General features: G+C 62.0%; 55 protein-coding genes and 1 pseudogene (2 of these 56 only partly in view). 25 read left to right on the top strand and 31 right to left on the bottom strand.

The window, feature by feature from the left end; all coding sequences use genetic code 11:
- Positions 1–889: the 5' portion of a hypothetical protein gene (locus ACQPZ2_RS30905; RefSeq protein WP_433521687.1), read on the bottom strand. 116 nt of this gene lie to the left of the window's left edge; 889 of the gene's 1005 nt are visible here — the first part of the coding sequence; it begins with the start codon at positions 887–889; its stop codon lies beyond the left edge, outside the window.
- 1059 nt (positions 890–1948) lie between these two features.
- Between ACQPZ2_RS30905 and ACQPZ2_RS30900 the strand changes: the two genes are divergently transcribed.
- Positions 1949–2434 (top strand): DUF4231 domain-containing protein, encoded by a 486-nt coding sequence (locus ACQPZ2_RS30900; protein ID WP_433521686.1) that lies wholly within the window; start codon positions 1949–1951, stop codon positions 2432–2434.
- A 330-nt stretch (positions 2435–2764) separates the two neighbouring features.
- On the opposite strand, the gene ACQPZ2_RS30895 is transcribed toward ACQPZ2_RS30900, so the two are convergent.
- From ACQPZ2_RS30895 to ACQPZ2_RS30880, 4 genes are read right to left on the bottom strand one after another with little or no spacing between them, the layout of a single operon-like run.
- Positions 2765–4534 carry an AAA family ATPase gene (locus ACQPZ2_RS30895; protein ID WP_433521685.1) on the bottom strand — a complete coding sequence of 590 codons (1770 nt, stop codon included), beginning with the start codon at positions 4532–4534 and terminating at the stop codon, positions 2765–2767.
- Entirely contained in the window at positions 4527–5933 is a 1407-nt protein-coding gene (locus ACQPZ2_RS30890; protein WP_433521684.1) for a hypothetical protein, read from the bottom strand. Before ACQPZ2_RS30890 ends, ACQPZ2_RS30895 begins: the two co-directional genes overlap by 8 nt.
- A complete protein-coding gene (locus tag ACQPZ2_RS30885; protein ID WP_433521683.1) occupies positions 5930–6928 on the bottom strand; it encodes a hypothetical protein in 999 nt (332 codons plus the stop codon). The genes ACQPZ2_RS30890 and ACQPZ2_RS30885 overlap by 4 nt, the downstream gene beginning before the upstream one ends.
- A complete protein-coding gene (locus tag ACQPZ2_RS30880) occupies positions 6925–7215 on the bottom strand; it encodes a hypothetical protein (RefSeq protein ID WP_433521682.1) in 291 nt (96 codons plus the stop codon). Before ACQPZ2_RS30880 ends, ACQPZ2_RS30885 begins: the two co-directional genes overlap by 4 nt.
- 330 nt (positions 7216–7545) lie before the next feature.
- Between ACQPZ2_RS30880 and ACQPZ2_RS30875 the strand changes: the two genes are divergently transcribed.
- Entirely contained in the window at positions 7546–7866 is a 321-nt protein-coding gene (locus ACQPZ2_RS30875; RefSeq protein WP_433521681.1) for a hypothetical protein, read from the top strand.
- Between the two features lie 116 nt (positions 7867–7982).
- Here ACQPZ2_RS30875 and ACQPZ2_RS30870 read toward each other — a convergent pair whose 3' ends face one another.
- Complete coding sequence (locus ACQPZ2_RS30870) at positions 7983–11327, bottom strand: hypothetical protein (RefSeq protein ID WP_433521680.1); 3345 nt, start codon at positions 11325–11327, stop codon at positions 7983–7985.
- Between the two features lie 1753 nt (positions 11328–13080).
- Between ACQPZ2_RS30870 and ACQPZ2_RS30865 the strand changes: the two genes are divergently transcribed.
- The gene (locus ACQPZ2_RS30865) at positions 13081–13554 is read left to right on the top strand and encodes a hypothetical protein (RefSeq protein WP_433521679.1); all 474 of its coding nucleotides are present in this window, start codon (positions 13081–13083) and stop codon (positions 13552–13554) included.
- 87 nt (positions 13555–13641) lie between these two features.
- Here the strand turns inward: ACQPZ2_RS30865 and ACQPZ2_RS30860 are convergent, their stop codons facing one another.
- Both ACQPZ2_RS30860 and ACQPZ2_RS30855 read right to left on the bottom strand, forming a co-directional pair.
- Positions 13642–14238: a hypothetical protein gene (locus ACQPZ2_RS30860; RefSeq protein WP_433521678.1), complete on the bottom strand. Its 597-nt coding sequence runs from the start codon at positions 14236–14238 to the stop codon at positions 13642–13644.
- Positions 14239–14410: 172 nt separating this feature from the next.
- A complete protein-coding gene (locus ACQPZ2_RS30855; protein WP_433521677.1) occupies positions 14411–14806 on the bottom strand; it encodes a DUF732 domain-containing protein in 396 nt (131 codons plus the stop codon).
- Between the two features lie 677 nt (positions 14807–15483).
- Here ACQPZ2_RS30855 and ACQPZ2_RS30850 point away from each other — a divergent pair.
- From ACQPZ2_RS30850 to ACQPZ2_RS30840, 3 genes and pseudogenes are all read left to right on the top strand, one after another.
- On the top strand, positions 15484–16164 hold the full coding sequence (locus ACQPZ2_RS30850; RefSeq protein WP_433521676.1) for a Crp/Fnr family transcriptional regulator: 681 nt from the start codon (positions 15484–15486) through the stop codon (positions 16162–16164).
- A gap of 322 nt (positions 16165–16486) precedes the next feature.
- Entirely contained in the window at positions 16487–16969 is a 483-nt protein-coding gene (locus ACQPZ2_RS30845; protein ID WP_433521675.1) for a hypothetical protein, read from the top strand.
- Positions 16970–17166: 197 nt separating this feature from the next.
- Positions 17167–17693, top strand: a pseudogene (locus ACQPZ2_RS30840) (IS5 family transposase); the annotation flags it as partial.
- Between the two features lie 423 nt (positions 17694–18116).
- Here ACQPZ2_RS30840 and ACQPZ2_RS30835 read toward each other — a convergent pair.
- Positions 18117–18338 (bottom strand): DUF732 domain-containing protein, encoded by a 222-nt coding sequence (locus ACQPZ2_RS30835; RefSeq protein ID WP_433521674.1) that lies wholly within the window; start codon positions 18336–18338, stop codon positions 18117–18119.
- A gap of 79 nt (positions 18339–18417) precedes the next feature.
- Here ACQPZ2_RS30835 and ACQPZ2_RS30830 point away from each other — a divergent pair, with 79 nt between their 5' ends.
- From ACQPZ2_RS30830 to ACQPZ2_RS30810, 5 genes are all read left to right on the top strand, one after another.
- On the top strand, positions 18418–18741 hold the full coding sequence (locus ACQPZ2_RS30830; RefSeq protein ID WP_433521673.1) for a hypothetical protein: 324 nt from the start codon (positions 18418–18420) through the stop codon (positions 18739–18741).
- Between the two features lie 295 nt (positions 18742–19036).
- Entirely contained in the window at positions 19037–20125 is a 1089-nt protein-coding gene (locus tag ACQPZ2_RS30825; protein WP_433521672.1) for a hypothetical protein, read from the top strand.
- 25 nt (positions 20126–20150) lie between these two features.
- The gene (locus tag ACQPZ2_RS30820) at positions 20151–20429 is read left to right on the top strand and encodes a GH-E family nuclease (RefSeq protein ID WP_433521671.1); all 279 of its coding nucleotides are present in this window, start codon (positions 20151–20153) and stop codon (positions 20427–20429) included.
- 29 nt (positions 20430–20458) lie between these two features.
- The gene (locus ACQPZ2_RS30815) at positions 20459–20779 is read left to right on the top strand and encodes an ankyrin repeat domain-containing protein (RefSeq protein WP_433521670.1); all 321 of its coding nucleotides are present in this window, start codon (positions 20459–20461) and stop codon (positions 20777–20779) included.
- Positions 20780–20868: 89 nt separating this feature from the next.
- Positions 20869–21303, top strand: coding sequence for a YbaB/EbfC family nucleoid-associated protein (locus ACQPZ2_RS30810; protein WP_433521669.1), 435 nt, complete (start codon positions 20869–20871; stop codon positions 21301–21303).
- Positions 21304–21392: 89 nt separating this feature from the next.
- On the opposite strand, the gene istB is transcribed toward ACQPZ2_RS30810, so the two are convergent.
- From istB to ACQPZ2_RS30795, 3 genes are all read right to left on the bottom strand, one after another.
- On the bottom strand, positions 21393–22181 hold the full coding sequence (gene istB, locus ACQPZ2_RS30805; RefSeq protein ID WP_433521668.1) for an IS21-like element helper ATPase IstB: 789 nt from the start codon (positions 22179–22181) through the stop codon (positions 21393–21395).
- Complete coding sequence (gene istA, locus ACQPZ2_RS30800; RefSeq protein WP_433521667.1) at positions 22178–23677, bottom strand: IS21 family transposase; 1500 nt, start codon at positions 23675–23677, stop codon at positions 22178–22180. The genes istB and istA overlap by 4 nt, the downstream gene beginning before the upstream one ends.
- Positions 23678–24440: 763 nt before the next feature.
- Positions 24441–24842, bottom strand: coding sequence for a winged helix-turn-helix transcriptional regulator (locus tag ACQPZ2_RS30795; RefSeq protein WP_433521666.1), 402 nt, complete (start codon positions 24840–24842; stop codon positions 24441–24443).
- A gap of 113 nt (positions 24843–24955) precedes the next feature.
- Here ACQPZ2_RS30795 and ACQPZ2_RS30790 point away from each other — a divergent pair, with 113 nt between their 5' ends.
- Together ACQPZ2_RS30790 and ACQPZ2_RS30785 are read left to right on the top strand one after the other, a co-directional pair.
- Entirely contained in the window at positions 24956–25318 is a 363-nt protein-coding gene (locus tag ACQPZ2_RS30790; RefSeq protein WP_433521665.1) for an alpha/beta fold hydrolase, read from the top strand.
- Positions 25319–25340: 22 nt separating this feature from the next.
- Positions 25341–25829, top strand: a complete 489-nt coding sequence (locus ACQPZ2_RS30785; protein ID WP_433521664.1) for an alpha/beta fold hydrolase — start codon at positions 25341–25343, stop codon at positions 25827–25829.
- Between the two features lie 255 nt (positions 25830–26084).
- Here ACQPZ2_RS30785 and ACQPZ2_RS30780 read toward each other — a convergent pair whose 3' ends face one another.
- Both ACQPZ2_RS30780 and ACQPZ2_RS30775 read right to left on the bottom strand, forming a co-directional pair.
- On the bottom strand, positions 26085–26627 hold the full coding sequence (locus tag ACQPZ2_RS30780) for a hypothetical protein (RefSeq protein ID WP_433521663.1): 543 nt from the start codon (positions 26625–26627) through the stop codon (positions 26085–26087).
- Positions 26628–26811: 184 nt separating this feature from the next.
- A complete protein-coding gene (locus tag ACQPZ2_RS30775) occupies positions 26812–27066 on the bottom strand; it encodes a hypothetical protein (RefSeq protein WP_433521662.1) in 255 nt (84 codons plus the stop codon).
- Positions 27067–27249: 183 nt separating this feature from the next.
- Here ACQPZ2_RS30775 and ACQPZ2_RS30770 point away from each other — a divergent pair, with 183 nt between their 5' ends.
- Positions 27250–28725 (top strand): pentapeptide repeat-containing protein, encoded by a 1476-nt coding sequence (locus ACQPZ2_RS30770; RefSeq protein ID WP_433521661.1) that lies wholly within the window; start codon positions 27250–27252, stop codon positions 28723–28725.
- 190 nt (positions 28726–28915) lie between these two features.
- On the opposite strand, the gene ACQPZ2_RS30765 is transcribed toward ACQPZ2_RS30770, so the two are convergent.
- From ACQPZ2_RS30765 to ACQPZ2_RS30745, 5 genes are all read right to left on the bottom strand, one after another.
- Entirely contained in the window at positions 28916–29251 is a 336-nt protein-coding gene (locus ACQPZ2_RS30765) for a hypothetical protein (protein ID WP_433521660.1), read from the bottom strand.
- A 31-nt stretch (positions 29252–29282) separates the two neighbouring features.
- On the bottom strand, positions 29283–29453 hold the full coding sequence (locus ACQPZ2_RS30760) for a hypothetical protein (RefSeq protein WP_433521659.1): 171 nt from the start codon (positions 29451–29453) through the stop codon (positions 29283–29285).
- Positions 29454–30072: 619 nt separating this feature from the next.
- Positions 30073–30276, bottom strand: coding sequence for a hypothetical protein (locus tag ACQPZ2_RS30755; RefSeq protein ID WP_433521658.1), 204 nt, complete (start codon positions 30274–30276; stop codon positions 30073–30075).
- 271 nt (positions 30277–30547) lie between these two features.
- A complete protein-coding gene (locus tag ACQPZ2_RS30750) occupies positions 30548–31510 on the bottom strand; it encodes a DUF6615 family protein (protein ID WP_433521657.1) in 963 nt (320 codons plus the stop codon).
- A 96-nt stretch (positions 31511–31606) separates the two neighbouring features.
- On the bottom strand, positions 31607–32716 hold the full coding sequence (locus ACQPZ2_RS30745) for an AlbA family DNA-binding domain-containing protein (protein ID WP_433521656.1): 1110 nt from the start codon (positions 32714–32716) through the stop codon (positions 31607–31609).
- 803 nt (positions 32717–33519) lie between these two features.
- Here ACQPZ2_RS30745 and ACQPZ2_RS30740 point away from each other — a divergent pair.
- Positions 33520–33702, top strand: a complete 183-nt coding sequence (locus ACQPZ2_RS30740) for a hypothetical protein (RefSeq protein ID WP_433521655.1) — start codon at positions 33520–33522, stop codon at positions 33700–33702.
- A gap of 269 nt (positions 33703–33971) precedes the next feature.
- Positions 33972–34610, top strand: a complete 639-nt coding sequence (locus ACQPZ2_RS30735; protein ID WP_433521654.1) for a hypothetical protein — start codon at positions 33972–33974, stop codon at positions 34608–34610.
- Between the two features lie 155 nt (positions 34611–34765).
- Here ACQPZ2_RS30735 and ACQPZ2_RS30730 read toward each other — a convergent pair whose 3' ends face one another.
- From ACQPZ2_RS30730 to ACQPZ2_RS30720, 3 genes are all read right to left on the bottom strand, one after another.
- A complete protein-coding gene (locus ACQPZ2_RS30730; RefSeq protein ID WP_433521653.1) occupies positions 34766–36442 on the bottom strand; it encodes a hypothetical protein in 1677 nt (558 codons plus the stop codon).
- On the bottom strand, positions 36393–37532 hold the full coding sequence (locus ACQPZ2_RS30725; protein WP_433521652.1) for a DUF4238 domain-containing protein: 1140 nt from the start codon (positions 37530–37532) through the stop codon (positions 36393–36395). Before ACQPZ2_RS30725 ends, ACQPZ2_RS30730 begins: the two co-directional genes overlap by 50 nt.
- A 248-nt stretch (positions 37533–37780) precedes the next feature.
- Complete coding sequence (locus ACQPZ2_RS30720; protein WP_433521651.1) at positions 37781–37975, bottom strand: integrase core domain-containing protein; 195 nt, start codon at positions 37973–37975, stop codon at positions 37781–37783.
- Between the two features lie 133 nt (positions 37976–38108).
- Here ACQPZ2_RS30720 and ACQPZ2_RS30715 point away from each other — a divergent pair, with 133 nt between their 5' ends.
- On the top strand, positions 38109–38417 hold the full coding sequence (locus ACQPZ2_RS30715) for a hypothetical protein (RefSeq protein ID WP_433521650.1): 309 nt from the start codon (positions 38109–38111) through the stop codon (positions 38415–38417).
- Positions 38418–38944: 527 nt separating this feature from the next.
- On the top strand, positions 38945–39319 hold the full coding sequence (locus ACQPZ2_RS30710; protein ID WP_433521649.1) for a hypothetical protein: 375 nt from the start codon (positions 38945–38947) through the stop codon (positions 39317–39319).
- Positions 39320–39411: 92 nt separating this feature from the next.
- Here ACQPZ2_RS30710 and ACQPZ2_RS30705 read toward each other — a convergent pair whose 3' ends face one another.
- Both ACQPZ2_RS30705 and ACQPZ2_RS30700 read right to left on the bottom strand, forming a co-directional pair.
- Entirely contained in the window at positions 39412–39693 is a 282-nt protein-coding gene (locus ACQPZ2_RS30705) for a hypothetical protein (RefSeq protein ID WP_433521648.1), read from the bottom strand.
- 79 nt (positions 39694–39772) lie between these two features.
- Positions 39773–40192, bottom strand: a complete 420-nt coding sequence (locus ACQPZ2_RS30700; RefSeq protein WP_433521647.1) for a hypothetical protein — start codon at positions 40190–40192, stop codon at positions 39773–39775.
- A gap of 451 nt (positions 40193–40643) precedes the next feature.
- Between ACQPZ2_RS30700 and ACQPZ2_RS30695 the strand changes: the two genes are divergently transcribed.
- Positions 40644–41039 carry a hypothetical protein gene (locus ACQPZ2_RS30695; protein WP_433521646.1) on the top strand — a complete coding sequence of 132 codons (396 nt, stop codon included), beginning with the start codon at positions 40644–40646 and terminating at the stop codon, positions 41037–41039.
- Positions 41040–41308: 269 nt separating this feature from the next.
- Here ACQPZ2_RS30695 and ACQPZ2_RS30690 read toward each other — a convergent pair whose 3' ends face one another.
- Genes ACQPZ2_RS30690 through ACQPZ2_RS30675 form a run of 4 tightly spaced genes read right to left on the bottom strand, consistent with a single transcriptional unit; the run spans position 41309 to position 43988 of the window.
- Positions 41309–41866, bottom strand: a complete 558-nt coding sequence (locus ACQPZ2_RS30690) for a class IV adenylate cyclase (RefSeq protein ID WP_433521645.1) — start codon at positions 41864–41866, stop codon at positions 41309–41311.
- Complete coding sequence (locus ACQPZ2_RS30685) at positions 41863–42540, bottom strand: class I SAM-dependent methyltransferase (protein WP_433521644.1); 678 nt, start codon at positions 42538–42540, stop codon at positions 41863–41865. Before ACQPZ2_RS30685 ends, ACQPZ2_RS30690 begins: the two co-directional genes overlap by 4 nt.
- A complete protein-coding gene (locus ACQPZ2_RS30680) occupies positions 42527–43102 on the bottom strand; it encodes a hypothetical protein (protein WP_433521643.1) in 576 nt (191 codons plus the stop codon). The genes ACQPZ2_RS30685 and ACQPZ2_RS30680 overlap by 14 nt, the downstream gene beginning before the upstream one ends.
- On the bottom strand, positions 43089–43988 hold the full coding sequence (locus ACQPZ2_RS30675; protein WP_433521642.1) for a radical SAM protein: 900 nt from the start codon (positions 43986–43988) through the stop codon (positions 43089–43091). The genes ACQPZ2_RS30680 and ACQPZ2_RS30675 overlap by 14 nt, the downstream gene beginning before the upstream one ends.
- Positions 43989–44149: 161 nt before the next feature.
- Between ACQPZ2_RS30675 and ACQPZ2_RS30670 the strand changes: the two genes are divergently transcribed.
- Positions 44150–44881: a DUF5919 domain-containing protein gene (locus ACQPZ2_RS30670; protein ID WP_433521641.1), complete on the top strand. Its 732-nt coding sequence runs from the start codon at positions 44150–44152 to the stop codon at positions 44879–44881.
- Between the two features lie 14 nt (positions 44882–44895).
- Complete coding sequence (locus tag ACQPZ2_RS30665) at positions 44896–45363, top strand: NUDIX hydrolase (RefSeq protein WP_433521640.1); 468 nt, start codon at positions 44896–44898, stop codon at positions 45361–45363.
- Here ACQPZ2_RS30665 and ACQPZ2_RS30660 read toward each other — a convergent pair.
- Both ACQPZ2_RS30660 and ACQPZ2_RS30655 read right to left on the bottom strand, forming a co-directional pair.
- Positions 45351–45914 (bottom strand): HD domain-containing protein, encoded by a 564-nt coding sequence (locus ACQPZ2_RS30660; RefSeq protein WP_433521639.1) that lies wholly within the window; start codon positions 45912–45914, stop codon positions 45351–45353. The genes ACQPZ2_RS30665 and ACQPZ2_RS30660 overlap by 13 nt on opposite strands.
- 538 nt (positions 45915–46452) lie before the next feature.
- A complete protein-coding gene (locus tag ACQPZ2_RS30655) occupies positions 46453–46797 on the bottom strand; it encodes a hypothetical protein (RefSeq protein ID WP_433521638.1) in 345 nt (114 codons plus the stop codon).
- Positions 46798–47995: 1198 nt separating this feature from the next.
- Here ACQPZ2_RS30655 and ACQPZ2_RS30650 point away from each other — a divergent pair.
- The 4 genes from ACQPZ2_RS30650 (at position 47996) to ACQPZ2_RS30635 (ending at position 55853) form a co-directional block, all read left to right on the top strand.
- The gene (locus ACQPZ2_RS30650) at positions 47996–50368 is read left to right on the top strand and encodes an NACHT domain-containing protein (RefSeq protein ID WP_433521637.1); all 2373 of its coding nucleotides are present in this window, start codon (positions 47996–47998) and stop codon (positions 50366–50368) included.
- Positions 50343–50633: a hypothetical protein gene (locus tag ACQPZ2_RS30645; RefSeq protein ID WP_433521636.1), complete on the top strand. Its 291-nt coding sequence runs from the start codon at positions 50343–50345 to the stop codon at positions 50631–50633. The genes ACQPZ2_RS30650 and ACQPZ2_RS30645 overlap by 26 nt, the downstream gene beginning before the upstream one ends.
- A gap of 1102 nt (positions 50634–51735) precedes the next feature.
- Positions 51736–54411, top strand: coding sequence for a LysM peptidoglycan-binding domain-containing protein (locus ACQPZ2_RS30640; RefSeq protein WP_433521635.1), 2676 nt, complete (start codon positions 51736–51738; stop codon positions 54409–54411).
- Positions 54412–54569: 158 nt separating this feature from the next.
- Complete coding sequence (locus ACQPZ2_RS30635; RefSeq protein ID WP_433521634.1) at positions 54570–55853, top strand: hypothetical protein; 1284 nt, start codon at positions 54570–54572, stop codon at positions 55851–55853.
- A gap of 173 nt (positions 55854–56026) precedes the next feature.
- Here ACQPZ2_RS30635 and ACQPZ2_RS30630 read toward each other — a convergent pair whose 3' ends face one another.
- On the bottom strand, positions 56027–56118 hold the end of the coding sequence (locus ACQPZ2_RS30630; RefSeq protein WP_433521633.1) for a hypothetical protein. It continues 265 nt past the right edge of the window; the window shows 92 of its 357 coding nt (coding positions 266–357); the start codon falls outside the window, past its right edge; its stop codon occupies positions 56027–56029.

Genomic DNA, 56118 nt, shown 5'->3' with positions numbered 1-56118 from the left:
CGGCCGGGAGGTTGATCGTCTTCGCGATGGCCTCATCGGTGTAGCGCTGCAGCGCGGCGGCCATGGCTACGTGGCCGTCTGGGCCGATGCCCTGCGCTGAGGCGAGGAGCTCCCTGACAGGCGCCGACTGTACCGCGTAGTCGCCATAGATCGACTCGCCGTACTTCGCCCACACGATTTTCTCCAGTTGATCCAGGACAGCATCGTTGGCGGCGAAGGTATCGAAGTGCGGCTCCACCCCGGTGGAGGCGTCGATGACCAGGGCGCTCCGGCCGGTCGGTGGTAACGCGATGGTCGAGACGTTGCGGAGCATGCCGGTCGCGGCAATGTGCCGCGATAGGCAGCGCCAGTCGTCGGCCGCCACCGTGCCGGAGGTCAGATGCCCATACAGGTTCTCGATGTGCCCAGGCTGGCCGTGATGGCGGTTGCCAACGACCATTGTGCGCATCGCGCCGCATGGCCCGCGGGTCTCGGCCAGGCGGACCGACGCCTGCTTGGAGGCGAAGTTGACGAACGACAGGATATCTGTCATCAATTCGCGGGCCGCGTCGGAATCGTACGGCAGACCGACGATGCTCAGCGCGTCGGCGACGCCACACAGCCCGATTCCGATCTTGCGCTTCTGGTGCGAGACATACTGTGCCCGAAGCTCGTTCAGGTTCGCTTCGCTGACCGCCAGGCAGTTGTCCAGCGCGCGGGTCATCAGGGCGGTGACCTGTTCGAGCTTCGCGAAGTCAATCACCGGCCGGTCGGCGCTGTCGGTCGAGACGAACTTGCCGACGTTGAGGTAGCCGAATTGGCAGGTCTCACCAGCGATGAGTCCCACCTCCGCGCACGGTGCTGTCGTTGTGTACGCGCCCATCCCGGGAACGGGGTTGCGTCCGTTCATCCGGTCAGGGATTCAGCGGCATCAGGCGGTCAGACACCGAATGGGCTGGGGTGAGAAGGTTCAGCGCAGCGGCGGTGGCACCAGACACGGTGTACCTAGCGTGGTCGGCATCATGCTCATGCGGCCCATGGCTGTTGGGTTGGGTGAGCGTGTTGTGAATGTCGCGCAGCCCGAGAGTCGATAGTTGGCCGTGCCGGAGGCTAGATACGCAGATAGTGGTGTCTGGCTTTCCTGATGAATCTTGGCGGGGCTTCCGAATGAATTCTGGCCGGGCCCTTGCGGGTTTCGGCCGCGATGTACGAGCTAATTCCAGCGTGGTGCCAGTCGGCTGAATGTCCACCGTCGCCGCGTCCGCGTCGACGGATCGCACATCCGCAGTGCCTGGATCACCCTGCACGGCAAGGAGATCGGCACCACCCACCGTCGGCTACGCTATCCGGAGCCTGGCGCGCACGGCCGAGACTCCGCCAGAATCCGTCAGCATCGACCATGTCCGATCTCGCTGGTCCGCCGATGTTCGTCCGGAAACCCCGCCAAGATTCACCCGTGTAGCCATGGTGTCACAGAACGAAGTTCCGGGCATCGGCGTTGTTGTCGATCGCTGTCACGATATAGCGGGCGGGGTCGCGATGTTCATGGTCGCTGCGGTATCGGACCTGCGTGACCAACCCGAACGCGCGGTATGCCGATGTGCGGATGCGGGGTTCACAGATCCTCGCCTCCATAGGTGGGGCGCGGGTTGGCCACGACGAGATCAACTGCAGCAGAGCAGTGCCGACAAGTTCGATCACCTGTTCGCCGAAACAATAGAAGGCCACGTGCCGATCGATAGTCGGACCGTCAGCATGCCGACGTCTGCCGCCGCAATCGAGTCGTCATCGGAGGCCACATATGACCCAACACACCGAGCCAGCAACGCGAGACGACCCCAGGGCTGAGCAGGAGCGTCGCCGCAGGTCGCGGTGGTTCAGACGTCATCCGCGCGTCATGTGGTCCCCGATACTCACCCACCGGTACCCGGCGTACACGGAGCTAATGGAGCGGGCTACGCGATCACAGATGAAGCGGTACAGGCGCTTCGGCAGATCTCACATGTGGTGGTTTCGAGGCTTCGGTCTGGTCGAGATCGTTCTAAGCATCGCGTTTCCCTTCGTGGTCGTGACCCTACCCGAGTGGACGACCACGGCTGACGTCAATACCAATACGGCCGTCCTCACCGGCATCAGTGTGCTCATAGCGCTTGCCGCTGCTGTTCACGGATTCTTCGGCTGGAACGACAACTGGCGACTGTACAAAAGCCAGGAGCTTGTACTGCTGCTGATCATTCGACGGTGGGAGCTCGCTTTGCTGACCTTGTCGGTGCGGCGGTCCTCGGATACCGAGGAAGAAGAAGCAGCTTTGGCGGCCACACGAGAAGCGATCGGTGAGATAGGTAGGGCCCTTGAGCATGAGCAAGACGTGTTCTTCGGCACGGTCCGCTTGCCGGAGGAACTACTGAAGGAGGAAGGGCAGGGCACAACGCCCTCACCTGGGGGAATTACTTGACCGCTGACAGGCAGGGGACAGCGCGGTCCTCCTGACAGGCGGTCTTAAATCGGATCAAGGTAGGTCACCTGTCGTCCCCTCATGCCGCGGGGCGCGTGGATTTCAGACCAAACCAAGTCCAGGGCGCACGGTCTCGACCCCTGTCGTGTTGGACGACCGCGTGCAAACGGTGTGGTTGCGGTCGTTTTGTCTCGCAGCGATCAGCTCAGTGACCAGCTCGTTGGTCATCCCGCTGCTGTCGGCGGCACTGCAGTGCAAGGAGATACGGCGAGCCCTATTGCGCTCGACAGCAGCGGATTGGACAGGGAACTGTATTCATCTCCACTCACCTTATTTGCGACGAACATCGACGAGTCGGACGTGGTGTTCGTCGCGGGCGATCAGATGTCGAGCAAGGCGTTCTTCGTAGGTAGTGACGACGACTTGCTTGATTGGTCCCTCGCCGTTGGTAACTCGTGACAGTATGCTGGCTACCTTGCGTCGCACGTCGGGGTCGAGGTGTTCGAGAGGCTCGTCGAACCAACAGAAGTTGGTTGTCGTGACCAGTTCGGCAACGAGCAGACGCATCAGGATCGTCGCGGTCATGCCTTCGCCGGTGCTGAAGGCGTCGAACGGAAGCGCATGACCGTTGACGGTGCGGGTGAGGTTTCCATTCGAGTAAGTATCGAGATCACCTCTATCGGGAAACAGCCTCTTCCAGCGTTGGTTTATCTCCGCGGCGAGTGGACGGATCGTGTCATCGAGTAGTTCGCTGAGCGTCGCCTCGGTTGTTTCGGCCAAGATCTTGATCTTGGCTTCACGGGTGAACAGTGATTCTAGTTCTCGCATTGCGAGATCAGCGGTGCGTGCCTCGTCGAGCCGACTTGTGGCCTGTTGGTGGTCTGTGCGGGCATCCACCAGCGCGACAAGTCCATCCTCGGCAACCGTGGTGAGCTCATCGAGGGTTGACGACTCTTCTGGTAGTTGTGGCGGCTGAGGAGGTGCGCCCGGGGGCGGGATCCGGGCGAGCGCGTCCTTGATAGCACGGAGCCGATCATGACGGGCCATGAATTCGGCTTTTGTCGACCGCAGGGGGCCGAGTCGGCGCGCGAGGTCCTCGCGGTCATGCTGGTTGGACTTGTGCGCTGCATCGACGGTCGCGCTGTCGAGCGGTCGACGACACACGGGGCAGTCATCGTGTGCCGAGTCCAGCCGTTGCTGGTTGAGAGTTAATGCCCTTTCCTTTTCTGTACACACAGCGATATCTACTTGGACCTGCCCTATTCGCTCGCTGAGACGGGCCAGCTCGTCTTCTAATTCTTGCGCGATGTTCTCGACCGAGAAGCTCTGCCCCAAATCATTAGAGATGGCACCGATTAGTTTCTCGACCGCCGCGTTCCAGGACGTTTTGCGGTCTTGCCACAACCGCATTTCCGTATCGAAGTGGTGTTTCGACCGAGCAATCTCCAACCTTGCTTGAAGTACATGGTGTCGATCGGTGCACGCGGTGATGCGTTGCTCAGCTTGCTCGACCGCAGATTCCAGCTCGAGTAGCCGTTCTGCCGTGCTGGAGTGCGCAAGCTTGATGCCCTTTATTCGGGCCGCGGTGGTCTTCTGGTCTTTCTCTAGGCGCGCTAGGGCACTGCGTAGCGTGTCTATACCGTAGTAGCGCCCCAGGTGCGCCTCGAGGTCGCCATCGAGGGGTTTGGCATGATTCTGTTTCCTGGATGGCATGGTCAAGCCGGCCAGAAAGGCCGGGTCGGTGCGGTAGAAGCTGTGCAGGAGCTGCGGCAGATCCTCGGGGGCCAGCGTTTCACCATTCAGGCGCACGATCGGCACGGACAGCGCGGCACGGGGTTTGCTCGACAGTCTTCTCTCGACGGTAAGGATCGTGCGGTCGGGTAGCTGCAGCTCGACCGTGGCCATTGCATTGCTTTCGCCGACGCGAACGGCTGTATGGTCGCCTGCAGTGGATATTCCGAAAAGCGCCCATCGAGCCGCTTCGACGAGGGAGGTTTTTCCGACACCGTTCGACGCCACGACGAAGGTCGTTCCGGGCTCGAATTCGAATGCGGCGTCAGCGTAGCTTCGCCAGTTCTTCAGCACGAGACTTTTAATCATCGTTGCCCTCCAAACCGAGGCGTGCCAATGCCGCCTCGACGTCGCCGTCCCCGATAATTGATGTCACGAATCCGGTAGCTTGTTCGTCGAAGGATTTATCAAGAGATAGCCATGCTGATTTCTTCGCCTGCTGACGCGCTCGATTACCCTCGGTGCCAATCCGGGCTGCCGCGTGCGCCGCATGCCTGGATGCAATTGCCGTGAGATTGGTATGAATTCGGAAATTGTCGGCTTCTTGATCTGTAAGCTCCCAGGCTGCTACAGAGCTGTCGAGGTGCTTGCAAAGTGTGTCGATGAGTCCTAGACCTACCAATGTCGGTGACGGTCCGACTTGATTTCCGTCGGGGATTCCGACCGCGCTGCGCATGTCAGCCGACGTGAACAAAAGCGTCGATGTGTCACGATCGGTCAGAGTGACAGTCACCGCGTCTACATCAGTATCGATGAGCGTGATCGTTCGACATGCCTCGGCGAGATCGCCGTAATTAGGAAATTCAACAACACTCTCAGGTAAAAGGATGAGCAACAAAACAGTTGTGTCGAGATAGAAAATTTTGAGTACCCTCTTGATCCGCACTGAATCATTGACGTGCAAGACGGTGGGCGACACCGAGACGCATCGGACGCCACTCAATCGGGAATTGAGTTCAGCCTGCACGTTCTGCAGATCGTCGGGAGGGTCATCGCTCGAACCCTCATTCACCGCAGGTAGCGGACGTCCCTCACCCTCAGGTTCCTCCTGTGCCCCCTCAGCGGCACCAGGTGCGAGTTCGGCCAAAAGGTCTCGCATCGCTTGCCGGTACTCGATGCGTTGGTCGTTCTCGTCATCGACCGGTGACCCGACCTGGACACCACTTGGGTTACGTCCCTCACGCATGGCAGCCATGACCTCGTCGACATCCGTGCCGATGTCGACGGCGGCGATCTTGTTGAGGAACAGTCGCGTGGGAATGTGGGTCCGCAATGGCACCATTACGGCCAGTTCCACCGACAGTGGGGTCGCTGGGGCGCCGATGATGAGAGTGTGCAGGTCTGCAAGCTCGGTGTCGAGTACAACGGGGACGACATCGGCGATTCCGTCGTCGAAGACTTTCCGTACCCAAACCAGGAGTGCTTCGGTTCGACCGACACGCCAGAGCTCGTTTGCTTGGGGCTCTGTGTTGTTGTCACGCGAGATCAGGTCAGTGACTGTGTCCGGCAGACGGCTGGAGGCGTCGATGATTCGTTGAATGCTGTCTTGACCGGGAGAAACCGCTCCAACGTCGTGCTGTATGCGTAACATCCGGATGCGGCAGGCTACGCAATGCTCGACGTGTTCGTATGTCGATGTCGCTGCGTGACCGGGGTCTCGTAGGGCTGCCAGTAGTTCGGTGGACAGGGGGTGGACATTTTCCCTCATGCGTGGTCACCCCTTTCTTTGAGCGCACGACTGTAAGACGTGGCATCGGTCAGTTTTGTCCGGTCCGCGACCCAATCTTCGCAAAGTTTGCACAGCGCGCTGGCGGTGCGATCGGGCTGATCGTCGTCGGCGAGCTCGCCGCGGAGCCGGTCGATGAGGCGTTGTCGGAGAAGTCCTGCCTGTGTCTTGCCGGTGTCGATCATTTGTCCGAGATCACGCACGCTCACATCTAGTTTGGTGACGATGATGCGCTCGCGATCGCCGAGTGTCTGGAAGATCTCGGCAGCATGCAGGTCGGCGATCGTTTGGGTCGCGGGATCGCTTCCCGTGTGAGCGGGTTCGGAGACCTGTTCACGAACGTCCAGGGAAATCGTGAGTGGCGTTCGTCGATGGTCGAGTCGTGCGGTCAAGACGTGGGCGATCTCGGTGGCGGTGAGACTGCCGTCCGCCGCTGCGAGCACGGCGAGGATGAGTCGGACCATCGAGGGACGATCTGCCACGGGGGCGTCACGCCGCTCGCTCGACCACTTCGGCACGACGACGGTGACCGCGGTGATCGCCGATTCTATGTCGCTGATCGGCACAGTACTGGCACCGACTGGCCCTCCGGGCAATGTCCACCGGTCGGCTGAACCTGGTACCGCCTCGAAGTCCCGCTCGTCGCGGAGAAGTTCTTTTACCCGGATGATGAGTTTGCCGAGGTCAGTTCGCCGGGCGATATCCCGGAAGAAGTTCACGACGGCGGCCTCGAGCAGTCGGGCGAACGAGGGGTCATCCATCGATCGGAGCGAGAGTTCCAGCAGACGTTTCGCTCCGCGGTCACCTTCGACGAAGTCGTGAGCCGTCTCGGTCACCGCCGTCTGATCCCATGTCGATGATCCGGGCGGTGGCGGAAAGTTCCGGGATAGGGCGACCGACTTGACCGTGGTGTACAGCAGCTGGGCGCCGGCGGGGCCGAGACGACCGGTACTAAGGAGTTCTTCGCGCGGGCTCATGAGAATCGCTCCAGCACACGAGTCAGGTATGGATCCTTTAGGACACCCAGCAGCTCGACATTCTGTGGCGCCCATAGGTGCTGCTCGGCAGACGCCAGGTGCGAAAAGACGCCTTTGCGGTCGAGCTGTAGCGAGGTATCGGCGGGATGCTGGATGCCCTGTACGGATTTCGAGGTTCGGGTGACGAATTGAATCACACCGTGTGGCGTCTCCGCCGGGGGGACGCAGAGCACGACGACTGGGCGCGCCGCGGCCGGGTCGTTGCTCCAGTAGATCGTCGTGTTCACCCTGTATAGCTCGCCGATCGCTGGAAGGAAGGGCACGCCGTCGGCACCCTTTGGAGCTAGCCAGGCGTGTGACCGATCACCGCGGTCGGGCATGTCCCTCGTCTCTTCTCATGCGAGCGCGGCCTCATCGGCCCTTCTGTCCTCAGGGACGTCGCACCTCAGCCACTTGTCCGTTACCGGCCAGAATTTTCCCGATCTCCCTCGGGCCATCAATATCGAGACTGGTCGGGAGTCCAATTCCGGACAGATCGGATCGATGCCACGTCTCATCCCAGGCGACAGCAGAAGAGCGAGCAATCTACAACTCGTCTTCCGGAACGGAGCCACACAGTGACAAGCAAGACCAGCCCCACCTCATCCGCGCACGCCGAGCAGATCCAGATCACCATCGACGGACGCCTTTTCATTGTCGAAGACCGTCACTACCTCGCCCGTGAGTTGCTGTCGTTGGCCGGGCTGTCCGCCGCAGGCTACGACTTCACCCGCGTCGGCAATCACGGCAAGGCCGAGACTTTCCGCGACGCGCAGAAAGTCAACGTCAACGCGGTGACGTCTACGTCAGCGTCAATCAACAAGGTACCGACGCGTGACCAGCCGACACATGCCGGGAGTAGTCGCATTCCTGGCCTCGCTCAACTGTCGACCGGTTGAGCAGCCGGACGAGTTCGGCCAGATCGGTTGCCTCTGAAGAGGAAACTGGTTTGACCACTCTTCCATCGTGGACGAATTTATGGACGCTACTGGTGTCCAGGAGGTTGTGCATCACATCAGTGCTCGGCGTGCAGGGCAGCGTTGAGCCAACCATAGGTGAAAAAGACGACCATCCACGTAGCGATCAATACGTCGGGATCATCATCGTGTTCGTCCCACAGCGGGGAGTTCGCTTCGGGCACCACACCATCGACGAGGGTCGTGTTGAGAAGCGTCACGGCCAGATCGTGTGCAAGGCGGCCGTTGGTGACCTCATGCCCGCTGACAGCGGCGAGATCGAACACTGATTCCAGCGGGCGCGACACCCGGTCGGTCCCATACTGTGCGGCGAGCAGATCGCGCACCGACCTGAGCGTCGAGGAGATCACCATACCGCCGAGGTGGAAATCATAGAACAGCCCCGCTAGTTCAGCCTCGGAAATGAAGTCGGCGATGCGGAACGGGAGTTGCGGCTCTTCGATCAGTTGCACCATTGCGGTGCGGATGTTGCGTAGCACATGCGTGGGGTCGATCAGGGTCCTGTCACCGTCGACAAGATTCGCACCATCACCTCCAGGGTGTAACCCATACATTGACAGCAGGGCGACCGTGTTGACCGACGCGTCTTCAGTGTGGGTCACGCTATTGCGAAGGGTGCGCACCCGCTGTGTCTCGGGGTGAGTGGGTCCATAGCGCATGTAGGCGAGAGCGTAGGCGCGGTCGAGGCAGGTGATTGCCTCCCAACGCTCACCCTGTTCGTGCAGCACACGTGCCAACTGGTGCAGTGGTGCCACGATCTGCGGCGGCGGAGGCGATGGCATCGTTTCCAGGGTGGCAATTGCCTCTTCGAAATCGGCTCGCGCCTGGTCGAGGTGTTCTTCGGCATGCGCGAGCCGTCCTGCTGCGGTCGATGCAGCGGACTGCATCATCGCGATGGTGTCGAATTTTTGTTCGCGCGCTCGGGTCGATGCCTCCTCGATCAGTGTGCGCGCTAATGCGAGTTCGTCGGCGGTGATGGCAGCTTCGGCGCCCGCGAGCAGAGCGAGAGCGATGGTAATCGGCGCGATGCGGGGGGCGATGTCGGGTCGGCGGTACAGTTCGATCACGGTCATCGCGGAGGCCAGCGACGACACTGAGTCACCGCGGTCGCGGGCCAGCGCGCAAGCGGTGATATGGGCCTCGATCACCAACTCCGGTTCGATCGGCGCACCGTTCTCCTCACTGTAGTTGCGGGCGAGCTTGAGTGCCCGCTCACAACAGGCGTCGGCTTCGTCGAGGCGCGACAGCGTGTGGAGAAGATTCGCGTGTGTCACGGACATCAGGACGGCGAATCCGGTGTCAATGTCGGTAGTCGCGAGTGTGTCCAGTCGGGACAGCACTACGTCGGCGCGGTCGTGGTGGCGCTGCGCGCTGACGAGTGCGTGGGTGGCGGCGATCGCCTCGATGATCAGCGTTGGGTGTGCCAGCTCGCGCCCCCACGACAGGCTCCTGCCGATTGCATCGAGAGCATTATCGACCCGCCCGGCCAGTGAGTACGCCACAGCAAGGGGAAACTGGGTGTGCGCGGCGAGCAGAGTCCAAAACGAAGAGGCGATGATGCGCGCATGCGCGAGTGCCGCCCTACTCGCGTGCTCGCCGAACTCGATCGCAGACCAGCCCTGTGGCGCGGCGGGCCGCTTCGGTCCCAGTGGCACCAACCTCGCGTGCTCGCCCAGATCGATCGCTGGTGTGGTGGGCCCGTGTGGCTGCAGTGGCGCCAGCCGTACACACAGCATCGCGGCTAGGATCACCGGGACGGGGCCGTCGAAACCCAGTTCGAAGGCTGCAGCGGTGATAAAGGTCGCCGCGCTTAGGTTGTCGTCGATCGCCGGTATTGGGTCGGTCAAGGCTACTGATTGCTGCCACAGAAATAGTCCCAATCCGGCCTCGAGCCACGGCTGCGGTTCAGCAATTCGATCGCGAGCCACCAGCGCAATTAGTGGATGTACCACCAGCTGGCCCGCGCTGACGGTGAGCAGGGACATGCGCGCCAGGTTCTCGGCAGCACGATCGCGGAAATCCTTGTCGCGCAGCATCGTGCCTATCTGGCGCCCTCGCGGAATCAGTGTCTGCTCTGCGTCAGCGGCTGCTGCCCTCCGCCGCCACCTCCTTCTCCAGCGAGCCGCGGCCACCTCGGCAACCGGATCGGGCGCGGTGACTGCGGCAGTACGGATCGGAGCGTCGAAGATCGACTCGTGGACCGGAGCCGGTCCCAGAAAAGCCAGAATATTGAGCAGCGTCAGAGATTCAGGAGCGCTGGCGTGCACGGCCTCGATGTTCATGCAGATCGATTCGATGATCGAGACGGGGTGGCCGCTGGCCCGGCCCAACGCCAAGATATGGGACGGGGCCTCGGCCAACCGGGTGAGATAGTCGGTGAGGTTACGGCGCAGCACACGACAATGGTCTACAGCCTGGTTGAGCGCCAAAGGGTGGTCGTGCAGCTGCTCGCGCAGTCGATCACGTTGCTGGGGAGGTTCGTCCGGCAACTGTGCAGCGAGGAAGGATCGACTTTCGGCTGGCTGCCACGACGACAGCACCAGCTCGTGGTACCCGGTGTCGAGATTGGCGATCGTGGTCGTGATCAATACCCGGCACAGACCTGCCCGCGGGATCAACCCCCTGACTGTGTTCGCGTCGGTGACACCGTCGAGAATCAGCAACATTCCGGTTGTCGCGGGCAGCGAGGCGGTTACTGGGGTGCGGGCCTCGGCGATGCTGTCGAGGGATAGATCGCCAGCCGCAGCTCCGAGGTGATGTAGGGCTGCGAGCACCTGAGCGCGGCTATCGGCACTGACGAACACCGGCCGCAGCACCTCGGCGTGGAGGGCCGCGAATTGTGTTGCGATGCTGGTCTTCCCGCATCCTGTCATGCCGCGCAGCACCGTAGGTGTCACCGGTGCCACTCCACCGGGTTCGAGCAGCTTGCCTAGCTGCGCCAGCTCTTGGTGGCGCCCAACGAACCGGTCGTCGGGTTCCCACCCGAATCCGATATCGGGCATCTGGGCAGCCAGGCGGCGATCGTGGGCGCCAAGCACGATCGCCTCGGCCTCTGCTACAGGCAGGGTCCGTCTCGCCAGCGCTGCCGCATCTTCGGCGTCGAGGTCTGGAAGTAACCGGCTCACCAACTCCGCGCGAGTGTCTATTGATGGTGGCGGGGGCACGGCTTCGCTCAACTCGACGATTCGTGCGCACAACGCCTCGAAGCATTCGCGCGCGAACAAGCGTGCGGCATGTCGGCCGCGGCGCTCAAGAAACTCCGCGGCGGCTGCCGCGCCGCTGGCATTGATCTCGAGCCGGCCCGGCAGCGGGTCAACGAGAAACTCAAGTTCACCGGCGAATGCGGCGGCGTCGGCGGCGGACCCGCCGATGGCACCGGCCAACCACCTCAACGTCGGTGTCGAGGGCGGTGTCTTGTCGATCACGTTGGCGTGCAGTATCCGGGTCTTGCGGACAAATCCAGCGTTCGACCAGAATGCGGGCACCGCCGATCCCTCGGTCTGCGACCACTGCCGATGCAGCACAGTCAGCACCGGCTTCAATTCTGAAGGGCCCCAACCACTGTCACCGCTGCGTTGATGCGGTTCCCGGTGTTTCACCGAGACCAGCGTCGGCCGTCGAGTGCGGTGTAGCAAGACCACATCCGAGGAGTGTTGCGGTGCGATCGCTTCCAGGTCGCTGTCGGTGGCCAGCTCCCGGATGAGCATCAATGCCACGGCTTGCTTCTCGTACCTGATCCAGGACTCGGTCAGCGGACCAGTATTCTGCCGGTCCACCGGCAACCGCCGCACCACCGGCCCCACATCCCCCTCATTCGACATGCCTGCAGAATAGAACCCACCACCGACACCGCGCCGCGGATCGGGCCGACAGCGCACATGTGTAACAACAGGTACCGGCAAGTCATCGGCAGGCGCGAAAGCCCCAGTGTCGGAGACTCATTCGCCCGGAATGGGTTCAACGCTTCCGGGGAGGTTGCGCCACAGGGGGACCCGCCGTGCGCTTGCCCTGTCCTAATGGTCGACTGGTTCAGAGCGCCACGAGGCGCTGGTGCGCCGTGAGGCGCTAGGGATCGAAGGAGGATGTGGTGTCGCGCTGATGGCGGTTCGTCGTCGCCCGCAGACAATTTGACGGCACGTGAATGGAGGGGCCGTCGACACCTCTCCCGGTCCGGTGTCAGCGGCCACTGAAACTGGCCGCTGACAGTCCAGCCGGTTCCCTGGCGGCGCCGCGGGTTGCTGCCCTCGGCAGGGCATGTCGAACATGGGAACGGGGACGACCTGTGGGTTTCGGGTGGGCGGCTGGTTATCGAAGCGGATTACCAGCTGTAGTGACGGGTGGTGTCTCTTGTTCTGCTGGGTCTCGCCCGGTACGACCAATACCACTGACGCGCATTGGCAACCATCTGCTCGTTCTGCCGGGCTTCCTGTGCGGAGGGGTACTGCGGGCGGTGATGAATGCGTAGTCGCCGTGATGGTCGAGTCGGAATACGTCCGGGTCGTCACGGACTGATGCCCACGGCGACAACTGATTTCGCAAGTACATGGGTAACTCCATGTACTCGCATCGAACTAGCGTGCGATGGGTGTCGTTGTCAAGAGTTGGCAGCGTTGGGTGTCGTTGGTTCCGTGAACCTTTGAGCTGCGGATACATTGCAATTCGGCCGAGTTCTGGCTGTGAACTCAATTACTAGCGTTGGCGTGCGCGGGTGACGTTGGTTGACGTCAGCCATTAAATGGCGGGTTTGATGACAAGCCGCGACGGCTGGTCAGCAACCATGCCGGACATGTGCGCTCGGAGAAGGGTGCAGTTTTGCGATCCGGGTGGGCGTCGACCACTTGCAGTTTGTCCTGTCGTAGGTTCGCGCTCTGAGCAGGGCACGCAAAACGTAGGCAACTGAAAAACGCCTGGTTATCGTGGGATTCAGTATCCCGTCTGAGGGGTTGTGATGCCCTGCGGAAGTACGGCAATTGGCCCCAATTGGATGGTGTCCTGGGCGAGGCGTGTCGAACATGAGAACGGGGACGACTTGCGGTCCCCGGGTAGTGGAACGGCGTGTGCGCTGGATGCAGGAGATCCGTCGGCAAGATCACCGAATATTCCGGCGCAGCCCGGTCGGCGTGCATTCTGACTGACATGGCCTTCACACTGACTGACTTCCAGGGGTTCGTACCCTTTGCCGCCCTGCCCGCGAGCGACGTTCCGGCAGGGCCGGGGGTGTATGTAGTCACGCGGCTGGTCACCGCAGCGCCGGTATTCCTGCCGAGCAGTCCGGCGGGTTGGTTCAAGGGCAGGGACCCATCGGTGTCGATGGCGGTGCTGGAAGCGAATTGGGTGCCCGATGAGCCGGTTGTTTACATCGGCAAAGCCGACGCCGGGGCGAGGGGCAAGCGTAGGTTGCGCACGCGGCTGGACGAGTATCGACGGCACGGCACAGGAGAACCTGTCGGCCATACCGGCGGCCGATACATCTGGCAGCTCGCTGATAGTCCCGAACTGCTGGTCGGGTGGCGCGAAGAACCCGACGCCCTCGCGCTGGAGCAGTCGATGATCCAGAGCTTCAAAGCAATGCACGGCGGCAAGCGCCCGTTCGCCAACCTCCGCGACTAGGGCATCGGCGGTTCATCCCAGAGGCACACGCCCTCATCAGACACGTCGTCATCGTATGCGCGGGACGGCAATCGTTGGGCACCGGTGCTACTTGTAGACGCCCTTCTCGATACCGGCCTCGTCGAGATCAGTACCTGTCCACCAGATTTCGTCGAAGTCCGGATACAGGCTGACCACGGGGGCTCTGCTCAGGTGCCAGGACGAACCGCTCCTGCGACGAGCACCTTTGTCGAGCCAGTCCTCGACGGCGAACCGTGGGCCGTCCTCGTGTGCGGCAATCGCCCGACTCATAAGGTCCACCCGTCGGCCACTGAATTCCTCCCAAACAGGAATTTTCTTGGCCAACTGTAGGTCTGCCCAATCCGCCGCACCGTAGAGCTGACGACCTAACTCGCTCACGCCGAAGTCGCGACGACGCGTGTAACGATTCCACGGGAACTTCTCGCTACTCCGTCCGGGAGGGAGCCCGTAGAAGAGGTAGACATCGAAGTCTTTGACGCCACGGTCACCGCACACGTAGTGCCTCGCCCCACCTTGAACGAGGCAGCATGCCAGCAGATCGGCGGCAAACTCGGGATGAGCCCGACGAAACTCCATGTGATCGGTCTGCGCGAAACGTGCGAGCCGGCTCAAGTGCTCATCCGTGAGCGGTAGGAAACTGCGCTCCGAGCGCTCGTCGGTCATTCGCTCAATACTGCCACCGGCACCAGCCAGACTGTGGCAGCTACGGCAACGCCCATCGCAGTTCCAGCGCGGCCGAGATCCATGGGTATCGGCCGAATCTGGTGTCATTGATCAGCGCGCCTTGTTAGCTCGGCGGGCCGACCAACTGTTCCCCTCGCTGGAGAAGTGACGCCTATGGGGCCATCTCGGCGAGGCCCGCGGCGAATTCGGCGGCTGGTGGGCACAGGTACTTGATACTGGCTCCGGCGACGACTTCCATCGTGTGGAAGTCGTCGGTACGGGTGTTGGGCAGCGCTGCGCTGCTGAGATCGCCACGTGCGCTGTAGATCTGGTCGCAGATCTGGTGGCCTTTGATCACGAGATCGGCATCGGAGATACCACCTCGGTCCACACCCGACAATTCGATGGAGCGCAGGAATCCCGGGACATCCTCGCTCTGTTGATCGATCTGCCCCTGGACCCATGGGTCCGGACGGGGCGCGGCATCCGCCGCCACGGAACCGCCGAGGAGCGCAGCACCGATCCCGAGAACCGTCAGCATCGACGAGACGAGCAAGCGTGCGGGCATCGAAACCCCCTGATGTGCATTGCCTTTGATCCGGTCGATAAGAGTACGCGCTGTCGCCTGTTGGTCAGCCGATATGGGCACATCCGAAACCAGGGGATGTGTCGATGGCCCAGATCGCCGAGGAGGTCGGGATCACTGCAGGTGCGCCATGTCGACTTCCCGAATATGGCTGGCCTTCGGGGAGTCCTGCCAGTGTTTCTTGAGGCGGCGGGCAGGAAGTCGAGAAGGGGCGACATTGGGTGTGATCATGCTGATGAATTTGGTTGTGGCGGTGACGATTTCATAGAGAGTCGCAGGTATCGGTACTCGGCAGGACACATAACATGGGCAACCAGAAAGCGCCTGGTTGTGGTGGGAACGCACCCGGTCTGACCAGAGCGACGCACCGCGTGAGTTGACCGACCGGCGGGGGCCGAACCCACTGCTCGCTGTGCGACACCGAATTCATCGGCGAGGACCCGGTCCCGGAGCCGGAGGAGGACGAAGACGAGTACACGCAACGAAGGCCCCACGAGCGTAGGGTCTTCGTTTTGGCTCAGTCCTCCCACGCGGTGTGGGACGCGGGCGCGAATACTTCTGGAGTGGGCATTGGCGGCCGGGATGCTGTGAGGCTGCCGCTTGAAGCTCTTGCAAGTGGCTTGCTGCCTTTAGATAAGTGTAGTGTTACACTCATGAGCATGGAGGACGCACTCCGAGAACAGTATCGGCCGCTCATTACAGACATGGAGCTGGCCGAACTGGAAGGAATCGGGCATACGATCCACCGCTCCGCAGGCCACCCGTTCTTCCTGGAGGGTGAGCAGGGCGATTTCGCCCTCCTGATCAAGAAAGGGCACGTCAAGGCCGTGCGTGGCAGACCGCCGCGCATCATCGATGTCCGTGGCCCGGGGGAGATCGTCGGCGAAATGGCGGTGATCCGCGGGAAACCGCGGATGGCGAGCATCGTCGCCTTCGACGATGTAGAAGCTCTCTATCTACCTGGGGCGAGGTGGCTGCGGTTTCTTTACGATCACCCTCGCGCCATGCACGCTCTGCTGGCCATGACAGACGACATGGCCGATCGGGCAACTATGAAGAACGTAGAATCTGAGCTGGCCATCGAACGGCAGCTCGCCAAGAGAATCATCGAGCTGACGGACTTCGGGCTCGGCGAGCCTGCCAATGACGGGGCTGTGATCTTGCGGCTGAGTCAGCATGACCTCGCAGCTCTGATTGGGGCAAAGAAGCTGGACTCTGTCAAGAAAGTAATTCGGCTGCTCAAGAATTCGGCCATTATCGACACCGGCAGGCAAGTGATTACAATTCGCAAGTTGGATACCTTGCGCGAAATCGCCGATGGCAACATGACGGTCTCCTGACCGGATCAGGAAATGTAGATGCCAACGCAATTGATCCTCGCTATTTTCGGCGTCGCTGCTAGCATGCGGGCGCTGGCACCAGTCTTGCGAACATTAATCGAACAAGTATCCCAAACGCATCGGCTCACCAAAGCGCTAGAGGATTCCAGGCCGAACCAACGACCTGGAATCATCGTGGCATGCAGTTGGCTAGAAAAGAGATCTGCAGATAGAACAGCGGCCACACGGCCAGCGAAGCACGTCCCGTCTGCAGGTATTTCTTCTCTCCCTCCACGCCGGTCGCCCGAGACAACCTCGGCCACGAATGCCGTAGAGGCCGACAATGCATGAGACGGTGCGCTCGGTGGACCTCAATGAAGACCGGCTGATTCGCCGTCTCACCAAGCTTGTTACCACCCTTGACCTTGACCGTCGCGACTTCGTCATCTTCGGCAGCGGCCCACTGTTAGCGCACGGACTACGTCGATATGTTCACGACCTGGACGTTGTAGCGCGCGGCCCGGTCTGGGATCGTGTGTCCCGGCACGGGATCCCGGACACCGGAACCATCAATGGTGCCCCCATGGTGCTGTTTTGGGGCGGGCTAATCCAGTTCTCCTCGGGATGGATATCAGAAGACTGGGATACCGATGTCCTGATCGACCGGTCCGAGACGATCCAGGGAATGCCGTTCGCTCGGTTGACTGACGTCCTTGCATACAAGCAAATACTGCGTAGACCCAAAGATCGCCCGGACATGGAAGCGCTCGTTCGCCGACTGCGCCATTCAAACAGCACCGACGGCGCGTCGAAGATGCCGGGATAACAGTAATGCACACTGTTGCGTGGAGACCTTCTATATGGCGTGCCGCGAAGACACTTGTCGCCTCTGCTTCTGTGCGATCGGAACTTTACGTCGCCGAGGTACCCGCTGCCTCCGAATTCTTCGCTTAGACCGTGTCTCACGTCGATGTGATTCGTTTGCGGCGTGTCGGGATTCGTTGTGCCGCATGATGTTCGGCCGTGGTCGATGAGTTGTCCAACCGGTTGGTGCCCGACGAGTTGTGGGAGTTGGTAGAGCCTTTGCTGCCCGGGTTCACCCCTCGGACACAGGGCGGCGGGACTGCGCCGGTCGACCAGCGGGCAGTGTTCACTGCCGTCGTTTACGTGCTGACCAGCGGTTGTGCGTGGCGGATGCTGCCACCGTCATTCGGGGTGACGGTGCCGACAGCGCATCGCCGGTTCAGCGTGTGGACCAGGGCTGGTGTCTGGCGGCGACTACACCGCTGCGTGCTCGATGAGCTGGGTAGCCAAGGCTTGATCGACTGGTCGCGGGCGGTGATCGACGGGGCGTCGGTGCGAGCGAAATAGGGGGCGACATGACCGGGCCGAGCCCGGTCGACCGCGGCAAGTCCGGCTCCAAGCTGCACGTGCTGTCCGATCGTGCGGGAATCCCTCTGTCGGTGGGTATTTCGGCTGCGAATACCAACGATGTCGAGGCGTTGCGGCCGCTGGTTCGGGCAATCCCGCCGGTGCGGTCGCGGCGTGGGTGCCACGAGATTCGGGCAAGGTCAGTGGAAATCTGCATCGCCCCAAGCGATATCACCGCGGTCTGCTGCGGGTGTTCTACCTGTCAGCGGAGTACAGCATCCGCTCCAGCGAGGAGTCGAAACGGTTCTATCAGCGAAAACGCTTGGAAGGCAGGACCCATCGCCAAGCCGTGATCGCGCTGGCACGGCGCCGGGTAAATGTCCTGTGGGCTTTGTTACGTGAGCAGCGATGCTACGAGCCACGCTCGGTTTCGGCGGCCTGACCGATTTCACCGGCACTACACCGACATCCGGTAAAGCCGATGTGCGGGTGGCTGCTCCGGGAGGCAGATTCGGTCGCGGATCGGTGTAGGTAGCGGTGTTGCGGACGGACCGCGGACGAGCTGGGTGCCTATCGTGGGTGGATCGGAGTCATTGTCACAGCTATTTGGGGATTCCGCTGCCCCAGTCGGGACAGAAGGTCTCAACGGTGAGCTCGACGAAGGTCTTCGGGTTGGTGCTCGTTCCGTTCTTCAAGACCTTGGCGTAGGAGTCGCCATCCCTCAGTGCGTAGCAGATCGCGGTCGCATTCTCGAATCGTAAGAGTTCGGCGTTATTGCTGGCGTATGTGGTGCCGACTGAGTATGTGACCCCTGCGGTGGCCATTCGCCGATCAAACTCCGCGAGCTTGCACATGTCCTGGAATTCTTGCCTATAGCTGGAACCCGGTAGGTACTTGGGGTCGATGTTCACAGTGCACGCGACGTTTGTTGTTGTGGTGGTGATGATGGGGGTGCTGGCCGGTGGCCTCGAGGTTGTGGGGGGTGCCGAGCTGGTCTCGTTGGTGCCGCAGCTTGGCAGGAGAAGCGTGGCCGTTATCGCGGCACAGCCCGTCAGAAATCGGTTGATACGCAAGAGGATCTCCTTCCCCAGGAGCACCGACAGTCGATGCCACGAACGGCAATCGATGATCAACGGGAAGCTGTTACGCCTGCGGGGTCTCCTGGTGACTGTTCTTCTCCTTGCCGAGATCAAGCCGGGCAGCACCTTTTCCCGCACGTGCGGTTGAGCGAAGGTCAGTGCGCGGGCGTTGAGGATGCGTTGGCAAACGCACTACTTTGCCGCGGGGCGCGCGGTCGGAAACGGCCGCAAGGCCGTCTCAACGGTCAACGCGCCGAGATCATTTCGGATATCCGTGCTGCCGGAAATGCCGCATATCGCGCGCGTTCAGCATGTGTGGCAGGAGTTGTGCACCAGATGGCCGGCGCAGTGGCGGCTATCCTGACTTCGATGCTCACCCAGTCGATCAGCTCGCTCGCACGTGCCGGGCGCGGCTGTGTTGACAACAGGGATTGAGAGCCCTGATGGCACCGCCCATCGTGGTGGATCCGCAAGGATTCACCAAGGCCGCCGACGTGTACGAGGGCGTGCACAACGCGCTGACCTACAACATCGACACGTTGAGCAAGGTGCTTGCCACCTGCGGTGGAAGCGCGGGCTCGGACAACGCTGGACGGAAATGGAGCAACGACTACGACCCGGCCGCCTGGGACACCGTCGACGCACTCGGTGATCTCGCCCTCGCGGTCGGGCAGATGCACGATCTGCTGCAATACACCGCCGCCAACCACGCCAACACGAACTCGCAGTCCGCGCCCGAACCCAACCCCAACGACCTGGTATTTCCCGCCGGGACACTGAAGGTCTACAACCCGCCCGAACCTCCGGCCGCTTACGGCGGCCACGACGCGGAACCGACCGGCTGGTCTGCGATCAAGGGCTACATCGAGGGCGAGGTCTGGCCGAACGGGCATCCCGATGTTCTGCGCAAGGCTGCCGCGGCGTGGCGGACGATGGCCAACGGACTGCGCGTCGTCGTGGCGCCGCTGCCGACTGCTCGGGAACTGATCGAGGCCCAGCAAAGCACCGAGACACCCCAAGCGCTGGAGCAGGCCGACATCGTCAAAGGCCAGTTCGAGTCGCTGGCGGGTGTGTGCGATCAGCTCGCGACATCCTGTGACTCGTACGCGAATTCGGTCGAGCAGACCAAGAACGCGATCAAACGCGCGCTGATCGAGCTCGCCGCGCTGGTCGCCCTCGACCAAGCCTTCGGCTGGATCGCTGCCCCGTTCACCGGTGGCGGATCAGCGGCCCGCCAAGGGCGGCATGGTGATCGCGCTCAGCATCTACGGTGCCCGCATCGCGGCGATGATTCGCGCCCTGGTCACGGTGGTCGAGACGGTGCGCGTTCCGGTCGCGGTGTCTCAGGCCATCACCCGCGGCAGCGAAGCGTTGATCCCGCTCCTGCGAGCGCGTCCGGCGCTGGCCGCGGCGGATGGCGCGGCAACGCCTGGACCGTTCACCAGCTTTTCGAAGCTGCGTCGACCGAACCTCGCGCAGGAGACCAAGGACAAGATCGTTGCCAAGACCAAGACATGGAAGCGTCCCGGTGACACCGGCGATGACGACTTCTACATCGTGGCGTCCGAGACCGAGGTCAAGGTGCCGATCAACAAGTCCTACGACGACAAGCCCTGGGTGACCCAGCTGGAGAAGACACCCGATGGCAAGTACTACGTCGACTCGGCGCACAACTCGCTGTATCCGGTCAATCCGAAGTGGGAGTTCGGCCATAATTCGGGGTTCGAGAACCGCAGGCTGCTTGCTGACGCTCAAGCCGAGGGGCTGACACAGCAGCAGTTGGATCAACGTGTCAATAGCCATCCCGACTGTTCCATATCGAGGACCAGTACGTGAACCGAAGCCACAGACGGGAAGACAAGTAGATGACACAACGCGATGAATTCGGTCGTACGGCACTGCATTACGCCGCAGCTGACGCCGATCTCGATGCTGTGCGGCGTTTGCTCGGCACCGAGGACGTCAACGCCCGCGACAACCACGACTGGACGCCACTGCATTTCGCGGCGCAGGCTGGCGCGCCGGAACTGGTGGCGCTGCTGCTCGACGCGGGCGCCGACATCGCCGCCGTGACCGACAAAGGGATGCGGCGATCTACTGGGCGATCATGTCCTCGGGCACGGACCCGATCGGCACCGTCCGCTTACTGCGCGCTCGTGGAGCAGACCCGACCAGGGCGACGATGAAGTCGTACTTCGGGCCGAAGAGTCCCCTGGACACCGTGAAGGAAATCGGCAACGACCCGCCATGCGGGCCGAATTCGCGGATCTGCTGGATGAATGACACCCCGGACCTGGACGCCGCCATCGCGGAGATCAAGGTCAAAACCGGCCAAGTACAGGCCGCGGTCGCCAAAATCCGCGGCACCGGTACTGCGGGCAACGGCGCCGTCACCGCGATCGTCGACTCGGCCGGACACCTGCGCGATCTGAAACTCACCCGCGATGCAACGCGCTGGGGAGACCGGCTGGCGAGCATGATCTTGCAAGCGACCGCCGCCGCTGAACAGGACGCAGCAGCAAAGGTCCAGAAGGCCATGCGCCCACTCACCCACGACCCACGCGTCCAAGCCGGGACCAAGGCGATCCGTGAAGCATTTGGACAGGTCAACCCGGTGTCACAGCTCCCGAAAGCGATGACAGAGGACGAAATACAGGCAGCCGATGACGCCTACTTCGAACGCATGAACCAACGCGGGTGGAGCACGTGAGCCACTGCCCGCGTGTCAATGGCCACTTTCAGGTCGCCGCTGGTGGTCGGGTTGAAGTCCCCACCCCTTGCGGGGGTGGGGTGGTTAGTTCAGGGGCGGTCACCTCGCTTGTGGTGTTTCATGCGGTAGGAGTCGCCGTCGGTGATGACGACGGTGGCGTGGTGCAGGAGTCGGTCGAGGATGCTGGCGGCGGTGGTGTGTTCGGGCAGGAACCGGCCCCATTGCTCGAACGGCCAGTGCGAGGCCAGGGCCAGTGAGCGGCGTTCGTAGGCTGCCGCGACGAGGCGGAACAGTAGCTGGGTGCCGGTGTCGTCGAGTGGTGCGAACCCGATTTCGTCGAGGATCAGCAGGTCCGCGCGTAGCAGGGTTTCGATGATTCGGCCGACGGTGTTGTCGGCCAGGCCGCGGTAGAGGGTGTCGATCAGGTCGGCGGCGGTGAAGTAGCGGACCTTGTGGCCGGCGGTGACAGCGGCGTGGCCGAGCCCGATGAGGGTGTGGCTCTTGCCTGTTCCGGGTGGACCGATCAGCGTGAGATTGTGTTGCGCGCGAACCCATTCCAAACTCGACAGGTAGTCGAAGGTAGCTTGCGGGATCGACGACGCCGACACGTCGAAGCTGTCGAGAGTCTTGGTGACGGGAAACGCGGCGGCTTTGAGCCGGTTGGCCGCGTTGGAGGCGTCGCGGGCGGCTAGTTCGGCCTCGATCAGAGTCCGCAGTATCTCTTCGGGGGTCCAGCGCTGGGTTTTCGCGACCGCCAGCACTTCGGGTGCGGTGCGGCGGACCGTTGCCAGTTTCAACCGGCGCAGGCCTGCGTCGAGATCGGCGGCCAGTTCTGGAATCGGTTTGGGAGCAACGGTTTTCGATCGCGTGGTGGTCATGATGCGCTCCCGTCGCGAGTGATCTTGTAGGCATCCAGGGAGCGGGTCGGTGCGGTGGGCAGGTCCAGCACCAGCGCCTGACCTGCTGGGCGAGGCTGCGGGGCGCCGGTGCCGGCGGCGAGGATGGAGCGGACATCGGCGGCGCGGAACCGTTTGAACGCCACCGCCCGCCGCAACGCCGCCACCAACACGGGCTCGCCGTGAGCGGCGCCGAGCGCGAGCAGGATCTCCAACTCCGCGCCCAAACGGGTGTTGCCGATCGCGGCCGCACCGACCAGGAACGCCTCAGCATCGTCACCGAGCGCGCAGAACTGTTGCTCGACAGTAGTTTTCGGACGCGGACCACGGCTGGGCGCCGGACGCGGCCCGTCGTAATGGTCATCGAGGATCGAGGCCTCACCGGGAGCGACGAGTTCGTGCTCGGCCACGATCACCCCGGTCGCCGGTTCGAGAACCAGCAGCGCACCGACATCGATCACGACCTCGACCTTCTCGCCGATCAGACGGGTCGGCACCGAGTAGCGGGCCGAGCCGTAACGAACACACGAGAGCCGATCGACGGTGCGGGTCACCGCCGGTGCGCCGATCTCGAGGCGCAATGACGGCAACGGCCCCAACAACTCCCGCTCGAGGGTGAGGCGTTCATCAGGGATCGCGCAGATCTCCGAATGCACCAGTGAATTCACCTGCGCGCACCAGGTTTTCGCCGCCGTGTTGGCTTCGGCCAAGCTCACCGCCCGCCCGGTCATCGCGGCCTCGGTCAGCAATGGCACCGCCAGATCCCGCTGCGCATAGCCACACAGGTTCTCCACGATCCCTTTGGACTGCGGATCGTTGGCATGACACCAATCCGGCGAGAAACCGTAATGCGTTGCGAACCTGACATATTCGGCAGTCGGGACAACCACGTTCGCGACCACCCCACCTTTCAGGCACCCCATCCGATCGGCCAGCACCCGCACGGGAACCCCGCCGATCATGGCGAACGCTTCGGCGATCATGGCTAGGGTCGTCGACTGGCGCTGGTCGGCAGCGAACGCGACAAACCGCCACCGCGAGAACGCCAGCACCGCACAAAACAGCTGCAACCCGGGCGCGGCTTCGGCCCAATCGATCACCAGATACTCACCCGGCGACCACACCGCCGGACGACGACCCCGATGATTATCGGTGCGCCACAACACTTTCTGCTCAGCAACCAGCCGACGGAAATTCCGGGGCGACCCCTCGTAACCGGCGGCCCGCGCGGCCGGGAGTAGCCGCTTGGCCGAGATCCGGCCCTTCGACTTGGCGACCCGTTCGGCGACCAGATCCCGCACCGAATCGTAATTGCGGGACCGCGGCGCCCGCTCCGGCGGCCGGCCACCGGACTCGACACGCTCGATGACCCGCTTCACCGTCTTGTGCGTGGTACCGCACAACTCGGCGGCACCCCGATAGGTTCCGACCTCTCGATAGGCGGAAATGATGTCCATTCGCTCCCTCGCAGACTTCAATGGAACTCCCTGGGCAGTGACGGAATGACAGTTGGCGCTATCACCGTCACCGCCCAGGCCACGAGCTCCGGGCATGACACGACGAGCAAGAGGAATGGGGACTTCTACCTGGCCGCCAACGGCGACCTACCACCGGCCACCAGCGGGGACTTTGTCACGGCCACGGACACGAGCCGAAACGCTGACGCATAGAACTGCGCCGCACTGGTCCTCAGCAGATCAAGATTGACAGGCTCGATCTGAGCGCGCCGGTTCAGAGCCCAGCCCTCATACAGATCAAAGAAGGCTGTAGCTGTCATCTCGGCCCGATGACTGATCCGGGCCTGACGCCGGGAGTTCCAAACTTGATACGCCACAGTAAAGAGCGAAACAACGATCGCGGTAGCAGCAATGATGGGCGGGATCTGCGACACCGAATCAGTATGCGCCCCCTAAAGTGTCCAAACAGCACGTATCAGATCCCTAGGAGCAAGAGCAGTCTTGCCCGACATCACGCCAGTCCAGGGATGCGATCCTGACGTCCACGCGACGTCTGGCGACCTGCTCCACCAAGCTAAGACGTGCCTTACTTGATTCAAATACCCTCTACCACAGTAGATCTCAAGGTCGTTGACCGAACCGGTCCTTCCCGCCGACGCTGGCCGGTTCGGTCCTGCCGCCGGCCATACGACGCTCTGCCCGTCCGTCCTCCGGTGCTCCGCGCTGGCCGGTTCGGTCAGCGCCGTATGCGGCATAGGTCGTTGGGAAGCCGTATGTAGGAGCGTTATTCGCTGGTGGCGAGGTCGACTTGTGCGTCGTTGACGGCATTGGCGTGGTCGATCGCGGGCATGTGCTCCTCGGCCCAGGTCCGCAGTGCGGCCAACGGGATCTCCAGGGACAAGCCCAGTTCGGTGAGCCGGTAGTGCACGCGTGGTGGCACGGTCGGCTCCACTCGGCGGGTGACCAGACCGTCCCGGACCAAGTTGTGCAGGGTTACCGACAGCATCTTCTGGGACACGCCGGGCATTCGCCGCCGCAACTCGGCGAACCTGACCTCCCCCGGAGCAGCCTGCGCGAGGACCTTGACCGCCATCGACGTCCATTTTGTGCCGATGCGGTCCAGCAACTGACGTGTCGGACATTGGCAATCGAACAGATCACCACGCTCCGTGGTCTTCGTACGCACTGATCGAGTAGTCACCTGGACCTCACCACCTGTAGCCAACGTGCCGTCTTGGCAGCGCAACCAGGGTTACCTAACGTTGCCTGGTAACCGATGGTAACCAGCTGGGAGGCTCTATGTCCTGCACGCCGCCGCTCCATGCCGCGTCGATCGAGTTGCGCCGGATAGAGACCAACGGCATCCGCGCCAACGTCGCCCTTGCCGGTAGCGGCCCCGCAGTCGTTCTGATGCACGGCTTTCCACACACCTGGCGACTATGGAGCGAGATCATCGGCCCGTTGTCCGCGCATTACCGGGTCATCGCCCCGGACCTCCGCGGATTCGGTGCCACCACCCGAGCCCCGGACGGCTACGACGCCGACACACTGGCCACTGATATAGCCGGGATCCTCGATGCCCTCGGCGAACCCTCCGCGGCCGTGGTCGCGATCGATGCCGGCACCCCGGTCGCGGTCCTGCTCGCCCTGCGGCCACCCTGACCGGGTCCGACAGCTGGTGGTCATGGAAGCACTGCTGGGCACAGTCCCGGGCGCAGAAGACTTCCTCGCCGCAGGGCCGCCGTGGTGGTTCGGATTCCATGCCGTCCCCGGCCTCGCCGAAACGGTGCTGAGCGGCCAGGAGGCGCGGTATATCGAATGGTTTCTCACCAGCGGCACCCGCGGCCGGGGCGTTCGGGCCGATATCCACAACGCCTTCGTCGATGCCTACACCGGAAATGATGCCCTACGCTGCGCCTTTTCCTATTACCGCGCACTGCCGACGAGCACCCAGCAGATCAACGACGCCGCGGCGGCCGGTCGGCTCACCACCCCCACCCTGGCGATCGGCGCCCACCCGGTCGGCGACGCGCTCGAGCGGCAGCTGCACGCCATCGCCGAGGATCTCACAGGACACGTCATTCCCGATTGCGGTCACATCATCCCGTTGGACCGGCCCAGGGAACTGCTCAGCCACATGCTGCCGTTCCTCGCCGCCGGGCGACCAGCCTGATCAAGCAACCGCAAAGCCTTCCGTCATGCGGCGCCCCTAGCGGCGGATATCGTTGGGCCACAGTTCATCTCACCGTCAACCGGGGCCGCGTCGTCCTGGCTCGGTCAGCGCGGTATGTGGCAATAGCGGACGTTTCGCACCGCACCGCATGACGATTCGACAAGCTTTCTTGACGCTCACGTGTGCGATTCCTGGCCGCCGATAAGTGAACCTGCCCAGAGGCCACGGCCTCGCCCGGATGGTGAAGACGTTGCGTCAGCTAGTCGCGGAGTCGATCGAGATGTCGTTGTCCTGTCGGCCTGGTCCAACGCCAGCGGTTGACCAGTCGAGGGAACGGAAGCCGACATCACGTCTCGCCGCGTCGATGAACTTTCGACGCGAGTCCCAATACCGGTCTCGCCATGCAGCGAAGCGTTGAGCATCAAGGTCACGACCGAGAGGCTCTGCGTCGCGCCGCATCCTCGCCCAGAGGAAGGCTGCGTTCTCAGCCACCACGTCAGTTGCCAGAAGCCGTAGGTTTTCGAGGGCGGCTTGCGCATTTCGGGAGGGTACTTCGTGGAGGCTCTGGGTTGCTTCCACTGGCGTCATCGTTCCAGCACGTTGCTTTCGGTGTATCGCAAGGATCTGTACATACATGTCGTGCACAGCGACGAGGAATTCAACATAGGCCAGCCGCCGGACCGTTGCCAGCCGCTCTGATGATTCCCTTCGATAGCTGAGACGCTGCGTGGTGTACGAACCCAAAACCCCTACCACTGCCCCAAGAAGCGTGCCCACTACAGCGATCAACGACTGCATGAGACAACTCAAGCACTCGTTCGAGGCAGTTTGCCCTAGACACACTGCTATTGCAGCAGCTTCCTCGATCGGCTGCGACGACAGGACGGCCTTGAACTACGGTCTGCGGCTTTTGACGTCAAAATCAGGCCAGTTCTGACCCCCGAAAAGCGGGTGCTGCCGGAGGTTACATCAGGCGGGAGGGCTACTTCTTTAGGAAGACCTGGTAGATGCCGACAACGAATCCTGCGGCTGCAGTGATGACGGCCGCTCCGGCGTTGCCGACGAGCACAAGTGCGAGCACAGCGGACACGATCAAGGCCAGGGCGATCAGATCCGTGATCCGGTGGTCGCCCTGGGCAGTGGCATGCGTACACCAAGGCTCTTGATTCTCCAGCTCGAATTCGGGTGTAGGCGGCTCCGCCGGGAGTGACCCACGATCGCCTCTGTGGTTCTTCATGCCACCAAACCTAGGGCGCGTAGCCCACCTGAAAACACCTGGCAGACAGGGGGATTACGGCCGAAATCACAGATTTCTTCTGTCTCTAAAAACGATCGATTCTTCGACACTCGAACGTGGCGACTCACATCGGGTTGTGCGGAGTACTCGGTGGTGGGGCGTTGTGTCGAGCAGAATCGAGCGATGTCCGGGAGGGTGAGCGCCCTTGGCGCACAGGCACGTACGACAACAACCACGCTGCGCGCGCGATTGAGCAAGGACTCCCGCGCAGCGCTCAGCCGCCGCGCGGGACGAATACGGCTGTTCCCTGCGGTCACGCTCGCACTACTCGCCGGACTGGGCGTCGCGTTCATCGCCTACGGATTCCTCCGATGGATCACCCCCGTCGACACAGCCAAGGCCGCCGCCGAGATCGATGTCACCCGCGTCGCGTTGACCGTCGTCGCCGGAGTCGGCGGCGTCGTCGCCCTTGTCATCGCCTACCGCCGCCAACGCGATCTGGAACAGAGCCGGTTCGTCGAACGCTTCGGCGCCGCAGCCACCCAACTCGGCGCAACCGACGTCGCGGTCCGCATCGCCGGGGTCTACGCCATGGCCGGGGTCGCCGACGAATCCGACGGACTACGCCGCCAGCAATGCATCGACGTCCTCTGCGGATACCTCCGACTGCCCTACAGCCCCGAGCTCGGCGCCAACCACCAGAGCAAACTGGTCCTCAAGCAACACCGCGCGACAGCCGATGGCACCCGCGCCGACGACCAGGAGCGCCACCTCGAATATCGGCACAACGACCGAGAAGTCCGCGCGACCATCGTCCGTGTCATCGCTGACCACCTCCGAACTACGGCCGAATATAGCTGGTCAACAAGCGATTTCGATCTCCGCACGGCACATCTCGAGAACGTCGATTTCACCGGTGCGAGGTTCCTGGGTTCTGCCCGGTTCAACAGCGCGACCTTCTCCGGCACCACCCGATTCAGCTACGCGACCTTCTCCGACGATCCCTCGTTCAACGACGTGACCTTCTCCGAAGGCACCTGGTTCAACGACGCGACCTTCTCCGCCACCGCCTCGTTCAACAACGCAACCTTCTCCGCCACCACCTCGTTCAACAACGTGACCTTTCCCGACGTCACCCGGTTCAGCCACGCGACCTTCTCTGACGAAGCTTGGTTCAGCAAGGTGGCGTTTTCCGCCACCGCCTGGTTCAACGGCACGACCTTCTCCGACAATGCCGTGTTCAGCGACGTGACCTTCTCCGCCACCACCGTGTTCGACGGCGCGACCTTCTCCGGCGACGCCATGTTCAACAGCACGACCTTCTCCGCCACCGCCCGGTTCCGCGGCGCCACCTTCTCCGCCACCGCCATGTTCGACGGCACGACCTTCTCCGGCTACGCGCGGTTCGACGATGTGACCTTCTCCGCCGCCCGGTTCAACAGCGCGACCTTCTCCGCCACCGCCATGTTCAACAGCACGACCTTCTCCGGCGACGCCCGGTTCGAGAAGGTGGATTTCGGCAGCGGGACCGTCTCGTTCGTTAACCCGAGACAATGGGGACCTCCGGCACCGATATTCGACTGGGACCCAGACCTCAGCCAGAAGCCCGCCAATGTCGAACCGCAGGATTGGCCACCTGCTTTAGTGCCAGCCACGTAGCTGACCAGAGTTGTTGAGAATCGTTCGTTTTATCGACACCACCTCATCGACGCCCGCGCCCCTGGTCGCCCAGGCTCGGCGGGTGTCTGAAAAACGTGTCGAAAACCCTTGGTGTCCAACAAGTCCTGTCAGACCCTCTTCTCGTACAGTCTAGCGACAGCCTCGCATGCGGCACCGACATCTGTCGGTACTACGCCGCAAGGGTGCGGTAATCGTAGCTGCGGCAGTACCATCCGGGTTCCCCGGCCAGCTTCGCCGCGTGCAGCATCTCCCCGCATTCGGGGCACAGCGGTGGCCGGTCCAGGTCCCACCGGTCGATCGCGTCGACCAGTGGCGGCCCGGCCCTGGCGACTGCGAGCCGCTCGACGGAGCGGTCGAGGATCCGTATCTCGGTGTGGCCGGCGGCGCTCAGCGCCCATAGGCGCGCGTTCTCGACGATCTCATCGAGGTCATCGCCCCCGAGCCGGACGGCCAGCATCCCCACACCCGATGTTCGGGTGTGGGATTCCAGGAGGAACCGCCTCATCAGCCGCCCGAATTCGCCAATGTCGGCCGGTTCAGTTCGGGGCGGCGGGGACGAGGATGGCGACTTCGGTGCTGAACGGGTAGCAGCCCGGCGCGTTCTTCTCGACCGACTCCACGATCGCGTAGTCGCCGTCAACCTCGAGGACCTCGAATACGGACACGCCACCTGCCGCGAGCAGGACTTTGTCTCCGACGTTCACCATGGTCGAAGCCTATCCTTTGCGACCGACTAGTTTGTGAAATTATCGAAAGTATGTTCGATGACTGGCGCCCAGTGTACGAGGTAGAAGGCCGGATCGTCCTCGATCCGCAGCGGCTGTACCGGACCCCCAAGGGATGGGTTGAACCCGCCCCGATCGCCTGCCCGCGTGGGCACCGCTTCGGGCCGGGCCGAGCGATTGTGGGCTCTGCGCCCTGCTTGGAGGCAGGCGGCCATCACCGGATGCACACCTGCAACATCGGCCGGTACAGAATCTTCACTCCACCGTGCACACCGCAGTGTGACCAATTAGGCATTCAGAAGGAACCGTGAAGAGGTGCCGGTCCTCTCGCTGGACACTCGACAGTGGAACTCAGGAACTCAGGCAAGCAAGCCTTGGTCCCCCTCACCGAGTACGCGCTGAGCCGAGGCCGCTCCGAAAAGTTCACAGATGAGGATGACATCGCACAAACGAGGGAGCTAGCTGAGACTGCGCGCGACGAGTACGCCGCGGGGATGTCCTGGTGCGGATCCGGCAGCCCGGCGACCTGACGCAGTCCGGGCAATGGGAGCTGCTGCGCCAGTATGCACCATCGAGTTGCCACCGATGACGGCCATGGCGGTCAGCTGGCGTGGCGCAGCGGCGCAATGTCTTCGTCGTCATCCTCGGCGGCCGCGCACCGGCAGTTCCCCGCGCAATCAGTACAGGTCGAACAGCCGTCGCAGAACGAGGTGAAGTGGTGGCCGCACTCGGGATTCCATTCGATGTCGAAGGTGGGTCGGTGCGCGATCAGCGGGCCGCCCTGGTCGTATCGGCGTGGCTCCATATCCCGAAGCATGACCTCAGGGCACCGACAAAACAGACCCTCACATCTCCACTGATCCACGCACACCACCAACCGCGAACCCCCACAACCAACCCCGAACACACAACAAAGGCAGGGTCATGGGCATTAGAAGTGCGATTCAGCCGTCCACGCGACATGAGGCGGTGTCTTTCACCAAGGCAAGCCATACCTCACAACGTTCCAGATGGCCTGTACCACAACTCATCTCACATCAGCAGAGCGAGCACTGCCGCTGGCTCTCCGTGATGGCTCACTCGTCTTGCGGCACTCGCACCACGACGATGCCTGCGATGTTTTCAGGCATGTCCAATGCCAGGCGGTCCTCATCAAAGTCCCCCGTCATGATCTCAAGGACATAGTGGGGCGGCGTGTGCAGCAGTGGATTGAGCGTGTGCTCGAAGTACCTCAGACCCCAGTGCCCGGTGTCATCGGGAACGTCGCCGAAGACCGAGCCAAGCCGATCATGCTCGCCATTGTGCACGCCTGCGACACTCGTTGATACTGCGGCGAACTGACCAAAACGAGATTTCAACACCGAGTCGATCATAGAACGAGTGACTGCTCGCGTTCCATCCTGACGATTCTGTAAGAAGTCCGAGAGTTCCGGTGCGAGCTGATTTCTTAGCGCGGGACGCAGCGGTGCGCTGGCTGGGCAGCCAGTCCAAAGGTCCTCCAGTGCCACAGACCGCTCATAAGTCGACGCCGCGTCACAGACGTTCCGTTCATCTGCAAGCAGAGCTGGCATCAGGGAGACGGTGCGCTTGATGCATTGGATGCAGCGCCAGCGCCGGTGAATGTCCGCGCAGTGCTCCCACCTCCGGTAGTCACCTGTCCCAAGGTAAAGCGCATATACAGGCAGGAGGCCCAGCATCGCTGCAGCGGAACGAAGCACCTCGCGTTGCGAGCGCGCCGCGCCCGTCGCTGTGTAGCCGAAGTCGAAGTTCCACGCGCTGCTCGTCACGGTCACCCGCTTCGCCTGAACGAGCATTCCGTAAGCGCCCGCGCTATCCACCCACCACCAGACCCAGTCCGCACCACTGAGAGCTTCGGCTCGCTGCGTGAACGGAACGACGGTAACTGCCCGAGAGGTGTGAGCTGTCACGATCTCGGTGATCGTCGTCTCGCTCCACCGCAGACGTGCCCGCTCACACTCCGCCATGTGCCGAACGGCTTGGATACGAGCCCATCTAAACGCTTTCGCGACCGCCGTCATGGTCTCATCCTCCTACGCGGGTGCTGTCAGCCGCTCGGGGAACCGATGACCGTGTGTTCCCCGACGGGTTCGAGCCGTGAGACGACCTACCGGCGATCATTGGGGCAGGCGCCCGGTGCGCAGGAGTGCCCGTCCGGTCACCAGAGTGGAATGGATGCTCGCTATCGAGGCCGAGATACCTTCGTCGTCACGCCGCTCGACGATGGAGATGAAGGTGTTGTTGACTCTTCCTCCGATCACAGCTCCGTGTACGAGGAAGGGCTTCAGCTCGTCGGGCTGCGGTGGAATTTTGATCAGTGTGTAATCGCCTGCGCGGCTGCTTATTACCTCGACGCGAAGTCGATCGGGTAGCGGGTATATGCGGTTCTGTAGCACCTGGATGTACTTGCGGCGAATGTTCGGGTCGTGCGGTGTCGGCGTCAATGCGTTGATCAGGTCGGTACCCGCCTTCTGCCTGGTGGCGAGCCCGATGACGACCAGCCCGCCGTGTCGTGCGTTTGCGAACTGGGAAACGGCGCGGGCGAGTTTGATCTGACCCGCTTCGTCCTTGAGGTCGTAGTGTTCGCGTTTGGCCTCGAGCCAGTCGCTCTCGGGCTGGCCGACCAGAACCTCCGCGAATCCGCCTCTCAGCAGGTCGACAACTTTTTCGTGGTCCAGATGTCCCGCGGAGGCTTCGATGAGGGCCGCGACCTTCATGCCGTTGTCGGCGAGTGCAGCCGCCGTCTTTCCTCGTATTGCGAGGCTGAGCCGCAGCGTGATTTCCCACCAGCGTCCGTCGTTGTCGTAGTCCTGCGTTTCGTGGATTAACGACATCCGTGTACGGGCGAGTAGTGGTGCAATACGTGCCGTCACCGGGCAGCTTTCACCATCCTCCGGCCCCTGATCGAGAAATATATCGAGGTCCATGACCAGTTGGTTGTCGGCGAGGGTGAACGAGACTGCCGATCGGGGCAGAAATTCGATGTCGTCGTCTTGAGATCCCTCGATGACGACGTGCAAGCTTGGCGTCGCGTAGGCATCGTCGATCGATATGTATCGGCGCAGCGCGGCCTGAAGATCTCGGGCGGGTACCTGCGCCAAGTCTGCGATATGGGCGATGGCATCGGAGTAGTCGTCGACTTCTCGGCGCACACCGTCGAACTCCCAGTACAGCCCGTCGTCGAGGACTGTCACGGTACCGCGCTTGAGCATCACCTTGTTTCGCACGACCGCAATGATCCTGCATCACAGTAAATCCGGCCTCTCCGTCAGTGCTCGAGGCGCCGTCGACGGCACCAGAGACTTGTGGCAATACTCTCTTCGGCCGACCGCCGCCGAGTGTCTCAGCGGTGCCCGGCGACGCCGCCGGTGACAAGGTACGACGGTCCACGCTGAACGCCATCGCCAAGACGGCCCGCTGGCGAGCTTCTCGAACGTCCGATAAGCGGTGTTACAGGACGTTTCTGGAGCGTTAAGTACTACCGAGTCATGGGTATTAGAAGTGCAATTCTGACGTCCAGGCGACATTAGGCGGCGTCTTTCACCAAGCTAAGGCATACCTCACAACATTCCGAATAGCCTGCACCACAACTCATCTCACATCAGCAGGAGCAAGCACTGCCGCCGGACATACAACGCTCTGCCCGTCGATCTCGCCCGCCGAGTGTGTACTTCTTCTTGTTCGCGTACTCGAGCTTCTTCTTCAGCAGGTTGAACATTCGGCTCGCATTGACCGGCGCCGATGAACCAGATCATTCTGGAAGGCTGGTCGGAGACGACTTCCCTGCGCCTCCGACCGGCAATGCCGGGTCACGTTGCTGCGGCCAAAGCAGCATGTGTCGGTCGAACCTGGCATGGAGATCCACCCGCGACCATCCCCTGTTTTGAAGAGAGATCTTCCCATCGAAGATTTCCTAGCCAGTGCGGCAACGACATCCAGCGGCTCAAGCCGCACGGGGAGTGTCGATGTCGGACTCATCCTCCTGTTCGCTTTCGGTGGGAGAGACGGAACCCGAAGGTGGCAGCTGCTGGTGGCGACGCGCGACTTTCCGAACAGCACCCACGCCCACACCGCCGACAAGCCCAGCGCAACCTGCGACCGCGGCACCGCCCGGCCCGAACACCAGCTGGCCCAACTCGACGTAGCGCGCCTGCTGCGCGCCGAACTGGAGGCGGCGCGCCGACCGCCCGCAGACGGGGCCACTGGCGCTTGACAGCGAACTTTTTCTCTCTCTAGTGAAAATATACCCTGACCTGCGGTTATGTATTCCGATACGCCGCCGGAAGGCGATTTTTCGCCGATTTTCCGTCGAATTTATCTGGTACCCCCCTATGGTATATTCATTTATTTGTGCATCCGCTCGATCTATCCTCGCCAAAGTGATTCGCTAATCGTTTGCCAACCACGCCTACGACGCCCGCTCCCCGCTGCCGGTATCCTCGACCGGCGCGACCAATTCGACCTGAAACCCCGAGGGTGACCATGGCAGAAGTAGTCAACCGCCGCGCCGAGGTAGTTCTCGAACTCTTCGAGCGCTTCGCGGCCGGGGATACGCTGATTGACATCGCCCGCAGTTTCGCCGAACGTGGGTGGCCCATTCCTCGGACAACAATCCAGGGCATGCTGCACAGGCAATACGCGCGGGAGATAGTCGGCGACGAATTATTCCAGCGCGTGCAAGACATTCTCAACGACCCGGAAAGAGCGGGGCGTGTCCGTGAGGCGCAATCAGGGCGCCATTTGCTCAGCCGGCGCGTGAATTGCAGCATCTGTGGCCGCTATGCGGAAATCGCTTCAGGCGTTGATGTGGTGCCCCGTTTGAGATGCTTCCAGAAGCGTGACCACTCCGTTTCCACCGGCCTCGTATTCGCGGATTCGCTTGTCGAGAAATTCGTCCTCGAAAACGCAAGCGACCCGCGCTTCGGCGAATTGGTGCAAGAGCGGGACCCCAAACGCGCCTGGATCGAGGCTTACCCCTTGAGTCGCAAGCGTGAGATCATCGGTAGCGCGCTTTATATACAGCTATGCCGCACAGGTGGAGGTCGCGGATATTACGCGCGGTCGATCAAAATCGAATGGAAAAAAATAGAAGGAATGCAAGTGTCCCGCCCGACATGCTAGCCTGACGTCAGGCGGAATCGTATAAATATCACGCTTGCCAGCCTGCCGCGGGGTGTCGCTGGCTGTGTCAGCGGCTCGGACCTTTCCGTTGTCGTTGTCTTGCCACTACGCGCTGCAGTGAAATGATTTATATGGAATGGCGTTCGATGAGTGGGTCACGGTTTCCAGGGGAAGGCGTCGAAGCCAGTTCTGACTACGGGGTTGTCGGTGGTGGTGACATCGTTGAGTGCGGTACCGACCGACCAGCCTTCTCGGTGTGGGTCGTTGAGGAGGATGTGGAGGAACTGCCCGACTCCGAGTCCGTCGATGGTGACCAGTCTCTCCAGGTCGTGCACGCTCGCAATCGTTGTTGGAATGCGTTGCGGCGCAGTGACGATCATCTGGTGGATCCACGGCATGTTCACCGCGTCGAACGGTTCCATGGTTACAACGAGCCCGACCCGCGGGCGGTCGGTGGGGATGTCGGCGAAGGCGGGGTGGCGCTGGGTGATCAGCTCGTCGGTGACGTTGATTTGGTGGTGAGCCTTTTGGAGCTTGCGTGCGAGTTCTTCGCCAGCCTCGGCGGTTCCCATCCGGACAGTTTCGGTGGGCCGCACCGACTTGGCTTCGACGAGCACAACAGCCTCGTCATCGACGAGGATCCAGTCGACGGACTTGCGGTTGTCCTTGCCGTAGGCGATCTCTGGGTGCACCTGGCAATCGTCGCGGATCGAGAGCAGCCGTCCGACATACTGCTCGAAGAGGTCACCGAGGTCTTGGGCAAAGCGATCGCCCCATTTGGCAACTCCTGCGTAGTAGATGCCGACCGGGCTCAGCTTTCGGTAGATCTCTCCGGGGACAGGAACAATCAGTGGCTGGTGCATCCCTGCGATGGCCGGTGTGCTTCGTAGTGGGTTGAAGCTGAACCGCCGCAATTCTCCGGCTGCGCGATGGTGGGGGTTTGCCTGCTTGAATCCCGCGATATCGGTGGTGAAGTTTCGCGCGAGGGCATCCCGGATGATGTTGGCGGGCACGGTGTCGGTGATTCGCTCGGAGCCGGGCTGGGACAGGATTGCGTCGAGGTCGACGCGCCCGGCACCTTTGACCGCCGCGGTGTGCAGCAAGAACCCGGTAGCCAGATACTGCTGCAGTGTGCAACCGAACAGCTCGAGGTCCCAGCCATCAGCGAGTACTTGTACAGGTTTCGTCGGTGTGGTCTGCAGGAATAGCCCGCAGCTGCGCCCCAGCTCAAAGAGCGGGAATCGTTGGTAGGCGAACTGCTGGCCTGACACTCGTAGCAAGAACGTGCCGAGAGCGCCTGGCAGATTCCTCTTCAGCTCGCTGTCGGTGAGGGCAGAGAAAGCAGCGGCGCACTGGAGAACGTCGTTGACATCGGCGGGCTGCCCGCGGTGTTCGTTACCGAAGCACAGGCTCACCCGGGTGATTTCCGCCAACGCCCAGGGAGTGAACTTCATGTAGGGGCTGTCCAACCATGAGTCCTGCTCCGAGTACTGGGCTCCGATCGCTGCTACCAGAGGCACCAATGACGATGGCGGGTGGCGCCTGACTCGCGCGACGAACTCGCTATCGCGGACCGAGCGAGCGAACAGGTGGGAGGCCATACCCATACCGGTACACCCGCAGACTCCTGTCCGCATCTCAATTCGCCAGCGGGCCTCCGAGTGCACATCTGAATCGGCTGATCTGGCGCGAATCTGCTCGGGCAGCAGAAGTTCAGGGATTGAATGACATCGGCAGCCACGAGGCGGCGTACCCGATGTCGCCGGGTAGAGGTCGCCGCTCTCACGTCTTGTTCGTCGGTATAGCAACGGCGCAGAGCGGATGGCACGCATGGTCCAGTGTTTGGGTTCCATGGCCCCATGCGAAGCGGAGCCTGCATTTTCTCGCCTTCGGGTCGATCGGTTCGCAGTCGACGCGGACTTGCGGTCGTTTCCGGAGTCGCTTGCCGGAGGGAAGGTTTCGGTCTTCTGGCTTCGCGATAATCGCGGACTCCGCGCTTCTGATCACGGCATTTCGTATCTCGTCGACGTCTTTCGTGCTTGCGACGCGATGGACAACCTTGACCGCTTTGAGTTCGAGGCCGAGTGCGACGACGCGGGTTGGGCTGATCGGCCACCATACGTACCTGCTGGTATGCATTGTCGGAGGCTCGTTTTGCGTGTCCATGGACAGCAGGATTGGCTGATCGCAGGTGATGAAGCGAGCTTGTGGATCATCCCAAAGCTCAAGTTGGCGTGTCGAGAACTCATCAGCAGCGTCATACATGACTCGGAACATTGCATCGACGTGCCCGTCCGCTGTGACGGTGTGGGATGCCTGTGAGGCCCGTCTCTCTGACCATTCGCTGATCCCTGCAATGAAGCGCCTGGCTTGGGGAGTGCGATTCCGTTGCAGGCCCATGACAACGGCCAGCGACATGAAATCGTCGAACTTGAAGTCATCGCCTGGCGACCATCGCGATAGCACCTGCAGAAGGCGTGCTGTTTCGTCATCGATGACCGCGAGCATCTTTTCGACCTGGTTGTGTTGGCCGGTGGCGGGGTCGGTCACACGATAGAAGTTCTCCTGGACGCAGGTGTCACGCAGGCCGCGAAGTTTGTCGATGCCGTTCCTGGTGTCCAACACCCGGACTCGTTTTCGGTCGGGGCTCCAAGCTCTCATGTAGGACTGCGGCACGTAATGGTGTCGACGCGACACGCAATCGCGTGTGGATGCTGCTTCCGCCACGCGCTGCATGTACGCCTCGACAGGTGGCACGACGCTCTGGCCGCCAGCGGTCAGCGGCACCTTGCCCCACGGATTCGGCACGCTGTCTGCAACGGTCCAGTTCACAGCGCAATCATCCTCGCGGCCACCGACAAACACACTGAGATTTCTGCGGTCGTGCCCAGTGTCGACATCCGGTCCGGAAACGAGCAACATGCCACAAAGGCCCTACTGCCGGGATGATGGCAGAGCTGCGGATTTGTAGACGGGAAATTACCCCGTCTACCTGGAGGTTCTTGAATGCTAACCCCTCGTCCGCGTGTCCATCGTGATGGCACGGTCGTCTGACAGGTCCCGATCCGTATCGCCCGTGATGGGCGTGTGGTGCAGAGTTCGAAATCGTTCCCGACGTTAGAGTGGACCACCCCGGCTTTGGCGGAGACCCGTCTACCGATTCCTGTGTCTCACGCTGCCGTCAACTGCCGACCGCGGCCTTCCCAGAAAACCCGCTCGAACTCCGCCGGTGGACGATAGTCACACCACGAAGGCAGCCGCTGATTGTTATACCACGAAACCCATTTCGCAGTCTCCCGGAACACCTCACTCACATCGGTCCACACGTACTTGTCGATCAACTCCTTCTTGAACAGTGAATTCACCGATTCGAGTCGCACGTCAGCCGGATCAGGCCGAACAGCGTCGGCGGCAACGGCGGTTCCGATCGCCCCGCGGGCGGTAGCCGGTGCGTGTTATCCACCCGGTGCAACACCCACGCCGGGTATCTTTGCCGGGATGGGGAGTAAGGCTGACCGGCGAATCGCCCGCGAGCGGGTGGCCGCGTATCACCAGGCGCGACTGCGTGAGCTGATCGAGCAAGTGGGACGAGCGGTGGACCGGTTGCGGGCGGGGCAGCTGGACGTGTTCGAGGTCGATGAGGTGATCCACCGGTATCACCGTGCAGCCCAACGGTTATGGGTTTTCTGCGGTCCCTCCGGCGCGCAGGTGGAATCGACTGCCGACCTCATCGAGCGCATGGGTGTCACCGGTGAGGCGATCGACTGGTGGCAGCGCGGGCGGAAACCCTCGGCTGATGGTTGCTGAGTTGACGCACATATCGACCTGATCGAGATCCGCCAGCGTATCCGCCGATGTCGAGAACCGATGGCCGCAGCAGGCGATCCTCGGCCGCCTGCACGAGCATGTCGCCGGTCTGTCCTCGCGCGAACAGAACCGGGCCCTGCACCGCGCGCTTGCCGCGCCAAGGAAAGCCGAGGTCGGACGCTCCGCCGTGCGTGCCAGCCCCGCACCGCGCCCCCTCCGTCGGCACAGGCCAGCCGGGTATCGGCCTGCAGACTGAGGGTACGTTTCGGCGATCGAGTCGGCGGCCCGACCGATGTTGGGGGCAGTCGCTTGTAGGACGCGAGCTTTCGGTGCGCCGACCGGATGCTCTGGTGGGTAGATCTCTGCTGATCCAGGCCTGACCGATTCGCACGCCCCCGGGGTAGCCGAAACGATGTAATCGGCATGACGTGATCGGCAATTTCTGGCGTGTTTGGTTGGCGCACTGTAGATTTCGGTGGCAGGCAAGGGCGGGAAGGGCCCGTCCCGAACCTCATGGGGGTTTGGTTATGTCCAGCAATTTCGACGTCCGTGGTTCCGATCTCGAGGATGAACGGATCATGGCGGAATATCGCGGTACCACCGAACACCTCAGCGACGACGGGGACCTGGCGGAGGCGGGCATGATCTCCGAGGTGGACCTACGACTGCTGGGCTACCGCAAGGAAGACTTGGAGCCGCTTTTCGGTCCCCGCACCGAGATCACAGCAAGTGGTCGCCAAGTATGGAACCTCGACCATGTCCTGGCGGTCGAAACACAACAGCTGGCACCGTTTCGCGGGCGCATCATGCGGGAGCTGCGATACTGCCTCAATATCGAGACCGCCCTCGAGACACTCGAGCACCTGTTCGACAGACTGGGACAGCCCACGATCGAACGATAGAGACATCGAGGCAGGTTAGTGGCGGAATCTGGTGTGGGCGAAAGGTACCACAGATACAGCCCGTGGATCTGAACACCATTGATTGGAATCCTTCACGATCGAGCCAGCGCGGCGAGCGTGGTGAACAGCAGGCGGTAGCCGCCGACCGTGACGAGAACCCCGCCCAGCAGCGGACCGAGGGTGTAGCCGAGTCCCTTCCATACGCCGCAGCTGCCGAACGCCCGCCCATATCCGCCAGTCGGGGTCAGCCCGCGCCACCATCGCCCGTCGGCCGGGGAGAACGCCGCCGCAGCCGCGCCCTCCCCGAATCGCGCGACACCGACGATACCGGGTTCCGGCGAGGCCGAACGCCGCCGAGGCCGCGATGAAGGCAAGCAGGCCGCGGTCACGTTCGGGTTTGCCGAGGTAACGGAATGAGGTGGAGCGGCTGGCTGCCGGTAGTTTGTTGTGGGCTTAGTCGCCCAGGACGAAGAACGATGCCTGTACCCGCAGGATGTGACCAGGTCGTCGCTGCTCGTACTGTTCGAGGATCTCGGTGTACTTCTTGCGTTTGAACAGCGACAGGATGGCAGGGTCTTCATTGAGACCACATTCGAGGGCCAGTTGCGCGCCATCGTGCAGAGCGGTGTCTCCGTCGGGGTACACCCACACGTCGAGGCGTCCACCACCGCTGTATCCCTTGTGGGCGAGAGTCCACACAGCTGGCCTGACCTCGATCTCGACCGAGCCGCTGGGATGGTATGTCTCCGAGGCGATCTCGTCGCGGATGAAAGCTGCGGCCTTCGTGCGGCTGCCGCGTCGACGCCGGATGACCGGCTGACTGCCCTCGACAGGGAGCGTCGGCTGCAACTCCGGGTCGGTGCGATCGGTCACCTGGAGCACACTATCGGCCAAGGTCGCTGGGTTCGAAGCGATCAGGGATATTCGTGCGGACGCCAGGTCATCGGTTCGTGGTGCCAGGTTGCGATGAACTGCCGGATCCACTCGATGTCGGTGCGCAGGTCGTGCCCGGTGCGCACCAGTCGCTGCGGAGAACTCGCGTGCTCTCCGCCCGCGAGCACGGCGTGTGCTGCTGTGGCGCCGCGTGATCAAGGTATGGGTGTCACTCGCTACGACCACCGTGGCGGGGCAGACGACGTCCTCGAATCCCGGGTAGCGCGAGCAGGCCGGGTGCCGGTTGGCGCATGTATCCAGGGCGATCTCGGAGACCGGCCGTGCAGCGGCTCGGCGGAGCTACAGTGATGCGAGGTGAGGGGCGAGGGACCGCTGTCGGCGGCCGGATGCTCGTATGCAGTTCGAAGCGTTGAATCGAAGAGGGGGAATCGTGAACGATCCGGTTTGGCTGAACCGCGCCCGTGCCGCGCTGAGGGCGGCAACCGAGGGATCCGACTCTGTTGGCATCGAGGTCGCGAAGCTGCTCAGCGATGAGCAAGTCGGTAGCGACGGACTCATATTGGCGGTGCTGTGGTGGGTTGACCGCCTGATTGAAGGGAGTGACCCCGCGACCGTAACAGCGCCGGCCCCTGTCCCCGACATTTGGCCAGTGGATATGGATTTGTCGCAGCGCTGGGCGCTGCAGATGGTCGCCGCCCGTATCAACGACGACCAGGATGAGGGGCAACGCCTGATGGTGGAGGCATCCCGCGACTTCGATTACCTGACCGAATGCGTTGGAACACTGGTCATACTAGCTGGCCTGAGTCTTGCCGGCCGTCTCTGACCGACTCGACGGTCTGATATCTGACGGCCATTGATTCGGCAGCAGGGGGTTAGCCACCGCCGGCTCTGACGTTGGCTGGCGCATCAGGGATTCGGCAGAATCTGGTCAACTGAACGGAGCGCACTGAGTTCGATCCGAGATGACTGCGCAACCCCGGCTTCCTCAGACATTGTGAGTCATTCCGTTTTTGGCATTGCTGACACTGAGATTTCGGGTGGGAGATCGTGTTCTCATGCCCACCCGGTGATCCAAGCGACTAATCGGGAAAGCTAAGGGCTTTTGGTATCGCTGAACAGTAGCGTCGGCTCGGCAAGGATGTCGCGTCCTGTTTCGCTCTTGTAGATCTCGTCGACGCTGCCGAAGCGGGCTGCCGAGTAGTCGAGGCTCAGGCTGGTAGCGGCGCGACGAACCGTTGCCTCGTCGGGGCCTTCGATCTCCAGGAACGTCGGCAGGCTGGGCCAGGTGTCGATGTCGAATACCGTGTCGCCTAGCTGCCATTCCTCGCGGTAGTTCTCTTGGTACCGCACCTCGCGCAAACCGAGCCGGGTCAGGATCTCGGCCATCGCCGGCAGGTCGCCGACTGTGGTTTCGATCTCGGTCGTGCCGTCGATCGTCGAAGCGTCGGTGACCTGCTTCAGTGTCAGGGTCGACCGCGTTCCTTCGTTGCGCAGACGAACCCAGGCTCCTTGCGTGAGGGCTTCGTCTTCAAATATTTTGCGGGTCAACAGTGTTCGCGGGAATGACCGGGTGGCGCCGAGGGCGATCAGCTTCGCTCGAACTTCTTCAACGTCTATGGACAGGAACTTTGCTTCGTACTCATGCTTCATCGTGGCTTGGATCCGCCTTTCGTATGGTCGTCCGGATGCCTCCTGGCGATGAGCAGGCCCATCCGGTGCGTGTGGTCGTGCAATTGCCCGACGTGGGCACGTTCGAGAAACGGGTCGGTCCGCAGGGTCAGCAGGACATCCCAGGCATCACCGAAGTAGCTGGCGAGGGTGTCCGGGGTGGTGTAGTGCTCGATCTGATGATGCCGCTTCTGCACCGGCATCATGAACTCTGCCCCGAACACCCCGCCAGGTCGAACGAGTTGTTGCATGTGGGCAATGAATTCAACCAACGGGCGCCGATGGTTCGCACTGTAATGCCATGAGCAACTTGTCCACACAGCGTCGGCCGCTAGATCAATGGGATCGCTATCCAGAAAATCCTCGGCCACAATACGGACGCGGTGCTGCAGGTCCGCGTCCTTCAGTCGCTCCACCAGGCCAGGGGCGTAGCCGAGGCCGGATACTGGCAGCAGGACATCACCGCCGTAGAGCGCCAGCGGATCTTTCTCGATGGCGATGACGGTGTATCCGGCTTCGGCGAGCGGGAGGACGAACTTGCCGTCACTGGCGCCGATCACGGCGACGGTCGCACCGGGTCGGCACCCCTCGGCGAGCGCCCGACGGAACTGCGGGAAGAAGGTCAGGGTGTGTTCCCAGAGGCTAGCGGTCAGCATGGTCCACCTCGATTGCATTCAGGGACAGGATGGTTCGGACCACGTCGTCGGGTGTCCCTGTGGTGGTGTCGATCTCATGGACCGGGAACTGGCGGTAGGCATCAGTGAGCTGGTCGGCATGCTGCTCGCCGAGGACGTCCCAGCGCGTCATCGGTTTGTCGCGCTCGGCCAGGCGCTTGAGTCGTTCGTCCGGCTCGCACACCAGTTGGTAGGTCACCGGTTGCGGCAGACCGTCCGGTAGAGCGACCTCGAGCTTCGCACCGAAGACACCGTGGGTGGTGAGGCAGCGAGCGAAGTAGCTCTCGACCACGACCGCAATCCCGGCATCGAGGTAGCGCTGGATCTGATCGGCTGCGGTGAACAGCGCGGACAGGAACAAACACATTCGAGCGTCGGCGTTCTCGTAGAGATCGAGCTCCCGCCGCAGTGGCTGGTAGAAGGGTGGGACGGTGGGCACCAGCACCGCTTGGCGGGCCTCGGCGAGCAGCGGTGCGATCGTCGACTTGCCGGTGCCGGGCAGACCTTCGATGCTTTCGAACAGCGGGCGGTCAGGCATTGCCATACACCACATCCGGAATGGCCAACGTCAGTTCGTCACTCGCTGACGGGCGGTAGATAATTTCATCGGCGTCCTTGTCGTACCAGAATGCGTGTGAATCTTTGCCCACGGCCTTGCACGACATGGTCAGCGCGCCGCGGGGGTCGGACTCGATCCGGTCGATGCCGGAGCGCGCGGTCGGTACAGCACAGACCGGTGCGCCGTCCTCGGAGAGGTCCTCATCGAGGATCACCTCGATACCTAATTCGGTGTCACGCAGCTGCTCCCGTAGTCGCTCGTAGTCGGCGGGGTCGGTCACCAGCATGTCCGGGTGGCGGGCGGCGTTGCCAACGGGACGCAGTTGGTGCAGTTTGAGCTGGGAAACGCCCAATTCGGCCAGTGTGCCGGCCAGCTCCACTACTTCGCTGATGTTGTACCGATTCACTGTGAGCGTCGCCCCGGTCGGCACACCCAGATCGCGCGCCAGGGCGATGGCTTCCAGTGCCGCTGCGTAGCTTCCGGTTTTGCGGATCAGATCGTTGGTGGCGCCAACTCCTTCGAGCGAGATACGCAGCAGATCGACGCACGGCGCGATCTCGCGCAGGCGTGGCCCGATACGGTAGCCGTTGCTACAGATCTCGACCTGCAGGCCGAGCGTGTGCTTGGCGTAGCGGACTACGCGTGGCAGATCCTTGTAGACGAACGGTTCGCCGCCGAGCAAGGTCACGGCCTCGGTGGCATAGTGCTGGCGCATGAGCCGCATCAGGTTGGATGCCTGCTCGGCGGTGTAGGCGTCGGCGTATTGCAACCGCTCGCCGTGGAAGCAGTGCTTGCAGGCGAAGTTGCAGCGATACAGCAATTGCAGGTACAGCATCTTGATCTTGCGGATGCCTGTGGTTTCCCGGATCACGGTGGTCCCCTTGGGTTTCTAGGCGAGGAAGATCATCGTGTCCGGTGGCGGTGGGACCGCGTAACCGCGTTTGGGACGCGGCGAAGGACGTCCCGGAACGTTTGGGCGACGGGTCATGGTGCGCTTGCTCGAACCGACTGCGGTTGGGTTCTATTGAGGGTGTGAATGTCCGGCTTCAGTCCGTGCTGCACCAGCGGGGGATCGTGCCCGAGTCGTTGGCTGATGTCTGCCAGGTCGACCCGAAGACGGTCAGCCGTTGGCTCGGTGGCCGGGTACCGCACCCGCGGCACCGCCGACGCGTGGCTGATCACCTGCGTGTGGAAGAGACGTTCCTGTGGCCGCCTGCTCCGGATGCGCCGCCGGTGCCGAAGAACGTCGAACTCGTCGCCACCTATCCCAACCGGGCGGAAGTACCACGGGAGACCTGGCTGTCACTGCTGCGTGAAGCCACCGAGCAAATTGATGTGCTCGTCTTCTCCGGAACGTTCTTCGCACAAACCAACCCGCACGTCGGGAAAATGCTCATCGAGCGGGCAACCCAAGGTGCGCGCGTCCGCCTCTGCTTTGGCAACCCGGACGGCCACGCCGTCGCTGCCCGTGGCGAGGAAGAAGGCATTGGTGACACTCTGGCAGCAAAGATCCGCGCCTCCCTGACCTACTACCGCGCGTTGCTATCCCATGAGCGCTGCGAGGTACGGCTCCACGACACGACCCTGTACAACTCATTGTTCCGATACGACGACGTCCTGCTGGTCAACCCACACATCTGGGGACAACCAGCCAGTGCGAATCCGGTCTTCCAACTCAAACGCGTTGGTGAGATCGGATGGTTCGACAACTACACCGAAAGCTTCGACGCCATCTGGGCTGACACACAGCCCTGGACACCCTGATTGAAAGGCCGATCATGGGCAGGATCGAGTACTACCACGACCCAAAGGCACCCAAGCCCAATTCCCTTGTGGTGGCCTGCAATCTGCTAGTCACCGACGAACATGGAGCAATCCTGCTGCAACGCCGCCGCGACACCGGGCAATGGGCGCTGCCCGGGGGTGCCATGGACTTCGGCGAAACCGCGGGCCAGTGCGCCATCCGCGAATGTCAGGAGGAAACCGGCATCACGGCGGAAATCACGGGATTCCTTGGCGTCTACAGCAATCCGAACCACATCGTCGCCTACACCGACGGCGAGATCCGCCAACAGTACGAGAACTGCTACATCGGCCGACCGGTTGGGGGAGAGCCGACGATCAACGAGGAAGCCGACGGCGTCACCTGGGTCGATCCACAGGACCTGGACCAATACGACATCCACCCGAGCATGCGCCAACAGATCGGGGACTTCCTGTCCGGGAACTACCCCTACCTCGGCTGAGCAGCCAGAGCCTGCTCGACGTGGGCGGAGGTGGCAAGAATTTCAGGCTCTGCCCGCTGGATGAACCTGCCCACCACGGTATCTGGGCCGTAGCGCGCCACGATCTCGGCGATCCGAGCGGGTGCCGTGGTCGGCGTTCCATCGGGGGTTGTGGTTATGTCGCAATAGGTCAAGGCTTCCACGAGGAGTTGATCGTCGAGGATGGGGAACTCGGCTTCCAGTTGCTCACGCAGGCCACGCTCCTCGGCCTCCAGCAGCGCGAAGGTGTGGTTGGCGACCAGTCGAACCAGCCGGTCGTCGGCCTGATGCTCGTCCCTCAGGAAACGGGCACCGTCCAATGGATGGAAGCCGCTGAGGGCCAGCCGCGGCGCGTAGCCCACATCGTGCAGGAAGGCGGCAGCAACAAGGAGGACGCTGTCTTCGCCCTCCAGGTATGCCATTTCGGTTGCGGCACGCGCAACTCCTCGGGTGTGTGCCCAGCGGCGGGGCAATACTTGCGCCAGCTCGTTCTGACCTACCTGCCACGCCCAAGACGATCCGTGATTGGCCACTGCCTCACGCTACCGAAATTCGGTGCCATCGGGAGAGTCTGAGTAACTCAGTCAGTCGGATACCAGCCACAATCGCAACGGATTCCTCCGGTGGATCACTCGCGTCGATGTGACGGAGGCTGCCGCCGAACACGGCGTGACCTGAGTCGCGTTAACCGTCGTTGCCAGGCGTCGGGGCGTGGTCGCCTCAATGATCGCTACCGCAGCCAACACTTCGGACTCATGCTAGGTCCCAACTATCCTGTACAACAGCGCCTTTCAGTCGTCTCAGGGGTCGAAATGTCCGGCCGAGGCCGGGGTTGGCCCTGCTGTCGCCATTCGTGGGCATCTCGAGAGCGGATACGTGGCTAGACGCCACCGGGATTCGCGAATAACTGCCATCACAGTTCATGACGGTTCTTGGGTGGTGATCGGACCTAGAGTTCGTTCGCCCCGGGACGTCGGGTATGGCGTGGCTGGATCTGCAGTGTGCCTAATCGCGTTGGTATGTAGCACATCTCGACCCAAACGGTCGTCGTCGTCCGTGTCATGTTGGCCGCTATGCGGGCAGGTGGCCGTAGCCGACGATGTTGATGAAATAGTTGCCCGGGACCAGTTGGTTCATCGCGTGCCACTGTCCCGCTGGGTCGCGTTGGTAGTAGCTCACCGGCGACCAACCGACGTCATAGCAGACGATGTCGGCAGTGCCGAACGGGCTCCAATAGGTGCTCGTACCCGGGCGGCCGGGTTCGAGCGGGGTCGTGAACAGGTGACTGCACGGGGTGATGCTCGGTTCGTAGATCGAGGGCGCGGCCGCGGCGATTGGTGCGAGGCCGGCCACACCGATACCGCCCGATCCCACACATACCGCGGCAGTCGACCATCGAAGGACAACTCGTCGCATATCGGTTCTCCGCAACTATTCCGATCGGTAACAGTGAGCACACGATAGCGGTTGGAAAGCGAGGGTGATGTCGCCATTAGCGTTGCGGATGGCGGTGGCAAGGCAAGCTCTCGCTGGACCTGGCCGGTAATGCGCGGTATTGGCTGCGCCGCAACCGAATCGGCGGCGGCGTCACACCTGAGCAGGCCTGTCCAACCTGAAGCCCGCTCGTCGCGGCCGTGGCCGTGGCCGTGGCCGCCAGCATCGTGGCGATGGTCGCCGATCGAAGTCCCCGCCCGCCGCCCAGAGTTCCTCGCACGCCCGAGTGCTCGCCGAGCCGGGCACCCCACGGTGAGCACGCCCTCCGTGCGGGCGGGTTCACGCGCGGTCCAGGCGGGGCCTTCGACCCCGGGCACTGCACCGTCCTGGCCGACCCCCAATCCGGTGGAGCAGCCGACAGCGGTTGCCGAAGACGCAGCTCGGGCGCAGCGTGTGCGCATCGCCCGCATCGAATCGGTGGACGTGACGCGAAAGCCCGCCTCTTCATCCGCCCAGTCTCGGGGCCGCGCAGATCCGGGGGGCCACGGAGATCTGCGGTGAACCGAGTCACCCCAGGGCCCCCGAACGAGCACCGCCTCAACTGGCGATGTTGACCGCTTTGGCGAGGCCCGTGCCGCGGTACGGCGGCATGCACGAGACCGGCTCTCTCCGGCATCTCCGGTCACCGCGAAGTAGACGCTCGGTACGTATCGGCGTTCTGCAACCTGGAGACGATCGCGTCGCTTCGGGCAGGCACGTCCCTCAAGGCTCATCTGCTGCTTTGCGCGGCGGCAATGCAGGTTCTGGCGATTACGGCTATGGCTACCAATGCACTCATCCTCGTGGTGTGACGTGCGCTTCGGCGCGCTACGTGGGGTCGCCGTAGTAGGGGCGACTGGCAGAGACCGCTATTCAAATAGTCGGTATTCCCGGTGGTCGTCGTTCCTGGTGGTCGTCCTTGGCCGTGGTTGCCGGAGGCGTTGCGGTTCCCCGATTCGAGCCGCCAACGACACGATGCAACATCCGTTTCCGTGGCACTTGCCTGAGGCAGGATGATCTTCATGGACCTCGAATGTTCGGCAGCGTCGGAAGTTGCGCGAGTCTTCGGTGTGCGTGTCGACTCGCCGATGGCGCGTGGCCGCGAGGGTTTTCAGGTGTGCGGCCGGACAACAGTTCACGAGTGAGCGAGGTGCGATCCACGCGGTCGGTCGCGATCGTCGTCATTCTTGCCGGAACTGCCCTCGCCTTCGTCGGTGTCCTTCTTCACGCTTATGAGTTGAGTGCGATCACCAGCGTTTGTTCGGTGACCTTGTCCGCGGTGGCCTTGTATCTGTCCCGACGTCCGGTCGCAGCAGCCGTGCCGCAGGTACAGCAGCGTGAGTACGCGGTGCAGAGGCTGGCTGAACTGGTTGGTGTGCAGTGGGAGGAGGAAGCGAAGGTCCGGGGGCTGGCCGATCCGGAGCCGATGCCGGTGGCGTGGACGCTGACCAGCCACGATGTCGCTGATCGTCCTCAGTATGTCTTCACCGGTGAGCCTGGTTTCGATGAGCGCAGTGATCGGATCGCCGGGTTGGCCGAACGTTTTCTGGCGCTGTCGCGACGACGGATCGTGATCCTCGGGGGGCCGGGCTCGGGCAAGACCACCTTGGCGGTGCAGCTGCTACTACGGCTGCTCGAGATCCGGACACCGGCCGACCCGGTTCCTGTGCTGCTCACCGCGAATAGCTGGGACACCGATGCTTTTCCTCGGATGCAGGACTGGCTGGCATTCCGGCTCGGCAAGGACTATTCCGCACTGCGCGCGATCGACCCGGCAATACCTCGAGCGCTCGTCGACAATCACCTGGTGCTGCCGGTGATCGACGGTCTCGACGAACTCGCCGCTGCGCAGCGGGCCGCCCTGCTCACCGCGCTCAATGAATCGCTGGGGGCCACCGATCCGCTCGTGCTGACCTGCCGCACCGACGAATTCCTCGACACGGTCGATCGAGCGGACGTACTTACCGCGGCGGCGGTGATCGAGGCTCGACCTCTCACCCCATCCACTGCTGCGAGCTATCTCGACAACTGCCTTGCTCCGCGGATCCGTGCGGAATGGGAGTGGATCCTCGCCACGCTGCGCCACGACGACCACACGCCCTTGAGCGCAGTGTGCGCGACACCGCTCGGATTGTGGTTGCTGCGCACCGTGTACCTGGAGAACAGAAGGGATCCGACCCCTCTCCTCGACCCGGTCGGCTACCCGGACGCCGCGGCCATCACGGCGCATCTGTTCGAGGAGCTCATTCCCGCCACCATCACCAAACGCCACCCGCTCCGTGACGGTACCGACCACCTGCGCCCATGCCGTGCATGGGAGCCTGCGGCGACCCGCCAGTGGTTGATGTATTTGGCGGTGTGCCTGCACAACGAACGGGACGTGCGCTGGTGGCACCTGGCTGCGGCACTTCCCACCGGGGCCATGGCCGCACTGCTGATCCCCGCAGGCGGGTTGACGGGCGGCCTGATTCTGGGTGCGGGCCGCATCGATCGAACCGGGCTGGTGGGTGGGTTGGTGTTCGGGTTACTGCTCGGGCTGGTCGTCGAGCGAAAGATACGCAGAGCACCAGAGCCCGGATATGCGAATGTGCGGCTGCGTGGGCGCGGACAGGTCCTGGCCTCCAACCTCGCCGACGGCGTGATGTTCGGATCGGTCTTCGGACTGGCCTGCGGGCTGGGAGCCGTCCTACTGACTCAACTGATCGGTGAACGGATGACCGAACCTGCGGGGCAAGTCGTGGCCGGGCTGACGATGGTGGGCAGCGGATGGCTGCTGTTCGCCCTGACCAGAAGAATCAAGGCCCCGGGAAACAACCTCCGATCCTCGACCGGCCGCCGTAGTCGTGGTCCCGCCATCGCGGGCGTACTGCTGTATGGACTGATCGTCGGCCTGGCCGCTGGGCTGATGGCCATGCTGCCTTCCTATTGGGCCGTAATCGCGCTCTGGTCGGGCGAAGGCGCGTCACTACAGCTCATACGGGCAATCGGCTGGGCACTCGGGTTGATCGTCGTCCTGCTCGGCGGTCTGCCTTTTGGATACGCGACATGGATGAGATCGCCCGACAGCAGCATCGATCGATCCTCACCGGACCGAGGTTCGAGCAAACTGCCCATCCTCGCTGTGCTCCTACTCGGTCTGGCGGTCGGAATTGTCTCCGGAATGGCACTCGGCCCACCCAGCACCTACCTTGCTCCCTGGCTCGACCACTTCTCTCCCTCGGGCGACCAACTCGCTCCCTGGTACCAACACCTCGACGCCAACATCGTCGGTTTCATGACTGAACTGACGGCAGGACTGGGACACGGGGTAATGTTCGGGCTTCTCGTCGGGGTCGCTGGTGGGCTGGTGAACTGGATCCGGTCGCCCGGAAACGCCGATCTATGGCATACCCCGAGCTCTGCCTACCCGAGGCTCACGCAACCTCACCATTCTGATCGTGTGCTTTGCCGTATTGGCGTCTGTCTTCGTCGTCGGCCTACTAGCCGTCATGATTTCGGTGCTTGGGGGCTATGACGTCGCCCAAGTGCTGGATGTGCTGATCGACGCACTCGTGGTCGGCCTCGTGGTCGGCTTGGTGTTCGTATTCATGCAGGAGCCTGCCTGGTTCGGTTTCGTCGTGACCACGCGCTGGTTGGCGCTCAAGGGCCGGTTGCCGTGGAGAACACACAGGTTTCTCGACGACGCGCACCGGCTCGGCCTGCTACGCACCGCTGGAGCGGTCTACCAATTCCGCCACGCCGAACTACAAGACCACCTCGCACACACGGAGCAGAACTAGTAGTCGCCGAAATCGGGCGGATATGACGTAATACATCACGGGATCCCAGTAGTAATCGTTCGAAAACAACGGATATGGCCGTCGCCGCTGGTAGGGGCTGAATTTAGTCATCGTGGCTGCAGCGCGTCGACTCGTAGTCCGTCGGTGGGGTTGAGCACCCAGTGGCCGAGGGCTGTTCGCACCGAGCGGGTCCGGGCTTCCGTTCCCCGCTCTCCCCACGGTGACAAGTCAACGGGTGTCTTCCGAGCGATCGGGTCGTCGGCACTCGCACACCTGCGGTGCCAGACGCGTTACCTCATGCCGCGCGGTACGTGTCCGACGTACCGTGGGCCAGTCATCCGGGCCGTCTCAATCGGTCGGTGTGTCCAGGTCCGGTCGCGTCTTCTCGTTCGGCAGTCCGCTGGCACGAATGACACGGACGGCTTCGGCGACAGCTTGTCTACTACTGGGCGCACGCACGCGGAGCTCGTAAGTGGGCTCCCCATGCAAGCCGGTGCTCCCGGCAGTGAAGGCTGAGGCCAACACGCGCGCAGGCTCATTCGCGCTCATCGGTAGGTTTTGGTTGGATGCCGCCCGCATGGCTCAACGCTCTTACTGCGACACCACCGCGGGCGGATGCCAGCCTCGATGGCGCGCCGACGTAGCCAGTAGCTCACGGCGGCTCGCCGCAGTTGCATCCGCAGATCGTCCGGATTCACACCTTCGTCGATAAGAGCCTGCCGCTCCTCGTAGTCCATGTCGAATTTCGACGAATCTGGCCGTCATCGGTTCCTGCGGGCAACCGATTGTCCGCGCATGTCCTCAACGAGTTCGAGTTGTACGTGCCTACCGGAATCGCGACTCTCTCGAGAGGCCTCACGGCAGAGCGGGTTTTCGGTCGAATCCTGTCCTGGACCAAGGAACCCCATCCTTGCTCAAGACACGCCGCTCGTACCACGAGTCACACCAACATTACACGGCCAGGTGAAAAAATCTCATTGTTGTCGATTCGAGTAGTCGAGTACTCGTGCGCGAGATTGTAGGGCGTGATTCGATCGCATTGCCAAGCTTCGCCGGGAGCGGGTTCTGCCAAGTCTCCCAGCATCAGGGAGGAGATAGGGGAATGGTTCAGCGATATCACGTGGGGCCCGATGACCACAATCTGGAGAATATCGCCAAGATCAAGTACGGGGACGCGAAACTGTGGCGTGTCATCGCCGTCGCCAACCACGTGTGCGATCAGACGAAGATATTCGAGAAAGAGTGGTTACTCATCCCCGATATTCTTGACCGGCACATCGTGCAATCTGGCGACACCTTCTCCGCGTTAGCACTGAAATGGTACGGAAACGCGGATCTAGCGCGATACATCGCTATAGCGAACAACCGAGAGAATCCGCACAATATCGGGGAGCCAGGTTGGGTGGTGGTTATCCCGGAACTCACAGAACCGCAGCCGCCGCCTGGGCCGCACGGACGACCGCTGAAGTATTTTTCGGGAACGCTTCCCTATGCGAGTGAAATATTTGGCGTCTACAAGCCGCTTGCCGGCTGGCTCGCGAAAACGAACCTCGCCCGTTTGGCACCTGAGTTCGTTGCTGACATACAACCTGTGAGCGAGAAGGCTGTCGGCGAGTCTGCACGTGTTCCGACGTCTGAAGTGGCGGTTCTATCGCCTGTCGGTCTGATTAACCTGTTCCGGCAGTACTTCTTTGAGTTCGACTCATTTCTGGGAGCACCTGCCGGTCATATTTGGATCAGCCCTGGTGGGACTGTCGAAGTCGTTGAGTCAAGCACCCGCAAGACCCTCGTCGAAAAGACGGTGGAGGCATTCGAGGAGACCACGCGAACATCTGAGGAGTCGCTGACAACACAGGACGACCTCGCCGACGCAGTTAAGGAAGAGAACAGCAACGACACCACACTCGGCGCCAGTGCCTCCGGCGGCGTTGAATTTGTCGGTATCGGCCACGCCGACGCGAGCGCCAGTTTCAGCAACGAAACCACACGGAAGTCTAGCTCCGAGGTGACCCATAAACACACGCGCAACCAAAGCGCCAAGGTCACCAGCCAGATCCGGCGCAACTTCAAGACTACGTTCCGGACCGTCACCGAGACGACCGACACCACCAGCCGCCGTTACGTCGTCCAGAACACTACAAACCGGCTCGTCAACTACGAGCTGCGCCGTAAAATGCGCAAGGTCGGCGTGCAGGTTCAGCACCTGCGCACCGTATTGTCCTATCAGGCGTTCGTACCCGCGCCAGGTAAACCACTCGGGCTTGGACAGCTTATCCATGTTGTACCTGCGCCTGACCTGTCCGCGCTCAAGAAGCCTGACCAACCCGCTCACATCGACTATCCAAACGAGCGGCAAATTTCATTTCAGGCGAACGGCGTGTGGAATTTCGGGGACGCCGAGCAGCAAGGATTTGTCGTAATCGGTCTGGCAGACCCGCCGCCAGCCCCGGAAGGATTCACACCGAAACGTGACAACATCCCCCTTATACAAGTCTCCGCCACCGGTGAGGATTTCACCGGCAGATGGGCATTCGAAGGGCGGTTCACCTCCAACGGTCAGATTCAGGTAGGCGTGCTTGCGCCGGGCGGCATCACGTGGGACAAGCGTGTGGATTTCGTGGTCAGTGGCGTGGTCTTCTACACCGCAACCGAAGAGAAGAAGAAAGAGATTGACAAGATCAATGCCGACAACAAGGCTGCCCTCGAAGCCTACAACGCGGAGGTGGCCGAACTGCAGCGCAGGGCATTTGCGCAAGCGGTGCACGACCGAGCCAAGCTTGTACGCGGTATTCCGCAGCGGCCCGCAGCCGATCTACGGGCCGAGGAACGACATATTATTTATGGTGCAGTCATCAAGAAGCTCCAAGGGAAGTACCCAGACCCTCAGCTGAATGCAGAATTCGTGCGACAAATCTTCGACGTCGATGAGATGCTCTACTTCGTTGCACCGGATTACTGGCGCCCTGGAAAACTTCCACAGATTGGCCCTACTGCCAGCGACTATAAGGGGCGCTATCCAGTGACCAGGCCCACAGCGGCTGAGTTCGGCGAGGACAGTCTTGCTGATGCTGCGGTCACGAGCAGCTATTCACATCCCTCGTCGAACAAGTCTCTTGAGCTCAAGCCGGGTTCGGACGCGGACCCAGCATTCGAAGTGAAGGACGAGTGGCGGATCAACTACCCCATCGCCGAGGACGGCCAACCCGCCCCGCTCGGCAGCTCTCTGGGCTGGCTAATCCAGATTGACGGCGATGCGCGACGCAACCAGTTTCTGAATTCCGCGTGGGTAAAGGCGGTCCTGCCGATTCGTCCAGGCCAAGAGGTTGCGGCCTTGGAATGGCTGAAGCAAGCCGGCAACGAAGGCGACGTCGGGCTTGACCACGACTATCCATTCCAACTAGGCGATCCCCCTGAGTGGGCTAAACCCAATCCCGCCACCAACAAGCCCTGGACGTATCGCGAGGTGTTGGACGAGCTTGCAAAGAAGCTCCAAAAAGACAACACCAATATCAAGAACACCCTCGCTGCGGAGACTGTGTTCGAAAATGGCTTCGACCCGCTTGATGGTGGCTTCCGCCCCCCAGACGCTTATGAAGTCTTCGACCAATGGATCGAAGTGCTGCCAACCGACCAGATCGCGGCCGTCGAAGTCAACTATAACCCAATAACCGGACAGCAGGACAGCGCTCGCCAGGGACGTGAGGGAACGGATGCAGACGTCTCCGCGCTGGGGAACATCGTTCCGCACGGAGACGGCCAGGAAGCGCCGATTGGCTGAGTGACTGGGGGCACCGGTGCATGCCAGGTCGGCTGAGTAATACGGGCAGCCGGTGCTCCCGGCTACCACTTGAATCGAGGTCACGTCGAACCGGGTTCCGACCGATCACCCGAACAACGTGACACCCACAGTTGCAGGACCGAAAGGCCGAAGACGGTATGGATCCACTCCGTCAAGAACTCGATCGCTCACCTCGCGCGCTCGACGAAGACGCCTTCTTTACTGAGGACAGATCGACGACCACAACCGCACGTGTCGCGTTCCAATTCGATCTCGACGCGAAAGGCACACGCGGGGCAAGTCGCAGCGTCGCGTTCTCCGGATTTCTCAACAAGCACAATATTTTCACGATGACCAGGGTCAATCCGCTTCCACATGCGCGGCGAACGGACGCTGGGGCGATCGACAAAAGTATCGCGAAATGGCAGCACGAAGCAACCTATAAATGCTTCCTATCGAAGGCTGCACGGGGAATAAATCCGAACGGACCTAATCAGCAGGCCCTGCGGATCGTTGTGTTGTTCGGTGTCGGAAGCGAATTATTTCGTCACGGAATATGTGGGGCGGTAGAAGATTCTAGTCGACCGACCCTGCTCATCGATGTGCGCGGAATCGAACCCCAACATATTATCAAGTTCCATAATCCGGACAGCCCAAAAGATAGTAAAGAGTTGGCAGCAAACAATCGTTGGGGGGTGGGTATCACTGAAACATCCATCCAGATGATCGTAGCCTCGCTTTACGGCCGCCTGATTAGGTACGAGATATCGATATGCGCAGCTTTCAGTACCGGATATCTCGGACTTCAAGACTCGATTTCGAAACGCCTGTTTCCATTGGATAACCTTGAGCGCGTAGTGCTATTTGATTGTCTCTACGGTTCTCTGAAGGGGGCGCTAGAGCGCGTACAGGCGATCAAAGGAAGCGCGCAGATAGTCGCATATATCGTTACTCCCGGCGGCAACAGCTTCCCAAAGGGAGAGGAACGGTTCGAGACGTTAACCCTAGGGAAGAATCCGCGGTGGCACTACATTAATCTCTATATTGGTACCCCTATGGGAATTCAATACCACGCGATCGCCTCGGCGAGATTGATCGCGGAGGCCGTCTCCACGTCCCCGCCGATTCTTGACTCGCTCCCGGCTGACTACCTCAAGGCGTTCGCCGATCTGTCTGCGAGATTGCCTGCACGTGGCCAAGTTGTGAGCAGTGAATCAATATTTCTGAAGGTGAAGGGCGCACTCCCGTCGAGCGCTCAATCGCTTGAGAAATTCTCGTCGGTTGCAGGAAATAAGACGGCAACTGGCAATTTCTACAAACAGGTTTCCGTTACGCGAAAGTGTATTACCCGTGCTCAATTGCTCGGCTGGAACGCGCTTCCTCTTGGCGAAGAATGGCATGATATGTTGCTGATCGAGTTCGCGTGGGAGTACCTGATCTAGCGCGGCGCTGCTGACCCATTACGTCGAACCAACAACAACGACGTTTCCCCACCTGGGGCGCGCGATGTTGGTGTGCCCCGTGGTACAAGCTGTTGAGTATCTCTTGGACCGAGCTAGCGAATGGCGGTCATTCGAGCGCCTTCCCCCGTGGAACCGAACACGTCGTCGCCGCATCACGCGCAATAGCGTACTGAACAGGTATCGGCCAGAGCGTCGACACATGCTTCGTCTGTGGTAGCGGTTCCTACCTGCATCAAAATTCGGT

This window comes from Nocardia pseudovaccinii (assembly GCF_050942345.1).
GTDB lineage: Bacteria > Actinomycetota > Actinomycetes > Mycobacteriales > Mycobacteriaceae > Nocardia > Nocardia pseudovaccinii.
The sequence above is the reverse complement of the archived record's forward strand: the minus strand, read 5'-3'. Positions and strand labels throughout refer to the sequence as shown.

Excerpts from the sequence above, each read along its gene's own strand:
- ACQPZ2_RS30755 (WP_433521658.1), bottom strand. The coding sequence starts at position 30,276 with ATGGAGCCACGCCGATACGACCAGGGCGGCCCGCTGATCGCGCACCGA.
- ACQPZ2_RS30865 (WP_433521679.1), top strand. The coding sequence starts at position 13,081 with ATGGCCTTCACACTGACTGACTTCCAGGGGTTCGTACCCTTTGCCGCC.
- ACQPZ2_RS30760 (WP_433521659.1), bottom strand. The coding sequence starts at position 29,453 with ATGGTGAACGTCGGAGACAAAGTCCTGCTCGCGGCAGGTGGCGTGTCC.
- ACQPZ2_RS30735 (WP_433521654.1), top strand. The coding sequence starts at position 33,972 with ATGGCAGAAGTAGTCAACCGCCGCGCCGAGGTAGTTCTCGAACTCTTC.
- ACQPZ2_RS30780 (WP_433521663.1), bottom strand. The coding sequence starts at position 26,627 with ATGCAGTCGTTGATCGCTGTAGTGGGCACGCTTCTTGGGGCAGTGGTA.
- ACQPZ2_RS30775 (WP_433521662.1), bottom strand. The coding sequence starts at position 27,066 with ATGAAGAACCACAGAGGCGATCGTGGGTCACTCCCGGCGGAGCCGCCT.
- ACQPZ2_RS30885 (WP_433521683.1), bottom strand. The coding sequence starts at position 6,928 with ATGAGCCCGCGCGAAGAACTCCTTAGTACCGGTCGTCTCGGCCCCGCC.
- ACQPZ2_RS30815 (WP_433521670.1), top strand. The coding sequence starts at position 20,459 with ATGACACAACGCGATGAATTCGGTCGTACGGCACTGCATTACGCCGCA.
- ACQPZ2_RS30835 (WP_433521674.1), bottom strand. The coding sequence starts at position 18,338 with ATGGCCACCGCAGGGGTCACATACTCAGTCGGCACCACATACGCCAGC.
- ACQPZ2_RS30830 (WP_433521673.1), top strand. The coding sequence starts at position 18,418 with ATGTTCACAGTGCACGCGACGTTTGTTGTTGTGGTGGTGATGATGGGG.
- ACQPZ2_RS30640 (WP_433521635.1), top strand. The coding sequence starts at position 51,736 with ATGGTTCAGCGATATCACGTGGGGCCCGATGACCACAATCTGGAGAAT.
- ACQPZ2_RS30810 (WP_433521669.1), top strand. The coding sequence starts at position 20,869 with ATGAATGACACCCCGGACCTGGACGCCGCCATCGCGGAGATCAAGGTC.
- ACQPZ2_RS30895 (WP_433521685.1), bottom strand. The coding sequence starts at position 4,534 with ATGATTAAAAGTCTCGTGCTGAAGAACTGGCGAAGCTACGCTGACGCC.
- ACQPZ2_RS30855 (WP_433521677.1), bottom strand. The coding sequence starts at position 14,806 with ATGCCCGCACGCTTGCTCGTCTCGTCGATGCTGACGGTTCTCGGGATC.
- ACQPZ2_RS30725 (WP_433521652.1), bottom strand. The coding sequence starts at position 37,532 with ATGTTGCTCGTTTCCGGACCGGATGTCGACACTGGGCACGACCGCAGA.
- ACQPZ2_RS30655 (WP_433521638.1), bottom strand. The coding sequence starts at position 46,797 with ATGCGACGAGTTGTCCTTCGATGGTCGACTGCCGCGGTATGTGTGGGA.
- ACQPZ2_RS30750 (WP_433521657.1), bottom strand. The coding sequence starts at position 31,510 with ATGACGGCGGTCGCGAAAGCGTTTAGATGGGCTCGTATCCAAGCCGTT.
- ACQPZ2_RS30890 (WP_433521684.1), bottom strand. The coding sequence starts at position 5,933 with ATGAGGGAAAATGTCCACCCCCTGTCCACCGAACTACTGGCAGCCCTA.
- ACQPZ2_RS30690 (WP_433521645.1), bottom strand. The coding sequence starts at position 41,866 with ATGAAGCATGAGTACGAAGCAAAGTTCCTGTCCATAGACGTTGAAGAA.
- ACQPZ2_RS30790 (WP_433521665.1), top strand. The coding sequence starts at position 24,956 with ATGTCCTGCACGCCGCCGCTCCATGCCGCGTCGATCGAGTTGCGCCGG.
- ACQPZ2_RS30665 (WP_433521640.1), top strand. The coding sequence starts at position 44,896 with ATGGGCAGGATCGAGTACTACCACGACCCAAAGGCACCCAAGCCCAAT.
- ACQPZ2_RS30645 (WP_433521636.1), top strand. The coding sequence starts at position 50,343 with ATGATTTCGGTGCTTGGGGGCTATGACGTCGCCCAAGTGCTGGATGTG.
- ACQPZ2_RS30850 (WP_433521676.1), top strand. The coding sequence starts at position 15,484 with ATGGAGGACGCACTCCGAGAACAGTATCGGCCGCTCATTACAGACATG.
- ACQPZ2_RS30715 (WP_433521650.1), top strand. The coding sequence starts at position 38,109 with ATGGGGAGTAAGGCTGACCGGCGAATCGCCCGCGAGCGGGTGGCCGCG.
- ACQPZ2_RS30900 (WP_433521686.1), top strand. The coding sequence starts at position 1,949 with ATGAAGCGGTACAGGCGCTTCGGCAGATCTCACATGTGGTGGTTTCGA.
- ACQPZ2_RS30860 (WP_433521678.1), bottom strand. The coding sequence starts at position 14,238 with ATGACCGACGAGCGCTCGGAGCGCAGTTTCCTACCGCTCACGGATGAG.
- istB (WP_433521668.1), bottom strand. The coding sequence starts at position 22,181 with ATGACCACCACGCGATCGAAAACCGTTGCTCCCAAACCGATTCCAGAA.
- ACQPZ2_RS30770 (WP_433521661.1), top strand. The coding sequence starts at position 27,250 with ATGTCCGGGAGGGTGAGCGCCCTTGGCGCACAGGCACGTACGACAACA.
- ACQPZ2_RS30710 (WP_433521649.1), top strand. The coding sequence starts at position 38,945 with ATGTCCAGCAATTTCGACGTCCGTGGTTCCGATCTCGAGGATGAACGG.
- ACQPZ2_RS30845 (WP_433521675.1), top strand. The coding sequence starts at position 16,487 with ATGCATGAGACGGTGCGCTCGGTGGACCTCAATGAAGACCGGCTGATT.
- ACQPZ2_RS30680 (WP_433521643.1), bottom strand. The coding sequence starts at position 43,102 with ATGGCAATGCCTGACCGCCCGCTGTTCGAAAGCATCGAAGGTCTGCCC.
- ACQPZ2_RS30765 (WP_433521660.1), bottom strand. The coding sequence starts at position 29,251 with ATGAGGCGGTTCCTCCTGGAATCCCACACCCGAACATCGGGTGTGGGG.
- ACQPZ2_RS30785 (WP_433521664.1), top strand. The coding sequence starts at position 25,341 with ATGGAAGCACTGCTGGGCACAGTCCCGGGCGCAGAAGACTTCCTCGCC.
- ACQPZ2_RS30730 (WP_433521653.1), bottom strand. The coding sequence starts at position 36,442 with ATGCGTGCCATCCGCTCTGCGCCGTTGCTATACCGACGAACAAGACGT.
- ACQPZ2_RS30825 (WP_433521672.1), top strand. The coding sequence starts at position 19,037 with ATGGCACCGCCCATCGTGGTGGATCCGCAAGGATTCACCAAGGCCGCC.
- ACQPZ2_RS30685 (WP_433521644.1), bottom strand. The coding sequence starts at position 42,540 with ATGCTGACCGCTAGCCTCTGGGAACACACCCTGACCTTCTTCCCGCAG.
- ACQPZ2_RS30635 (WP_433521634.1), top strand. The coding sequence starts at position 54,570 with ATGGATCCACTCCGTCAAGAACTCGATCGCTCACCTCGCGCGCTCGAC.